This is a genomic window from Chitinophaga sp. Cy-1792 (assembly GCF_011752935.1).
Classification (GTDB): Bacteria; Bacteroidota; Bacteroidia; order Chitinophagales; family Chitinophagaceae; genus Chitinophaga.
The window spans coordinates 2,133,844-2,191,514 of sequence record NZ_VWWO01000001.1 but is presented as its reverse complement, the minus strand read 5'-3'; the positions used below and the strand labels follow the sequence as shown (position 1 = coordinate 2,191,514).

Here is a 57,671-nt window from a genome sequence, read left to right as displayed (position 1 = left end):
CAGTGGTACATCAATGCCGGCGCTAAATTGCTGTTTCCTTTCAGCGTGAAATATGACGCCAGTGCCAATCAACTGGTGCTGAGTGGCTACTACCCGGATTATAATGTGGAGCTGCATGATCTCCCCCAGCATGGATTTGGAACTGTCAGTAACTGGAAGAGTAACGGCGGACTTACGCTCAAACCAGCTGTTACCCTCAGTGCCGCCACCGGGTTCAGTTTCGCGCTAAGTAACTTACGTTTATACACAGGCCTCTACATGGACTACGGCCTCAACGACATTCATGAAAAGGCCACTGATGGCGCTTTGGTGGCATACTCCCCCACCAGCATCACCGATGTAAAAGGCAATAGTGTGTTAAAGCTGAACAGCGTAGATAACGCCAGACTGGTGAGTTTTGGGTTGCAGGTAAAATTAGGTATTCCTTCCAGACGGACTATTAAAATAGAATCATCTTCAGGGCCAGGCTGCACCGTAGTGCCGCCACCCGCACCAGTGAAAGATACTATTGTCATGGTAAAACAACCGGAGGCAGTACACGTGGTAAAAGAAGAGCAGAAAATGCTGCCGGCACCAGTTAAGAAAGAAATCACCCCGGCAGAAGTTGCGGTGATCAACCGGCCGATGGCATTCGGTAAATTGGGACAGATAGAAGTTCCGGATGGCGCAAAAGAACGACTGGATAGTGTTGCGAACATTTTAAGCAGTTACCCGGATGTGAATATCCTCATCATCGGACATACCTGTGATATTGGTAGTCAGGCGACCAACCTGAAAGTGGGTGAAGCCAGAGCAAAAGCAGCGGCGGCTTACCTCATCAGCAAAGGCGTGGCGGCCTCCAGGATTGAAACTAAATCTGAAGGAGAAGCCCATCCGTTGGTACCGAATACTTCGGAAGAAAACAGAAGAAAGAACAGAAGGGTAACGATTGTGTTGCAATAGATGGCTAATAACCGGGCCGCAATAAAGCAACAAATGTCTCTTTCCTCCAAATTTGACTATGCTGAAATAATCACTATTTCCATGAAAAAAAAGACAATTATATACTTTGGTCTGTTTGCAGCTACTATCAGTAGCTGCAAAACAGCTCAAACAGGTGTATCAAAGGAGACCCGGACCTATCTGAAACAATGTGCAGATTCAATCAACAATATTACCCGCACTCCCAATGCTCCTTTGCCATATTTTCTAACGGACCCCTGTCTGGATTATGAAAAAAAATACTGGTCAAACCTGCATAAACCGCTACTGATCAGAAAAGAGATTATTGATAGGGTAAAAAATCCGGAGGCGATAACGTATATCCTAAATAGTAATGACAGGCGCGTTTTTGAAAAGTGCTCAAGACAACCCGACTTCGGCAATGGATTAGTTTACTATCATATTGATTTATTGGATAAATCTTTTGCTGACTTATTGGAGACAAGATTGATTGAAATATCCCACAAAAAATAAAAAGGCCGCTGATGCACTACGTCAGCGGCCGTCAATCAAAGTAAATCAATCGTTATGAATACTAATAGATTTTATTCAGGGCATCTACATAAGCATGTACAGATGCATTTACGATATCGGTAGAGTAACCGAAACCGTAGTACGACTGACCATTGTGTTTTACACGCATATTCACTTTACTCACATCTTCACTACCACCATGCATAGCCTGAATACTGAATTCATCCAGATCTATCTCATCCTTGATAATCGCGTGAATAGCGTTGATGGTGGCATTAACCGGACCATTACCTGCGGCACTGGCTTCTCTTTCTTCGCCGTTAATTAACAGTTTTACTGTTGCCATAGGACGCAGCGGATCGCCGCAAACTACCTGCAGTAAGGTTACTTTAATGCCTTTATCATCATACACTTTGGCATCGCCATCTCCCATCAGCTGTAATAAATCAGCATCAGAGATTTCTTTCTTATTATCTGCAACCACCAGGAAGCGTTCGTAAACCTCATCCAGGTTGATTTTATCAATTTTATAACCGAGACGCTCCAGGTGATGCTTCAGCGCATGGCGGCCGCTACGGGCTGTCAGGATAATAGCATTGGAGTTGATACCTACATCTTCAGGGTTCAGGATCTCGTAGTTTTCACGATGTTTCAGCACACCATCCTGGTGGATACCGGAGCTGTGTGCAAAGGCATTACGGCCCACGATTGCCTTGTTAGGCTGCACAGGCATACGCATCATCGTAGAAACCATGTTGGAGATTTCGTAGATACCCTTTGAATTGATGTTGGTATGGTAACCTAAAGCGTGATGTGTTTTCAATATCATGGCTACTTCTTCGAGAGAAGTATTACCTGCACGTTCTCCGATACCGTTGATGGTACATTCTACCTGACGTGCACCATTCTGAATACCTGCAATGGTATTGGCAGTAGCGAGTCCGAGGTCGTTGTGGCAGTGAACAGAGATGATCGCCTTATCAATGTTGGATACGTGATCCATCAGGTATTTGATTTTAGCGCCATACTGGTCAGGCAGACAATAACCGTTGGTATCAGGAATGTTCACGGTGGTGGCACCTGCAGCAATTACCGCTTCGATCATACGGGCGAGATATTCGTTATCTGCACGGCCGGCATCTTCTGCGTAAAACTCTACGTCGTCAGTGAATTTACGGGCATATTTTACGGCATCAACCGCACGCTGGAGGATTTCATCACGGGTGCTGTTGAATTTATATTTGATATGCATATCGGAAGAACCAATACCGGTGTGAATACGACCACGTTTTGCAAAACGCAGCGCCTCAGCAGCAGCATCGATATCCTTTGTATTGGCACGTGTCAGCGCACATATAACAGGTTCAGAAATTGCTTTGGAAATTTCCACCACACTCTGGAAATCGCCAGGGCTGGAGATTGGAAACCCAGCCTCGATGATATCCACACCAAGCGCTTCCAGCTTCTTCGCGACTTCAATTTTTTCTACAGTTGTCAGCTGGCAGCCAGGCACCTGTTCACCATCGCGCAGCGTGGTATCAAAGACGTATACACGATTTTTATCCATGATAGTGTAACTATTTTCGGTTTAGTAAGATTAGTTCAGGTTCTCCAGGACTTTCGCACCCATCGCGTCTGTACCCATAATAAATTCGTTCTCCGTGTGCTTATTGGCGATATCCATTGTTCTGTAGCCCTGACGCAGTGTAGCTTCCACCGCTTTGATCACACGTTGTGATTCAGTCTTCAGACCAAAAGAGATATCCAGCATCAGCGCTGCTGAAAGGATAGATGCCAGCGGATTGGCAATTCCTTTACCGGCAATATCATGCGCAGAACCATGGATAGGCTCGTAGAAACCTACTTTATCACCTACAGATGCAGATGCCAGCATACCCATAGAACCAGCAATCTGGCTAGCCTCATCGGTCAGGATATCTCCGAAGAGATTACCGGTAAGTACTACGTCAAAACGTTTAGGATCTTTGATCAGCTGCATCGCTGCGTTATCGATGAACATATGTTCTGTTTCCACATCAGGATATTCCTTCGCAATTTCCTGCACTACTTCTCTCCACAGACGGCTGGCTTCCAGCACATTGGCTTTATCAACAGAACATAATTTCTTACGACGGGTACGTGCTGCCTCATAGGCTTTACGGGCAATACGCTCTACTTCATACCGATGATAGATCATCAGGTCGGAAGCAGTATTACGGTCTTCTGTTCTTTTCTTCTCACCAAAATATACATCACCAGTCAGCTCACGGAAGAAGAGAATATCAGCACCACGGAGGATTTCAGGCTTGATACTGGAAGCTTCCAGCAGCTCATCGAATAATTTGATCGGACGCAGGTTAGCGTATAATCCCAGTTCCTTGCGGATTTTCAGGAGGCCCTGTTCTGGTCTTACTTTCAGGGTAGGATCGTTGTCATACTTCGCATGTCCAATCGCACCAAACAGGATCGCATCACTGTTCCTGGCACGGTCCAGCGTACTGTCCGGCAGCGGTTCACCGGTAGCTTCGATGGCTACGTGTCCCATCATACCTTCTTCGAAATGGAAAGTATGGCCATAGTTTTTTGCGATGGTTTCCAGTACTTTTTGTCCCCAGGCTGTTACTTCCTGTCCGATTCCATCACCTGGAATTACTAATATTTTCTTTTCAACGCCCATGTAGAGTGTGCTTTATGATGTATAAGGTGTGCTTAAAAATTGAATGGTCTGGATTGTTCGTAGGTTTCGATTTCCTTACGTAAGCTCAGCAGGTAGTCGATATCATCGTATCCGTTGAGCAGACATGTTTTTTTATAAGGATTGATATCGAAGTTTTCCTGTTCACCGGTAGCTTTAATTTTGATGAACTGGTTTTCGAGATCTACTTCCAGCTCCGCTTTCGGATCCTGTTCGATGGCTTTGAAAACCTTATCCAGGAAATCTTCGCTCACCTGTACCGGCAGGATGAAGTTATTGAGCGCGTTATTTTTGAAGATATCTGCAAAGAAGCTGCTCACTACTACTTTAAAGCCGTAGTCAGCGATTGCCCAGGCAGCATGTTCGCGGGAGGAGCCGCAACCAAAGTTTTTACCGCCAACTAATATCTTACCGCTGTAGATAGGATTGTTGAGAACGAAATCGGCTTTAGGCGTATTATCTGCCTCAAAGCGCCAGTCGCGGAAGAGGTTTTCACCGAAACCATCTCTGGTAGTTGCTTTCAGGAAGCGTGCAGGAATGATCTGGTCTGTATCTATATTTTCGATCGGTACAGGTACCGCAGAAGAAACTAAGTGTTGAAATATTTTACTCATTGTCAGATTATTTTTTGACGGCGACCACCCGGAGGCGGACGTAGTCTGCATATAAATTACCTTCTCTTGTGAGGGCAGGTCCTACTTCTTCCTGTACCTGCTGCAGGATTTCCTGTTTATCTTTTTCAGGTACCTGGGCAAAGAAATGATCACCGAACATCTCTAGCCAGGTGCTGATACCTGTTTCAGGATCCGCCAGTTTGGTAGGTCTTTCGAAGTAGAGAATTTTTTCTACGGTAAATCCTGCTTTTTCGAGCAGGGTAGCGTATTCACCCGGAGAAGGGAAGTACCAGAACGGCTGATAGGTATAACCTTTCTGCTGCATTACATATTCCAGTTCGCGGAGGATGCTGTTTACATTGCCTTTGCCGCCCATTTCCAGTACCAGTCGTCCGTTTTGGCGGAGATGTGCGTACATCCGTTCGATGGCCTTTTCTTTTTCTCTCACCCAGTGCAGGGTGGCATTGGAGAAGATGCCATCAAACTGTTGGTGCAGTTCAAAGTTGGTGGCGTCAGCAACTGCAAAGTTGACATTTGGAAAATGTGCTTTGGCACTACTGATCATTTTTGGCGAACCATCGATACCGGTAACGTTGGCGCCGGTTTCGGCCAGTTGGGCGGTAAGCTCACCAGTTCCGCAACCCAGGTCCAGGATGGATTCACCAGGTTGTGGGTTCAGCCATTCAATGAGGCTGTTGCCATATTCAAACACGAAGTTGTGTTTGGTTTTGTATAAGTCAGCATTCCATTGGTCCATATAATGAGCGTTTAGCCGTGGAGGTAATTAAACCAGTTCTCTTACATCGGTTACGCGGCCGGTGATAGCGGCAGCAGCAGCTGTCAGCGGACTGGCGAGGAAGGTGCGGGCGTTAGGACCCTGGCGGCCTTCGAAGTTGCGGTTAGAGGTAGAGATACAATACATGCCGGCAGGAACTTTATCTTCGTTCATACCGAGGCAGGCACTGCAACCTGGTTCACGTAGCTGGAATCCGGCGGCAGTCAGTACTTTATCGATACCTTCTGCTTTTGCCTGTGCTTCTACCTGTTTAGAACCCGGTACGATCCATACCACCACATCTTCCGCTTTCTGTTTGCCTTTCACGAAGTCGGCTACCAGACGGAGATCTTCGATGCGGGAGTTGGTACAGCTACCAATAAACACGTAATCGATTTTTTTGCCGAGGAGTTCGGATCCTGGCTGCAGGTCCATATAGTCCAGCGATTTTTTGAAAGAAGGTCTTTCTTTCTCTTCAATCTGCTCCAGGGAAGGGATGTTGCGGGTGATGCCCATACCCATGCCCGGGTTGGTACCATAGGTGATCTGTGGTTCGATATCCGCCGCATCGAAGGTGAGTACGGTATCGAATTGTGCGTCCGCATCGGAGTAGAGGGTTTTCCAGTAAGCGAGTGACTGGTCCCATACTTCCCCTTTAGGAGCGAATTCACGACCTTTGATATATTCGAAGGTGATGTCATCCGGAGCGATCATACCACCACGGGCACCCATTTCGATGCTCATGTTGCAGATGGTCATACGTGCTTCCATGCTGAGACTGCGGATAGCGTCGCCGGCATATTCCACAAAGTAGCCGGTAGCACCGGATGCAGATATTTTAGAGATGATATACAGGATGATATCTTTGGAGAGAACGCCTTTTTTCAGCTGGCCGTTCACTTCAATTTTCATGCGTTTAGGCTTGTATTGCAGGATGCACTGGGTGGCCAGAACCTGTTCTACCTCTGAGGTACCGATACCGAAGGCTACAGCTCCGAAGGCACCGTGGGTAGAGGTATGGCTGTCGCCGCAAACGATGGTCATGCCAGGAAGGGTAATACCCAGTTCAGGGCCGATTACGTGAACGATACCCTGGTAAGGATGGCCCAGACCATACAGTTCCACGCCGAATTCGGCCGTGTTTTTGGTCAGCATTTCCACCTGGTGGCGGCTGAGTGCTTCCTTGATAGGCAGGTGCTGATCCATTGTCGGAACGTTGTGATCGGCGGTAGCCCTTGTTTTGGCAGGACGAAAAACCGGGATGCTTCTTTTACGTAAGCCATCGAATGCCTGAGGGCTGGTTACCTCGTGGATAAAGTGTGTGTTGATGTACACTGCATCCGGATGACCAGGTTTACTCATCACGATGTGGCTGTCCCAGATTTTGTCAAATAACGTTTTTCCCATCCTTATTGCTTCCTTTTTAAATTGTTTATACCTTCAAATCTAATGGACGATAGTTAATGTACATATCGCTAAATTTGTCTTAATTACAACTTTTAAAAGCCCTTGGTAAACTTTAAAAGATTGTTTATCAATAATTTATAAGATTTTATTAACGATGCCCAACAGTCAAAGTGATGCGTTATTCATATTAATAAAAACCTTAACAAAAGCTGAAAAACGCAGTTTTCAGCTAACCTTTAATAAGAATAATACGAAGGAGGACGTACTTTTTATACAATTGTTCAATACGTTGGACAAGCTAAAGGAGTATGATGAGGAGCAGATTCTGAAGAAGGTCCCTGACCTGAAGAAGCAGCAGTTATCAAATGTAAAAGCGCATCTGTACAAGCATTTACTGACCAGCTTACGCCAGCTGTACAAGCAAAAAGACCCGCTGATCGACCTTCGGGAGCAGCTGGACCATGCCCGTGTGCTTTATAACAAAGGATTATACAACCAGGCCCTGAAAATCCTGGGTAAGGCTAAAACGATGGCCTATGACCAGGAAGAGGTCATGCTGGGCTATGAGATAGTAGAATTTGAGAAGCTGATAGAATCCAGGCATATTACCAGGAGTCTGGAAAACCGGGCTGAAGCGCTGAGTGCGGAATCCAAACAGATCCAGTACCAGCTGACTAATATCAGCATGTTATCGACCCTTTCCCTCCGGATGTACGGCCTCTACCTCAAGTTAGGCCATGCCCGCAATGAACGGGATGCCGAAATGGTGAAATCCTTCTTTGAAAGTCAGCTGCCGCCTCACAAGCTGGCAGACATGAGCTTCTACGAAAAAGTATATATGTACCAGGCTAGCTGCTGGTATTTCTATATCCTGCAGGATTTCGTCATGTATTACAGGTATACGCAGAAATGGGTCGACCTGTTCAAGCAGTATCCGTCGTTACAGCAAACGGATATGGATTTGTACATCAAAGCCCAGCATAACCTGCTGACGGCACATTTCTATACCAGTAACTCCGAGAAATTTAAAACGGCGCTTTGTGAGCTGGAACAGTTCATTTCAGCCAACCAGGAGAGTTTCCATGAGAATACACGCACTTCAGCGTTTGTGTACCTCTATACCGCAAAGATCAATCGCTACTTCCTGGAAGGGACGTTTACACAGGGTTTGGCGATGGTACCTGAGCTGGAATCCGAGATCAGCAATCATACGTTGAAAATAGATCAGCACCGGGTACTGGTATTCTATTACAAGATTGCCTGCCTCTATTTCGGTAGTGGCGACAACAGTAAAGCGATCGTTTATCTCAACAAAATCATCAATCTCAAAATAGGCAACCTGCGGGCAGACATCCAGTGTTTTGCGCGCATACTGCACCTGATAGCCCATTACGAGCTGGAGAACTACAGTCTGGTTGAATACCTGATCAAATCCGTATATCATTTCATTTCCAAAAACAAAGACCTTGGATCTGTGATGGATGAGATTATGAAGTTCTTACGTAAATACATATACGCTAATCCGAAAGAGTTACGCAATGCCTTCGTGGATTTAAAACACCGGCTGGAAGTGATTTCTGAAGATCCGTACGAGCGCAGGTCATTCCTCTACCTGGATATTATTTCCTGGCTGGAAAGTAAGATTGACGGCCGTCCTGTACAAGAAGTTATACAACGTAAGTTTCATAATAAAGAAAGAAGAATTTAGTACAAGTATTTTTCTGTAGATAAATAATTAGAGAGATGGTATTTCAGATACCATCTCTTTTTATTTTCAGGTAGACGAAGATGTGATTTTCAACAGATTTGATTCCGATATTTCTGTAATGATAATGGCAGTATCATTCCGACAAAATCCTTATCCACAAAGGATTTAAAGAAAAAATACTTACTAATTTTCTTGGCAGATATGAATTTTGGTTCTATCTTCGAAGTGTCAAACATTTTAGCGCACGCAAGTGCAATGATTAAAAAGAAAATATAAGGCCTGGGTGACGTCTAACTCCCAGGCTTATTTTCTCCCCAACTTATTTTACCACTCCGGTAAAATCACCTGAAGTCGCCTGGGTGCTTTCGGGTGACATTTTTAATCATTTAAAATGTTGGACAAAGAAAACCAGTGCTTTTTCAATTGTAAACATGGTTGGGTTTTCACACCTTATCGTAAGGTAAGGGGTGTTAAAATATGGCATCCCACTGGTGGTGTCTATAGATTCCCATGTAAATGTCAGATTGAAAAAGGAAAACATTGATGGTGCATTTAGACGGTGTACTATTATGTTAGTTTGGGTTAACCCCTCGCGAAGTTTCCACTTCGGGCAGGGGTTAACCTGCACCAATGAAGTGAAAATTATTCCCGCAGTATCATTTTGAGAAAATAGTGCAGCTGGTGGTAAAATATTTTGTTATAAATAATAATTACAGTGATAGTATTTCAGATACTATCTCTTTTTATTTTCAGGTAGATGAGCGGGCGATTTTTAGCAGATTCAATCCTGCTAATCCAACAATGATAACGGCAGTATCATTTCGACAAAACCCTTATCCATAAAGGATTACAGAAAAAAAATAGTTGCTAATTTTCTTGGCAGATATGATTTTTGAATTTACCTTCGTATCGGTACATTTACTTATAGCACTCAGGTGCAACATTCGAAAGAAAATTCACAAGCCTGGGAGAGGTCTAACTCCCAGGCTTATTTTCTCCCCAACTTATTTTACCATCCTGGTAAAATCACCTGAAGTCGTCTGGGTGCTTTCAGATGACAATTGTAAATGTTGGTAAATGTACCCAAAAAATGACCAGTGCTTTTTCAATTGTAAACATGGTTGGGTTTTTACTCCTTATCGTAAGGTAAGAGGTATTAGAATATGGCATCCTACTGGTGGTGTCTATAGATTCCCATGCAGATGCCAGATTGAAAAAGGAAAACATTAATCGTGCATTTAGACCATGCACTATTATGTTAGTTTGGGTTAACCCCTCGCGAAGTTTCTACTTCGGGCAGGGGTTAACCTGCACCAATGAAGTAAAAATTATTCCCGCAGTATCATTTTGGGAAAATTGTGCAGCTGGTGGTAAAATATTTTGTTATAAATAATAATTACAGAGATAGTATTTCAGATACTATCTCTTTTTATTTTCAGGTAGATGAGCAGGCGATTTCTAGCAGATTTAATCCTGCTAATCCAGCAATGATAATGGCAGTATCATTTCGACAAAACCCTTATCCATAAAGGATTACATCAAAAAATAGTTGCTAATTTTCTTGGCAGATATGATTTTAGTTTCTATCTTCGAAGTGTCATGTAAGAAAAGGGTATTTGATACCGAATTTTTAGAGCCTGGAAGCTACCTACTTCCAGGCTCTTTCTTCCCCAAACTTATTTTACCATAGTGGTAAAATCACCTGACATCGCCAGGGTGGTTTATGGCGATTGCAATTTTTTTACATGACAAAAATTTGCCAGTTTAATTGTATCAACGGATGGGTATTCACCCCTTATCGAAAGATAAGAGGGGTGCGGATATGGCATCCCACTGGTGGTGTCTATCGGTTTCCCTGCCGGTGCACAGTTAAAAAGGATATTAATGATAAATAGGTAGTTTATCGTTAATCAGAATTTGGGTTAACCCCTCGCGAAGTTTCCACTTCGGGCAGGGGTTAACCTGCGCCATTGAAGTGAAAATTATTCCCTCAGTATCATTTTGAGATAATGGTGTAGTTGGCGGTAAAATATTTTGTTATAAATAATAATTACAGAGATAGTATTTCAGATACTATCTCTTTTTATTTTCAGGTAGATGAGTAGGCGATTTTAGCAGATTTAATCCTGCTAATCCAGCAATGATAATGGCAGTATCATTTTGACAAAACCCTTATCCATAAAGGATTACAGCAAAAAATAGTTGCTAATTTTCTTGGCAGATATGATTTTTGTTTCTACCTTCGAAGTGACATGAAATGATTGGTATCAGATACCAACTTTTTTGAGCCTGAGGGTCGGCCTAACTCTCAGGCTCTTTCTTCCCCGAAGTTATTTTACCATGGTGGTAAAATTGCCCAATCGCCAGGGCATTCTATGGCGAGTAAAAATCAATTTCATGTCAAATTTTTCTTTTTGCAATTGTGTCAACGGTTGGGTTTTTACTCCTTATCGAAAGGTAAGAGGTGTCCGCGTATGGCATCCATCAGGGGGCGTATACCGGTTCCGATGCCGGTGCACATTTGAAAAAAGAATTAATGATGTACAATAGGCCGTCATCATTAATCAGAATTTGGGTTAACCCCTCGCGAAGTTTCCACTTCGGGCAGGGGTTAACCTGCGCCAATGAAGTGAAAATTATTCCCTCAGTATCATTTTGAGATAATGGTGTAGTTGGCGGTAAAATATTTTGTTATAAATAATAATTAAAGAGATGGTATTTCAGATACTATCTCTTTTTATTTTCAGGTAGATGAGTAGGCGATTTTAGCAAATTTAATCCTGCTAATCCAACAATGATAACGGCAGTATCATTTCGACAAAATCCTTATCCACAAAGGATTACAGCAAAAAATATTTATAATTTTCTTGGCAGATATGATTTTTGTATCTATCTTCAAAGTGGCATATAAATAAAAGGTATCAGATACCAAAATTTAAGAGCGTGGGAGCAGCCTAATTTCCACGCTCTTTCTTCCCCAACCTTATTTTACCATAGTGGTAAAATCACCTGACATCGCCAGGGTGGTTTATGGCGATGCAATTTTAGTTATATGCCAAAATTCTGCCAGTTTAATTGTATCAACGGATGGGTATTCACTCCTTATCGTAAGGTGAGAGGTGTTCGTGTATGGCACCCTTCCGGGGGCGTCTATCGATTCCCTTGCCGATGTACATTTAAAAAGGACATTAATGATGCACTTTAGGCAGTCGTTATTAATGAGAATTTGGGTTAACCCCTCGCGAAGTTTCCACTTCGGGCAGGGGTTAACCTGCACCGGAAATATCTGAAAAGCAAAACGTGGATTTCAAAATATTATATTCATCCTGCTATCTATACTATTCCGGCATTTCCATCCACGGTTCATATCTCCTGTATTTTCTGAAAAATATGAATGCAGCTATTATGTGTAATAGCAAAATAGCATACCAGGTCATATATCCCAGTATCATGAATAACACCACAAAAGATATCACCAGTATCCAGCGAAAATGTATCTCCGGATTCATCCTGGGAAAATATAATAACACCCTGAACAGCAATAACAGGGAAATACCTGTAAGGCCGGCAGTAAGAAGCGCTGTTATGGCAAAATGATGATTATTGTGGAAGAATAATATTAAGACCTCCGGAACAAATAGAATCGTATAAATTCCTGCCACCCTTGAATAATGCCGCAGTGTACTAATCGGTAAATTCTGCAGAAAATTCAGGTAGACTTCATCAAATGCCCGGTGGTGTATCATCAGTTGTGTATGTAGCAGCACCGACATGATCACTCCCAGCTGCAATGCCCGCAGGTCAAAGAATTCGCTTTGCGCCATCAGAAAAAATGTTAGCCATAGCACTAAGGCAGACCACAATTTCGTCAGGAATATTTTGCGCGGAAAAACAGTGAATAATTCGTAGAAGAAATATAATACCGGCGGCTTCACAAATAGCCTATCCAGCCATCGGGAGAAACGTGTGGTGAAGAAAAAGACATCCGGGTGCCATAATTTCTTTTCAAATAACGTTAACGGCCATACGCACATGATTATATTAAATACAATGATTAAAACGGCAGCTATGTAATAATGTTTACAAAATCCTACTACCGCGGCTATCAATCCATATATAAATACAGGCAGGTAATTCAGGAATTGTATACGCAGCCACATTTTTCTCCGCTGAGGTGTTTCTATACAACCTATAGTACTGTACAGGAAAAAATATTGTGGCAACTGCATTACTTTGATCACATAGCCCGCACATTTTATGGAATAGAGCCCCCATAAGGCGAGCACCAATAACAAGAACCCCCAGCTGCCCAGAAAGCCTTCAATGAGTCCGAGGTGATAATATAACAGGTTGGCGCCGTTGACGATACCAAAAAGAAAGTAAAATATGATCAGAAAAAAACCTGTGTTCTCTATATAAAATCTGGCAGAGAAAATTTTGGTCAGGGTACTATTCGCATGGTCCATACTAATTCAGCGTAATATTTCTGTTGTGGATGGTCAGTGTTCCGTTGATGGTAACTTTTGCGGGGTCCAGCGGCTGATGGCTGGTAATACAAAAGGTTACTCCCCTGCTATGATACTGGTTAATCAGCTCATAAAGTGTGGCTACGGTGCGCGTATCGATGGTGATCAGGGGCTCATCCAGGAGGATAATAGCCGGGTTGCCACTAAAAGCCAGCATAAGACTCAATTTCTTCAGCATCCCGCTGCTATAGCTGCTTACAGGGTTATTCACAAAGTTATCCACACCTAGCACAGATTGGATTTCCTGCATGCTCCGGCCATCTCCCCCTTTGGTATTCAGGTAGAGATTTACCAGGTCTTTGCCGGTCAGAAAGGCCGGATACAATGGCTCGGCCTCCGCATAGTTGATGAGTCGGCGGTAGGCCACCGGCTGTCCGAGGCTATTCACTGTACCATTTATTATAATATCTCCCTTAAAAGGCAGCAGACCAGCCATCACCTTCATACAGGTGGTTTTACCGGCGCCGTTTTCGCCTTTCAGCCAATAGATGCCGTGGCCCAGGGACAGGTGGGGAATATCCAGTACAGGGATATCCTGGTAACTTTTTCTGATTGATGATAATGTAATAACCGGATCGGACATAGCGATTTTGCGTTAATACTGTAAATATGAAAAATTGTGCGATATATATCCTGAAATTGTCATAAATTTTATACATCAATTTTTATATTGATGTTCAGTCACTTGGAGGTTTACCCATCCAATTATTCTAAGGTAGTAGAAAAATGTTCCATATCAACACTTTGTTTTGATCACATGAAAAACAAATAAATGTGCGAAACAAAAATCTCCCCAAACCCTTACCCATTCTATTGTTTAACAATCCCCACACTCTTTTTCCACACCTGTTGAAAACTATTACTTCCATGCTAACTAACACCGCTTACATTTGTAATCCTGAGCGTATGGATTTCAGCACCTGAGGCATTAGAAAAATGTAGCGGATTGATTTAGGAGTTTTTTGCGGATGCGAACCCCCAAAAGGAAAATCAGAAACCTTCGACAGTACCCATAAAATATTGATTTATGAACAACGAGAATGAAATTCTTTTAAAAGAGAACAAGGACCGTTTTGTGTTATTGCCAATTAACTATCCTAAAATATGGGAACAGTATAAGAAGCACGAAGCGAGTTTCTGGACAGCCGAAGAAATTGATCTGGGAAGCGATTTGAAAGACTGGGCAAACTTAAATGATGGCGAGCGTCATTTTATTTCTCACGTACTTGCATTTTTTGCTGCCAGCGATGGTATCGTAAACGAAAACCTCGCCGTTAACTTCATGAGTGAAGTTCAGATCCCTGAAGCACGCTGCTTCTACGGTTTCCAGATCATGATGGAAAACATCCACTCTGAAACATATGCCCTGCTGATCGATACTTATGTTAAAGATCCGGTAGAAAAAGATCGTTTATTCCATGCTATCGATACCGTTCCTGCTGTAAGAAAAAAAGCAGATTGGGCATTACGCTGGATCGAAAATGGTTCTTTCGCTGAAAGACTGGTAGCTTTCGCCGCTGTAGAAGGTATCTTCTTCTCCGGTAGCTTCTGCTCTATCTTCTGGCTGAAAAAACGTGGCCTCATGCCAGGACTGACCTTCTCTAACGAGCTGATCAGTCGCGATGAAGGCTTACACTGCGAATTCGCCTGTCTCCTGTATTCCATGCTGGAAAACAAACTGAGCGAAGAACAGGTGCATGCCATCATCAGCAATGCAGTAGAAATCGAAAAGGAATTCATCACGGACGCACTCCCAGTAGACCTGATCGGAATGAACTCCCGCCTGATGCAACAATATATTGAATTCGTAGCCGACAGATGGCTCTCTGAACTGGGATATAACAAAATATTCAACGCCAGCAACCCATTTGATTTCATGGAAATGATTTCCCTCCAGGGTAAAACCAATTTCTTTGAAAAACGTGTAGGCGACTACCAGAAAGCGGGCGTACTCGGTGGTACTAAAGAATCACAGACCTTTAGCCTGGAAGAAGATTTCTAATTTTTGTTTTCCTAACCTCCTAAATTCATTTACCCATGTTCGTAATTAAAAGAGATGGCAGAAAAGAAGCAGTGAAATTTGATAAAATCACTGCACGTATCGAAAAGCTTTGCTACGGCTTCAATACGGAATATGTAGACGCGATAGATGTAGCTAAGAAAGTGATTCAGGGATTATATGATGGCGTAACAACAACCGAACTGGATAACCTCGCTGCCGAAACAGCAGCTTCACTGACAACAAAACACCCGGACTATGCACTGCTCGCTTCACGCATCGCAGTTAGCAACCTCCATAAGAATACTGAGAAATCGTTTTCCAAAACAATGAAGATCCTCTACAACTACGTGGATCCTAAAACCGGAAAACCAGCTCCGCTCTTATCCGATGAAGTATATGAAATCGTAGAGAAAAACGCAGAGCTGCTGGATTCAACTATCATCTACGACCGCGACTTCGCATTCGATTACTTCGGCTTTAAAACGCTGGAGCGCTCTTACCTGCTGAAAACCGACGGCCGTATCCAGGAACGCCCGCAACACATGTTCATGCGTGTATCTGTAGGTATCCACAAAGAAGATATCGAATCCGCTATCAAAACATATAACCTGATGAGCGAACGTTGGTTTACACACGCTACACCAACCCTCTTCAACTCAGGTACACCTAAAGCACAGATGTCTTCCTGCTTCCTCCTCGCTATGCAGGACGACAGCATCGAAGGTATCTATGATACACTGAAACAAACTGCGAAAATTTCCCAAAGCGCCGGCGGTATCGGATTAAGCATCCACAACATCCGTGCTACGGGCTCCTATATCAGCGGCACCAACGGTACCAGCAACGGTATCATCCCAATGCTGCGCGTATTCAACGATACCGCACGCTATGTAGATCAGGGTGGTGGTAAACGTAAAGGCGCTTTCGCCATCTACCTCGAACCATGGCATGCCGACGTTTTTGAATTCCTGGACCTGCGTAAAAACCACGGTAAGGAAGAACTCCGCGCACGTGACCTGTTCTATGCCCTCTGGGTACCAGACCTGTTCATGAAACGCGTAGAGCAAAACGGCGAATGGTCCCTGTTCTGCCCGCACGAAGCACCAGGCATGCACGAATGCTGGGGTGAAGAATTCGAAGCACTTTACGAAAAATACGAGAAAGAAGGCCGCGCACGTAAAACCGTTAAAGCGCAGGACCTCTGGTTTGCCATCCTCGATGCACAAATCGAAACCGGTAACCCTTACATCCTGTACAAAGACGCCGCCAACCGCAAATCCAACCAGCAAAACCTGGGTACCATCAAAAGCTCCAACCTGTGTACCGAAATCATCGAGTATACAGATGCTAATGAAGTAGCGGTTTGTAACCTGGCTTCCCTTGCACTGCCACGTTTCGTAAACGAAGGTCAGTTCGATCACCAGCGCTTATTCGATGTAACCTACCAGGCTACACTCAACCTAAACAAGATCATCGATGAAAACTACTACCCTGTAGAAGAAGCACGCAACAGCAACACCCGCCACCGTCCTATCGGACTCGGCGTACAAGGACTTGCTGACGCATTTATCCTCATGCGCTATCCTTTCGAAAGCGACGAGGCTAAAAAACTGAACAGCGAAATATTTGAAACCATCTACTTCGCTGCCATGACCGCTTCTAACGACCTGGCTAAAAAAGATGGCGCCTACAGTACCTTCGCCGGCTCACCTGCCAGCAAAGGCATCTTCCAGTTCGATATGTGGAACGTAACACCTTCTGCACGCTGGAACTGGGACGCACTGAAAGCTTCCGTTGTTGAAAACGGTATCCGCAACTCCCTCCTGCTGGCACCAATGCCAACAGCATCCACTTCTCAGATCCTCGGTAACAACGAGTGCTTTGAACCATATACCTCCAACATCTACACCCGTCGTGTACTGAGTGGTGAGTTCGTAGTGGTAAACAAACACCTGCTGAAAGATCTGGTGGAACTGGGCCTCTGGGATAACGATATGAAAAATAAAATCATTGCCTCCAATGGTTCTATTCAAAATATCAATGAAATCCCTGCGAATATCAAAGAACTCTACAAAACAGTTTGGGAAATCAAACAACGTAATATCATTGATATGGCGGCAGACCGCGGCGCGTTCATCTGCCAGTCCCAATCACTGAACCTGTTCGTAGATACACCAACCACCGGTAAACTCACCTCTATGCACTTCCACGCATGGAAAAAAGGCCTGAAAACCGGTATGTACTACCTGCGCACACAAGCCGCTGCACAAGCCGTACAGTTTACCGTTGAAAAACAAGGTGGACAACAAGTACAGCCTGTTGTTGCAAAAGGCGCAGATATCTCCATCGACGACATCCCGGTAGGTGCTGTTTGTACAATGGAAGAAGGTTGCGTTACCTGCTCCGCTTAATTACAAGAGGGTTTATAAAAGTAAGTACAGAAAGGGCGTCTCTACTGATGTAGAGACGCCTTTTCACTTTTTTACATGACTATTTATTATCTTCACTTTGTAACAGACCCTATACAAAATGAAGTGGAAATACCTCCTCCATTCTTTACTACTACTCACCATCTATCTATGCGAGCCAGCTTTATCGTTTAGCCAGGTAGCCACCCCTATCATACTGAAGCAATCAAAGCGAACCAGCGCCGAAAAACAAAGCCATATCATACGCAAATACGAAGCAACCGTTCATTATGATTATGAATCCCTTATTCTCAGACAAGACGGTACCTATAAAAGATGCATAACAGATTGCACAACCGACCTTTACAGCGAAGGTAACTGGACAATAAAACATCACATACTTACACTAAACAGCAAATTCCAAAACGATAACTTACCGGTCATACTGACAGACACCACTACAGGAGAATATATTCACGACATACCAGTAGCAATCATACAAACCCTGCAGGGGCAAGACAAAACACCCGAAGTACTACTTAACGACTCTGTACGGTGTATCCCCGGTGGCGGAGCCTATTATAGCGAGGCCCCACGCAAAATCGTCCTGGTAAAGGTCATCTATCAATATGGGGTATCTTCTCCAACAATTCCCATTCCTGAAAATACCACGAAAATCGCCCTGAAAGTTTTAACAGAAGCCCGATTAGATAACTATGTAATTATGCAGCATGTCCAATACCGTATGAAAGGACAGCGACTAATTCCAATAAAAACCAATCAGTAAAGGCTAAGGCATCACCAGAAAATCCGTCCAGGTATTGTTCTCAATAGTTATTATTTACTTCCTATTTCCTGTAAGCCCTTTATAAACGTCGGCAATTGTGTATCCATATGATCCAGGCCTGAATAGACCGCCGTTTTACAGGCAAGATGAGGCACTGACTGCAGATTCTTTTTCAAGGCTGCTAATACATCCGCTACCGGTAACAGCGTTGTATCATCCGCGTTCCCTGCATCTTCCAGTCCGCCATAGGTAACATACAAGCTACCAGCAAAACTGGTATCCAGTATTTTAGATTTAAGTTGCACCGGCAGATAATAATGGTTGTAATGAAGTGAGGGACTGGCCGCAATAAAATCATCAAACAACTGCTTTCCACCAGCCAATTGCTGCTGCAATGCAAACATTGCAAAATATCCTCCCAGCGAATGTCCAACCAGTACACGCCTGGAGTTACTATAGCGAAGCTGGCTGTTAACAGCAGGTATCAGTTCATTACCCAGAAACCGTAAAAACTGATCTGCGCCACCACTTACCGCCATCTCATATGCCGGTATCGCTACAGGATAAGTATAATCCCGGTTACGCAGTGAATCCATGGTCTGGAAATCCTTATACCCCACTCCTACCAGTATCACCGGCGGAATCAACCCCACCTCACTGTACTGCTTCATTATGGTGGCATATATCTTAAAATGAAGATTTGCATCCAATACATACACCACCGGATAGCGATGTATACTATCCGCATTATAATCATCCGGAAAAGCCATAGTAACCGTAAAACTATCTTTTACAAATCCGGAATACACACTGAAAGAAGTATCATTTATGTGCCTGTTGCTACTCTTTTTGCTAAAAGATCCGGTACAGCCGGCTATTAGCAATACAGCTACAGCAAAGAATAATCGTATATGCATGTCCGTACGATCTGGTTTCTTTTAAGATACACGAACAAATGCAAACAAAAGGTTAATTCGCCATCCAAACTATTACAAGGCGGAAAATCAATTATTTAACAGAAACAAGACAACAATACAAAGGGCACACCTGCAGTACAGATGCGCCCTTTGTGTTAATATAGGGTATCAGGATAGTATAAAATCAATAATAAATATACTCAGCATCTACAATCTTCCCACCACCTAGTAACGTATAGTAAGAGGTTGCCTGAGCAGTGCTATTCGTTACACGCAATACATCCATTACGCCGGAATTATCCGGGCTGGAAGGATTGTATACGCCCACAAAAATACCCAGCAGCGCAGGTTCCAGCAATGTTTTGTAATTGGTAATAGTCGTATTTTTCAATACCAAAGCCCATGGCGGCAAGGAGTAACATCTCCGGGATTTCAACATGGAAATTTTCATACCGGCTGCATACGCTTTAAACAGTATCAACTCATGTGTATCCATATTGTAACGGTACACCTTATTATCCACGGCATAGAAAAGATAGCCGTAATTCTCATCCACTGCAAACAGCTGTGCATCTTTTAAACCTGTCAGGTCAACTTCTTCCAGCGATAATGGTGTAATTTTATTGGAGCTATTCCAGGTGAATCTGGCCAGATAAAACTTCCCTCCCGCATCTTTCAGCATGGAAATCCCTTGTCCGTTGGCGGCTGGCGTATAGCCAATCCAGAGTGGCTGCATGGCCATATTGTTCGGATCGAAGCCGGTACCATTGTCAGGGGCCGCAATTACTGCACAGGTAGAAGCTCCCTCTCCATTATACCGGAGGAAACGCTTATTGGTGAGGTCCCACAATAAGCCCATGCCTGTAATAACATTGCTGTATTGCGTTGCAAAAAATGGAGCCGCGTCAAAACGTAATCCATTCACAATATTCACAGGCACACCAAAAGGCTGAACACCTAAAGAACTGTTGGCAAAGAAATTCTTATCCTGGTAAGCATATGCCTGTCCGCCATACTGGGGGATAATCCATTCCGGCTTATCCGGATACCTGCCTGTGGAGGTATTCACTTTAAAATTATACTTGGTTGCTTTCCATATGAAACCGTCGGAAATATTGATCATTTCGGTATGATCATCTGTACTTAACAGTATCCAGTTCTTGGAGGCAGATTCTGACGCGGTGAAACGTGTGCCGTAAATACCCAGACTACGTGGCTTTCCAGGTAATGTAAATGGTGTTAATGTCGTTGGATCCGCAAGCCGGCTGGTAAAGTTCTGATAAACAACCGGGTATACTCCTGGCTTATTCACATCTTCCTCCCAAAAGTCTAAGCGTGCATTGTTACTTACTTCAGAGAATATCAGCCAGCCTTTGCTTTTTATGGCACCCTGCACGTATATACGAAAAGCCTTCTGCCAGGTAATCCCGGTAGATTTTTCCTTTATCTGGAAGAACGCAGGATAATTACCCAAACTGAATGGTATGGTACCATGCAGATTTTTTTCCGTAGACATAATTTTCGTGGGACTGCCCTGGTTATCTCCCCCAACTATCGCCCATTTAAAGGTATAGTTGGAATCATCCGGCGACTGTAAAAACGATATACCAGGCTTGATGTGAACAGAGTCCCCGTTTTGCACATAGATCGTATCCGGAATATTACTGATCGCTGCCGCATTGATCGGGTGATAATCATAGTTGCCCTTATCTTTATAACAACCCGTTACCAAACAGGCAGCCAAAAGTATGGCAGATATTATAATGCAATTAATCTTCATCTTGTAATAATTGTAAAATCAACAAATATTATTTACCGTACTTACCCATTTCTATAAGTGCACCGAATTCGTCGTAATACACGTTACCATTGGATTTTTCCACTGCCAGCCAATAGCTGAAATACTTGCTCCAGTTACCGAAATTCGAAAAAGAAAATCCACCTGCAGGCATGATGGTAAAATCAGCAATATTCAGATTCATAGCTTGTACCATGAGCTGCACTTTCACGGCACTATAGGCCCCGAAATAATTAAGCGCATTGCTGGCGTAAGTCGGATTTGTCCAGAGATAAGGCTTTGATGGGATATCGTTTACCACCATCGAATATCTCAGCAAGCTGATAGAATCCCTGTAAGCGGTCGCTGATGTTCTTTTATAAGGCATTTCTACCTGCAGCTCCTGCGTTGCTGCCAGCGAAAATGTCAGTACCAGGTTACTATCTTTCATCGCAGGCGTACGATGCACTTTGATGCTCAGCGTATCGGTATAGCGATTAGCACGAATCAACGGTTCATTCAAAAATTCGTAATCTTTCCCTCCCTTCATCGTACTGGCAGGATCTATCGCAATTTTGTAATGACGATCAGTTGCCATCGCATTGCCGGTAACAGCTACGACTAAACGAATAACTGTATCCGTTTGCTTTGCCGGCACAAAACCCAGTCCATAGAACTCAAATCCCGTAGTATCCAGTATCATAGTACCAACAGCCATATCAAAAGGCTTTTTCAGGTATACATTACTACCTGCATTTTCCTGGTTAAACAATTCCAGGTTTTTCTGTTTGCAAGATGCCAGCATGAGTAATACGCCAACAATCAGCAGACTAAATTTCTTCATATTGAAATATTTTTTTGGCAGTTTATCGATTAGCAACCTCTGAATCCGGGTAAGGGAATACATATTTCCCGATGGCTATTTTAGTGATCATACCTGACCCATTCGGTGAAGGCAGGTCTGTCATCATTTTACGTTTATAGTAATACCACAACTGACCTTCTCCGTAGAATTCCTTCCTGTATTCCTTTGTAATTTCAGCTGCCAGCAATGCAGGATTGGTGATGGTTTTCGTTATACCCCTGGCGGCGATGACCGTGTTGAGATAACCCAGTCCTTCCACAGGATCTGTCGCGGTTTCTGCTGCGATATAATACATCTCACTCATACGCATCAATGGCACCATATAGTACCACTTCGCTGTCTTATCCACCAAATCGGCATACTTCACCAAAACTTTGTAGGTCACGGCACCATTGCTTTGCACCCACTGGTAGCTAAAGCGGTAATCTTCCAGGTTAGATTCATATACCTGGTTCAGAAAATTATCCGGGCCGGCAGCCAGGATTCCTGTATTTCCCAGATTTTCAGAGAACAAACCGGTAGCAGTACTATAAATTGATTTGGTATACAAACCAAACAATACTTCTGTACTAAATAAACGGTCTGGTTTATCTGGTGTGGCTGTGATAGCACTTCTTAATACCCATGGGAACTTATTGGAAAAACCAATCACTTCCTTCGCCTGTGTATAGGCCGCCGCCTTATCACCGCGGTACAGCAGCGCCCGCGCTCTCAGCGCTTTTGCAGCTACCAGGTTAAAACGAAAATTGTTATAGCTGGTATACCCGGTAATTGTTACCGGATCTGTTGCCAGGTAATATACAGCACTGTCCAGGTCTTGCATGATTTGATTCATTACCTGATTGGCAGGAACATACTCAGATATATCTACCCCTACTTTGGTATATACCGGGATAGCGGATTTCAGGGAATCTGCTGTACCATAAACAGGTCCCCACATCCGCAACAGATCGAGGTAGAGATAAGCCCTCAATCCAAAGGCCTCTCCTTTCATCAGGCTAACATGATCTGCATTAAAAGAAGCAGGTGCTTTCCGCGCGTTCGCCAGGAAATTATTCAGATTAGCAATAGCGACATAGGCATTTTCCCAAATACCCTGTAATGTAGATGCTACGCCTACATCTGTTACATTCAAGGCCGTATACTGGTACCATTTTGAAGTGGTATTTGTAGCCCAGTAGTTCTGTGCGAAACAATCCAGCACAGATAATGTAAGGTTCTGACCATATAATGTTTTAGCTGTCATTTGTGTGTATATGCCTGTCAGGGCGTCACTCATCCCGCTTTCAGAGGCAAATGCAGCAGTTTCCGTAATCCTGTCTTCCGGTTTTATATCCAGCCATTTCTTACAGGATACCAGCGAAAGGCAAGCTATAAGCATCCAGATATTTCTTTTATATAAATACTTTATCATCTTCATAAATATTAAAGGAAGTTAGCAGAAAGCGTAAAGGAGAAGGTCCGGGCAAATGGGTAATCTATACCTCTTTCACGCTTTACGGTGGAAATACGGAATAACTCATTGGTACGTGCTGTAAGTCCTATATTGGAAAGACTCAGTTTTTTCAGCCACTGCATATCTCTTAAAGTATATCCGATGCTCGCTGATTCCAGTGAAAAAGTGTTTTCTTCCTGTACAAATCTGGAAGTGATATAGCTCTTATCCAACAATGAAATACCTTTGAACTGGGTTTCATCACCCGGTTTCTTCCATCTTTCGTATAGGGCACGTTTGTCGAGGTTATTCTGAGACATGATAGAATACGTAATATTCTCTACCTTATTAAAGAGGGCGGTATTCATGATATCCTGGCCTGCAATGTAGCGGAAGCTCATCTGCAGCTGCAGGTTCCTGATATTCAACACCGATCCGAGAACGCCCTGAATATCGGGCCTGCTATTGCCTACTTTCACTACATCGGCATAATTATAATCGAATGTCTGCTTACCGTCTTTGGTGAGCATAATTTCACGACCGGTAGCAGGATCTATACCCAGCGAGCGTACCGCCCAGATATCATCCGGTGCATACCCGTCTTTATAGCGTACAAGACTGTTTGACTGGCGTAGTTTATCGTTGATGGTATAGAGATATTTATCCAACTCGCTATAGGTAGATGTATAGTGACTACCGGTGGCCGATAACAACCATACAATTCCATCTTTGCGATTGCTGATTACCTCATAGGATACCCTGAACTCCTGCCCTTTTACCGTGAGTTTACCCGCATTAAACGGATAGTTGGACAAACCTGTGGAAGAAGGCAGCGAAACAGCTATCACCAGTGGATTTGTCACTTTTGTGTAGATGTCCACCGTTGCTTTCAACCGGTTATTAAGAATAGCCAGATCCAGACCGGCGCCCCTTGTATAGCTGTTCTGCCATTTCAGATCGGCATTACCCAACGTAAGCATCGACAATCCAAAGGCATCCAGGTAGTTGGTTTTACCATACTGGTAGGTAGTGAGGGAACTAAAGGAGCTGAAATTCTGGTTACCGGTAACACCGAAATTTCCTCTCAGGCTCAATTGGTTGATGTAGGTAGTGTTCAGGAATTTTTCTTTAGCAAGGTTCCAGCGTGCTCCCAGCGCATAGAACGGGGAATACTGATTGGCAGACCCGAAAGCAGTGGAGCCATCGTAAGATACTGTCGCATCTACACTGTACCTGTTGTCGTACGAATAGGAACCCGTTGCCAGCAGCTTATTACGGCGGGCTACATTGCTGCTGAGTGCAGGCTGACTGCCTTCTGCATAGTTAAACGCAAATCGCGGGTTACCATCACTGGAGGCGGGGAAGCCGGTAAGGTTGTACCCACTGAGCCTGTTTCTGTTTTCAGAAATATCCGTACGTGCATTCAGGTTAATCATATGTTTTCCCAGCAGCCGGTAATAGGTAAGCATCAGGTAGGAGTTATAGCTAAAACCGGTAATAAGGCTGTTGGAGTATGTTCCTCGTTTATCAATATCTGTTTTAACAAAAGAGAGATCTCTGGGTGATACAAAAACCTCACCCAATGAGTTAGAACCAGCTAATTGCAAAGCTCCCTGAAGGCGGAAAGCGTTTGAAATATCGTAGTTGATCAGCAGGTTGGTAGCAAGATTATAACTCTTGCTTTTGTTATAGTTATTGAGTCCGACTACATACAATGGATTTTTTACTAACAGATTATTGGTGTTGGTAGAGTCTTTTCCCCTGGTAAGGTCAAGGTATGGCTCAGACATTGGCTTTTTCTCATAATAGGGGTTTGTATTTACCCAGTCGGCAAAGTCGCCATAGGGCGATTCCTGTGATCTGGCGCCATTCACCAGGGTCACATTGCTGATATTTACTTTACCGGCACGATAGCTGAGGTTTAGCCGGCCACTCCATTCCTGTCTGCCGGAGCCTTTCATTACCCCTTGCAGGTTTCTGTAGCTACCGCCGGCGTCGAATGTGAGGGCACCGGTGCCACCACCTGCATACAGGCTATGGCGCTGTGTTACGCCCGTGCGAACAGGATCGCTGAGCCAATAGGAATTCACGCCCCTGGTAACATCCTGCAGTCTGCGGGAATACATGGAATCATAATAGGAGAATTGTTCTTTTGCGTAATCCCATTTGCCAGTAGCCTGGTATCTGCCTGCCAGCACCTCATATTGCAGCTTTTCCGCAGCGGTCATCATATTGTAACTGGTCAGGTCGGGAGCATCTACGGAAAGATCTTCCACATAGTTTACTAAGATTTTCCCTGGTGCAGCTTTTATTGTTTCAATCACCACTACGCCGTTAGCCGCGCGGGAACCATACATGGCAGTAGAAGCTGCATCTTTCAGGATAGTGATGCTGGCTACACGGTTCATGTCCAGGTCCATCACCTGCCGGAGGCTGGATTCGAAGCCATCCACCATAAACAGTGGCTGATTGGGATCACCGGAAAACTGATCACGCAAGGCATTATTGGTGATGGCAGATTGGCCGCGTAACTCGATGGTAGGTAATACATTGGGGTTGCTTCCTGCCAGGTTATTCTCCATCACCAGGAAGGAAGGGTCCAGTGTGCGGAGCGCCTGCACTACGTTGCCATTGGTAATAGTTTTCAGCTGCTGACCGGAATAAACAGCAGTAGCGCCGGAAAAAGAATTTTTGTTGCGTGTAACCATTCCCGTTACCACTACCTGGCTAAGGCTCTGGTCTGTTGTTTTCATGATGATACGCAGAAACTTCTTGCTGCTGGCTTCCAGCGTTTGCGCCTGGTATCCCAGGGAACTGATTTTTATAATAGCCGGATCTTTCTGAGAACGCAGGTCGAATGTACCATCCTGCCGGGTGGCAGTGCCTTTCGAAGCCCCATCCAGCGACACACTTGCTCCCGGGATGGGTTCTCCTTTTTCATCGGTGACAAGCCCCCTGAAGTAAACATCCTGCTGCGGCAGTTCTGCAGGTGCGGACAAATCTGCCTGTTCATCCTTTTTTCGGATAACCACGGTTGTTTTAGTAATGCTGTAGGTAAATGGCTGGTTTTTAAAACAGTTGTCCAGCACCTCTTTTACAGGGGCATTGCGGAATTGTACATCTACCTTTCTGGCGGCGGCCATCCACTCATCCCTATAAACGAAAGTATAGCCTGTCTGGGCTTTGATTTCATTGAACACGGTTTCGAGTTTTGCTCCTTTAGCCTGGATAGTAACACGCTGGGCCAGGCTGGAAGCACTAATATGCATGGCTATGCATAATAAAAAGAAAGTTGTCAGCTTCATTATTCGCCAAATTTGTCTGGTACGATGGGCTCGCATCCCGCATTGGCTATGCATGGACACGGCTTTGCCTTTTACAATTAATTGCATAGATTTGAATGTGGTTGGTTAGAAATAACAATCTCGCCGATTGATTAAAAAACCAGGCCATCGGCCGAAAATGCTGCAAACATTTTCGGCTTTTTTATTGCCTGGAAATACGTTCAATGTGTGGGACTAAAGCTGGTGGATTCCCTTCTCTGTCAGCGTTTCCTGCTGGTTGATAACTTATTGATCATTTTTTCTTCTTTAGATTTCTGCAATGGTTGATAAAAAATTAATGGTTGGTTGATGATTGCTACTATTATTTAACTATTACTGTCTGCTCACTGTATTCTGTATCTATTCCGCTCATTTCCAATATCTCCAGCACTTCTTTAAGACTTAAGCTCATGGGGATATCTCCCGACAGATGTGCTTCTTTTCTATCATTTTTCATACGTACGTCTACGTTATACCACCTTGCAATCTGGCGCATAATTTCGGGTACGCTGGCGTTCTGCATAACGATAAATCCATCTTTCCAACCGGTGGCACTATGTATATCTACCTGCTTTACCTGGATATCTCCTCCGGACAGGACTGCCTGCATGGAAGGCTTCAATACTTCCTGCGCAGCAGGCGTGACAACCTTTACCGCACCCGTTACCAGGGTTACTTTTCGCACAGGTTCATCTGCATAAGCCATAATATTAAAAGCTGTTCCCAGTACTTCTATTCTTTCGTTGCCGCACTGCACAATAAATGGATGAGCAGCATCGGCGGTGGGTTCAAAGTATGCTTCCCCTTCCAGTTTTACCACCCGCTCTTTTTCATTAAATGCTACCGGGTACCGTAACGAAGAGGCAGCGTTCAGCCATACCTTGCTCCCATCGGGCAGCAGGAGTTTAAACCTGCCGCCTCTGGGTGTCTGCAGTAAATTTTGTCCTTTACCGTTATTACCAGAATTATATTGCAGCTCACCGGCTGTCTGGCGGATTAGCTGCGATCCCTGCCGGATGGTTTTAGCGCTGCTGTCCAGTGTTACCACGGCGCCATCCGCCATTATCAGTGTAGCCTTATCGCTACCGGGTTTCACATCTGCCAGTGATACAGTATGCTTACCATGATGCAGCAGCAACAGACTTCCTGCCACAAAGGATATTGCAACCGCAGCAGCGACCCAGCGGATAGAGTACCTGCGCGCAGGCATTGGCACAACAGGCGTTTCACGGAGAATATCCGGCAGTAATGCCGCCAGCTGCTCCCTCACCTGCGTATCTACAGCTTCAGGTACAGGCATGCTTTCCAGACAGGACTGTACCATCCTGGCCGCTTCGGGGTCCATCTCTCCCGACCCCAGCCATTCAATTAACAGAGGAAGCTCTTCTGGTTTACATGCGCCGTTTAGCAGCCTGTTAAACAGGTCATTTTTGTTTTCTGGTTGATTCATCCTCTTATAATGACATTTGAAAAAAGAAAAAGAGGGGGAGGAAACAGCAATTTTTTTTACAATCTGCCTAAGTGTATCAAAATCAATAGTATCAATACCTGTTCCGGATTATTATCGAAATAGCTACGTACCTTTTTGTTGGCTTCTTTCAGGTATTCTTTTACGGTATACACGGATATCCCCAATTGTTCCGCTGCTTCCCTGTTGGTAAAACCATCGATCCGGCACAGGCGGTATACTCTGGCCTGCTGCGGTGTTAACTTATCTAAAGCTGCTTCCAGCATGGCACTGCTTTCCTGGTAATGTAAGGCCTCTTCTATATGTGAATAATGCGCAGTAGCGTATAGGCGAAACTGTTGTAGCTTCTCTTTATCGAGTTGTAGTTTCTTGAAGAAATTAAATATCCTGTTCTGACCTGCCTTTACCAGGTAACCAGCGAAATTGGAAATATCAGCACTCTCTTTTCTATTTTTCCAGATCAGGGAGAAGATTTCCTGGACGATCTCCTGTGCTGCTTCCGGATCTTTTGCCATGCTAAGAATAGCAGTATACAGGCCAGGACTATAATACAGGTATAGTTGTGTAAACGCCGATTCATCTCCCGCCCGCAATGCGTGCAGCAATTCCGCTTCGTTTGCCAGAGGATGAACCATCATAAACCACCTGAAGATTTTGGATATAATAATTTGATGCGTAGCACAAAGCTACAAATTGTTGAATGGGATCAAAGGCTTTCTATAAGATTTTGGCGGGGCAGCCGTTCAGGCCTTCTCATATAGAGAGCAGCACAACCTGTCAGCTGCGCTGCTATATATCTGTTATTTAATCTTCTTCATATCCCCATTGCTCCAGTAACGCGTTATATTCGGCTTCCGGTAAACCTGGCTGATTATAGTGTCCTGCCAGCATTTTCTGACGCATGGCTTCATAAATTGTTACGGCACAGGCTACAGAGATATTCAGTGATTTTATCATGCCCATCTGCGGGATAATAAAATTACCATCTGAAACAGCAATTAATTCCTCACTGACGCCCTTCTGCTCATTCCCGAATACCAGGGCGATAGACGCTGTAAAATCAATATCATATAAACTCACCGCATCCTGCGCCAGGTGAGTCGTTAATATTTTATCATATTTGCTGCGCACGGCAGCCACACAATCCTGAATATTATCAAACTGATGGACCGTCACCCATTTGTTGGCGCCACTGCTACTCCTGAAACCCCAGCGCTTATGACGCGGTAATTTCGTTTTTATTACAAAAATCTCCTGTATTCCAACAGAATCACATGTCCGCATTACCGCAGAAATATTATGCGGATCCTCCACATCATCCAATATCACGGTCAGATTTCCCTGACGTTTGTTCAATGCCGATAATACCCTTTCCCTTCTTTCTGGTGTCATATAAAAAAAATATTTTATTCTATGGCCCTTAAAATTACGAAATAAGGTAATTTCACCGCACAATCTTAAAATACTTAAACCTATGCTCAAGAAGATACTGAAAATTGTGGGCATCACATTCATTGTCTTGATACTGGCTGCTATTGCAATTCCTTACTTTTTCAAGGACAAAATCATGGCTACGGTGAAAACGGAGCTCAATAAGCAATTGAACGCCCGTGTCGACTTCAAGGATGTTGATATCAGCCTTATCCGTCATTTCCCCCGCCTGGCTGTTGGCCTGGAAGACCTTAAAGTAATTGGTAAAGGCCAGTTCGAACAGGATACCCTCCTCGCAGTTCAGAAAATTGATGTAGCACTGAACCTCATGAGTGTCATCAAAGGCGATAAAATGGATATCTATAACATCGCGCTCGTACAGCCACGTATACACGCTATTGTTGATAAAGACGGCCACGCCAACTGGGACATCACCAAACCAGACACCGCTGCTGCTACGCCTGCTGACACCTCCAAAAGCAAGTTTGCGCTTAGCCTGAAGAAATACAGCATTGAAAATGCTTTTGTCAGCTACGACGACCGCCAGGGCGGCATGTATATGGAAGTTGATGGCCTCAACCACAACGGCACCGGGGATTTCACCCAGGACCAGTTCACCCTCAGCACCCATACCGATGCAGATGGCGTTACCTTTAAATATGGCCCCATTCCTTATTTAAGCCATGTTGTCACCAAACTGGATGCTGATATTCAAATCGATAATAACACCAGCACCTATACGCTGAAAAATGCCAAAGCCAGTCTGAATAACCTCGGCATCGACTTCGCCGGATTATTTAAACTGGTAAACGACAGCACCTATGGCATGGACTTTACCTTTAAAAGCCCTTCTACCGAGTTTAAAGACCTGCTGTCGCTGGTACCGGCCATCTATGCTACCGACTTCAATAAGATCAAAACAAGCGGTAAAGCTGCTTTTGATGGTTTTGTAAAAGGTAATTATTCTCCTGTGCAGATGCCTGCATTTGGGCTGAACCTGGGCGTAACAGACGGCTTCTTCCAATATCCCGATCTCCCTAAACCAGTGAAAAATATTCAACTGGCCGTGAAGATCACCAACCCTGACGGCGTTCCTGACCATACTGTGGTAGACATGTCCAGAGGCCACCTGGAAATGGATAATACACCGTTAGATTTACGCGTATTGGTGAAAACACCTATATCCGATATGTATGTAGATGCAGCTGCCAAAGGTAAACTGGACCTGGCCCAGATTCCTCAATATGTGAAACTGGAGTCCGGCACCGCCCTGCAAGGCTTACTGGATGCAGATATCAGCGCCAAAGGAAATATGAGCGCCATCGAAAAACAGCAGTACGATAAGTTCTATGCTGCCGGTAACCTGGCCCTCAGCAACATGCTGTATAAAAGTAAAGACTACCCTGATGGCGTAAAAGTGAATAATCTCGCTTTACAGTTCAATCCTAAAAATGTAACTGTTAAAGACCTGAACGCCGAATACCTGGGCTCTCACTTCCAGGCAAACGGAGAGGTCAATAACCTCCTCGCCTATACGCTGAAGAATGAAGCACTGGATGGTACCTTCAACCTGAAAGCCGACCAGATCAACCTGGACAAATGGATGGCCACCAGCAGCACCACTGCGGCTGCTCCGGCTGCCGAAGCGAAGAAAGATTCAGCAGCTGCCGGCGCGGCACCATTCCCGGTACCGGCCAACCTGAACGTAGCACTCCACGCAATTGTCGATAAAGTTCATTACGACAAAATCGATATGAACAACGTTACCGGCGCCCTCCTCGTGAAAGATGAAACCGTTACCATGCAACAGCTCAAAGCCGACGCATTGCAGGGTACCATGGCCATCAACGGTAGCTACAGCACCAAAGCGAGCAAAACCAACCCGGATATCAATCTCTCCTATGATGTAGAACGCGTAGATATTCAGCAGACCTTCAACGCATTCAATACCGTAAGAAGCCTGATGCCTATCGGTAAGTTCCTTAGCGGTAAAATCACTTCCCAGCTGACTATGCACGGTAAGCTTGGAAAAGATATGATGCCGGAACTCAACAGTCTTACCGGTGATGGTAACCTCCTGCTGATCGAAGGCGTACTGAAACAGTTTGCGCCGGTAGACCAGCTGGCCAGCAACCTGAATATCAGCCAGCTGAAAGATATTTCACTGCGCGACATCAAAAACTACTTCGCATTCGAAAACGGCCGCGTGAAAGTAAATCCTTTCAAAGTAGTTGTGAACGGCGTTCGTATGGACATTGCCGGTAGTCATGGTTTTGATCAGTCGCTGGACTACAGTCTGCAACTGGCTTTGCCACGCAGCCTCATGGGCAGCGCCGGTAATCAGCTGGTAAACAACCTCGCGGCACAGGCACAGAACAAAGGTATTCCTGTTAATGTGGGCGACAGCGTTCACCTGTCTATTGCCATGGGTGGTAATATCATGAAACCATCACTGAAAACAGACCTGCGTGAAAGCACCAACAACCTGAAATCTCAGGCTACCGAACTGGTGAAAAACAAAGTAGATACCATTAAGAGCACTGTTCGCGATACAGTGAATCAGCTGAAAAACCAGGCAGTGGCTGCAGCCAAAAACGAACTGAAAAATCAGCTGCTGGGTCATAAAGACTCTACCGGAGCTACGCCTAACAATGGTGTACAAAATCTGGGAAAAACGGCGGGAGAATCTGCCAAAAACGTGATCAATGGCTTGTTTGGAAAGAAGAAACAGGCTGCTGCGGTGGATAGTACCAAAAATTAAAAATATATAATATAAACATTCAAAGGTGGTCGCTAAATGCGGCCACCTTTTTTATTGTCGTTTCGGTTCTTCTTCCACAATTTTTTCGTAACTTATAGTTACCCAAAAACTGACAGCGATGATAGTAAGATTTCTTCACAGTACTTATTGCAATGCTGCATTATTCGGAGGTTTGTTATTCCTGCTGATGGGATACCTTATCTTACATTTTCCACCTAAGAGCGTAAAAACCTGGTACGGCTACCGTACGTTCCTGTCTACACGAAACCAGGAAATGTGGGACGCTGCCAATAAAGATGCCGCCATGATTTCCCGGCGGGTAGGGTTTATCATATTATTAATTGGTATTTGTTGCGCGCTTATTTTTCCATCTCAGACGGACTGGTTCATGTATATCACGGTGGGAGCCGTTGTGGTAGGGGTTTTGTATATCACCGGCTATACGGAATGGATGCTGACCAACGAATTCGATGACGATGGCCGCCGTCGTATCCCACCAAAATTATAGGATTATGACATTTCTTATTTTTTATTGACTCAATTTTGCTGTCGAAGAACCGCTAAACGGAAATTATGACAGACAGCACAACACAATTGCGATCAATTAAGGATAAGAACATAGGAATAGCCACACTATTAGCCTTTGCCATGATTCCTATGTCGGGGTTTGCCACCGACATTTACATTCCCTCTCTGCCCGGTATGACGGCAGCCCTTGGTATCAGTAGCAGCCAGGCACAGCTTACACTCAGTCTTTTTCTCATCAGTTACGGGGTTTCACAATTATTTGTAGGCGGACTGCTGGACAGCTACGGACGTTACCGTATATCACTTGTATCAATGCTGATATTCTGCTGCTCCTGTATTATCATCGGCAGCACGCACAATATATATGTAATTTATGCCATGCGGGTAATACATGGTATCACGATAGCGGCCATGGTAGTGGCCAAACGCGCCTTTTTCGTGGACCTGTTCAGTGGAGAAAAGCTAAAGCACTATCTCAGCCTGTTTACTATCATCTGGTCTACCGGCCCTATAGTAGCACCTTTCATAGGTGGGTACCTGGAAGTGAATTTTGGTTGGGAATCCAACTTTTATTTTTTGGGATTGATAGCGGCTGTATTATTTGTACTGGAGATAATATTCAGTGGAGAAACGCTACTACATGCAACTCCGTTCCACCTGAGCAAGATAGTAAACATCTATTCCGACATGCTTAAAACGGGTAGTTTTGTTTTGGGCATTATCATGCTGGGATTGGGTTACAGCATGGTAATGACGTATAATATGTCCGGGCCGTTTATCATTGAACACCATTATGGTTTATCGCCGGTAGTAACGGGATATTGCAGTTTGCTGCTGGGATTCGCCTGGATGGTGGGTGGCTTTATAGGGAAAGGCACTATCAACAAGCCTTTCGCCAAAAAGATGAACATCAATGTAGCGTTGCAACTCTTATATGGCATTGCGTTACTGACCCTGTTGCATTTCTGGAGCCCGCTGGCCCTGATCCTTGTTTTTGCCTTCCTGATACATGTAGGCGCAGGATTTACCTACAATAATTACTTCACCTATTGCCTGGCCAAATTTCCTAAAAATGCAGGTATTGCCGGCGGATTAACAGGAGGATTATGTTATGTGATTGTATCTGTTTTAAGCTACGTACTCACGTATGCATTACCAGCCAAAGACGGGATCAATCTGTCTTACAGCTACCTGATACTGATTGCGTTTTCTATCCTGGTGATGTACCTGGTAAATGTATTGAATAAAAAACAGGCATCTTTATAAAGATACCTACATGGTAATGAAGGAAAAGAAGTTTACCTGATCATCGATCTTTTTCTCCAATCCGATGGTCTTGTATACTTCTTTTTCTCATTTCTTACTTCAGCAGGCATAATAGCACTTTTGAATTTATCCTCGTGATTTTCGAGGTGTACCACTGGTTTGATCATAGATTTCAGCTTCATTGATGTTCTATTTGGCGGGAAATACAACCTGACTTTTACTTTCGGGAATTTTTCCTTCAGCACCTTAATGGTGGAAAGCTGATCACTATCCGCAGTAACAATTACAACAACATCCACTGATTCATCTATACAATCCTGTAGTATATGCAAGGCTAGATTTATATCACTACATTTTTCTTCAAGGACTTTAAACACCTTTCCGCATAGGGCTTTGCAGTTAACAAATTTTTCCGAGTGATGCCCATTGATTACCTCAAATTTATCACCATTCAGAATTATATTCGCTCCAAATAAAGCATTTTGCTTTCCTCTGTTAGCCTTATGAACAGAAGGCGCTGTGAAATATTTCACCTTATTAAGTTCCTGTCCTTCATGCAAAAAAACAAAATGGGAAAATAGTTTGACGAAATCTATCCAATAATAATCTTTCCAAACAGGATTGGCCGCTGCATGCGATCTGAAGCCATAATAGAAGTTAAAACCATCCACATAAAATGTAACCTTCTTCATATTTCGTGAAATTCAAACAATGGAATTAAGTTAACAAACCGTCTGTAAGTAAAAAACGCTCCCAGTAGGAGCAGACCTATATTATGGAGACTATAGGGTCAATGTAACACTTCCAGTAGAAGCAGAACTATAGTGCTGAGACTATAGCGGGGATAATAAAAAAGCTCCCAGTAGGAGCAGACCTATAATACGAATACCATAGGGCCAATTTAACACTTCCAGTAGAAGCAGAACTATAGTACTGAGACTATAGCGGGGATAATTATATCGCTAAACTATATCTATTTTATATTCTCAACAAATTTTTTATAAAATTTTTATGCAGAAAAAAATTTGCATCAGAATACAATTAGTCAAGACGCCTAACTAAAACGTTTTATCAACACCATCTATTTAAAATAAAATTTCATAAAAATTAATCCCCAAACAACACAACTCATCCATTTCAGTCAAATTATAACTTCGCCCGAAAGATTTCAATTTTTCCTATTTTTACGCCAATCAGCCACAGAACCCCTGATTGACCTTAAACCTATGTTATCATTTTGGAGTGATTATTATTATCTTGTTATTCTGCTGAACATAGCCTGTATCGTTCATGCTATAAAATCAGGCAACCGCGAAGCCATCTATTTACTCATCTTTCTGCCCGGTATAGGTGCAGCCATTTATTTTTTTATGGAGATCATGCCCGACATCTCCAACGGTAATATCGGCCAGCAACTGCTCCGGCTCCTATCTCCAAACGGCCGTATTAACGAATGGGAAAAACGGGTGCGTTTATCCGACACCGTTACCAACAGGATGCAACTCGCCGAAGCCTATGCCGGTCAAAAGCACTATGATAAAGCTGTTGACCTTGCACAGTCCTGCGCTACCTCCTACCCTTCCGATCAGGGTATCCTGCTTCAACTCAGCCGTTTCCAGTTTATGAACCAGCAATATGCAGCCAGCATTGCCAGTTTCGATAAGCTGAATAAAATGCCGGGGGTAAGAATGAATAATGTGGCTGATGAACTGATGTACGCCCAGGCGCTGGAAGCCACTGCACAGGCAGACAAAGCCGAACAGGCCTATCAGCGGATCATCCAGGTACACCATTCGCTGGAAGCCATGTACCACTATGGCATTATGCTAAGAAAACAAGGACGCAATACCGAAGCAAAAGCACAGTTCGAAAGAACAAAAGCCGAATTCAGTATGCACCCACGATATATCAGGCGCACCATACGCATATGGGTATGGCTCTCCAGGAAAGAACTGGCAACACTGAAAGCATAAATAGCCACATAAACGAAAACGCCGTCTCTACCTGGTAGAGACGGCGTTTTCGTTTATATATAACCGTTATTATCAACTATGCCCCTGAACATCATGGTCAGGAATTGTCTGATAGTTTTCTTTCATCTTAGCCAGCTTTTCTTTACCATAGGTCAGTTTCGTGATTACCACGAACAGCACCGGTACAATAAAGATCGCCAGGAAGGTAGCAGTAAACATACCACCCAATACGGTCCAACCCATTGTTTTACGGGCTTCCGCACCAGCGCCGGATGCCAGCACCAGCGGCAGAATACCTAACAGGAAGGCCATGGAGGTCATCACGATCGGACGCAGACGCAATTTCGCTGCTTCCACGGCTGATGTTACCACGTCCATACCTCTGTCTACACGCTCTTTCGCAAACTCTACGATCAGGATCGCATTCTTCGCGGAAAGTCCAATCAGTGTGATCAGACCGATCTGCGCATATACGTTGTTACTCAGCTTAGGCAGGAAGGTCAGCACCGTGATGGCACCAAAGGCACCAATAGGTACTGCCAGCAGTACGGAGAACGGTACAGACCAGCTCTCATAAAGCGCCGCCAGGAAGAGGAATACAAAGACAATAGACAATATGAAGATGTATACTGTTTTACTACCCGATAAAATCTCTTCTCTACTCAATCCGGAGAATTCATACCCATAACCGGCTGGTAATTCCTTCGCTGCTACTTCCTTCAATGCATTAATCGCATCGCCGGAACTGTAGCCAGGTGCAGGGTTACCGTTGATCTCCGCAGAGCGGAAAAGGTTATAGTGGGAGATTACCGGCGCGTTTTCAATCACTTTGTAAGAAGTGAGTGCGCTCAGCGGCACCATACTACCAGCCGCGTTACGAACAAATAACTGGCTCAGGTTTTTGATGTCGCCACGGTAAGAAGAATCCGCCTGTGTTACTACACGGAAGTTACGGCCATAGATCGTGAAATCGTTTACATAGGCAGAACCCATATAGGTCTGCAATGCAGAAGCAATATCAGAGATCTTCACACCCATCTTCTTCGCTTTTTCACGATCGATATCCAGCTGGTAACCAGGTGTACGTGCGGTAAAGAAGGAGAATGCCTTCGCAATTTCCGGACGCTGGTTAACAGCGGTGATGAATTTCTGTAACACGCCTTCAAAAGCCTTGATATCACCGGCGCCACGCTGTTGCAATACAAAGGAGAAACCTGCCGTCTGTCCCAGACCAGGGATCGCCGGCGGCGGAATAACTACCACACTGGCTTCTTTATACTTACTCAGTTTTTTCTGCAAGGTGGCTACCAGTCCGAATACATGCAGGGAATCAGGCTTACGCTCGTCCCATGGTTTCAGCTGACAGAAGATTGTACCACTGTTGGATTTGGTAGCGAAGCTCACCGCATTCAAACCTCCCAGTGCCGCGAAATGCGCGATACCAGGTGTTTCCTGGATGTCTTTCATCATCTTCTGCATAGTTGCTACCGTGCGCTCTGTGGAAGAAGATTCCGGTAAGTCGAAGGTGATAATGATACGTCCGTCATCTTCTGTAGGAATAAACCCGGAAGGTTTGGACTTGAATAACATTACCGTACCTACGAACAGGCATATCAAAATGACCATCACATAGCGGGACCATTTGATACTTTTCTTCACCCCTACAGAATACCTGCTGGTAGTATGTCCAAACCAGCGGTTAAACTTAAAGAAGAATTTGTTCAGCCCTTTGGAATCTTTGCTGAGGTGCATCGGACGCAGGATCAGCATACATAATGCCGGTGTCAGCGATAGCGCCACAAATGCAGAAATCAGTACAGAGATCGCAATAGTGATCGCAAACTGCTGATACAGGCGACCTACGATACCAGGGATAAATCCTACTGGTACGAATACTGCCGCCAGAATGAGTGCAATCGCAATTACCGGCCCGGAGATTTCTTTCATCGCCTGGATGGTAGCATCCTTCGGCGACATCTTCTCATGGTCCATATTATGCTGTACCGCTTCCACCACCACGATCGCATCATCCACCACGATACCGATCGCCAGTACGAAACCGAAGAGGGTCAGGGTGTTGATGGTAAAGCCGAGTGGTATGAAGAAGATAAACGTAGCAATAATAGATACCGGAATCGCCAGGATAGGGATGATAGTCGCCCTCCAGCTCTGCAGGAAGAGGAATACCACCAATACCACAAGGATCAGGGCTTCCACGAGGGTATGTACCACCTCTTCGATGGATACTTTCACCACGGAAACGGATTCGAAAGGTACTACGTATTCTACGTCGCTAGGGAAAGACTTCTTCAGCTCTTCCATGGCAGCGGTTACGTTGGCAGCGGTTTCAATCGCGTTACTACCCGGCGCCTGGTATACGAGCAGATAAGCTGCACGTTTACCATCTACGAAGTTATTACCGGAATAGTTGAATTTACCCAGCTGTATACGTGCTACATCTTTCAGGTATACCAGTGATCCATCGCTCGGGCGTGTTTTCACGATGATATTTCCGAATTCTTCCGGCGTCTGTAAACGGCCCTGGGTGAAGATATTGTATTCGAATGTTTGTCCGGTTGGCTGTGGAGGTGCACCTACGGAACCTGCGGTGATCTGCGCGTTCTGTTCCTGGAGTGCGGCTTTGATATCATCAGCGGTAACACCCATCTGCGCCAGTTTATCAGGCTGCAGCCAGATACGCATGGAGAAGTCATCCGCACGGGTGAAGATATCACCCACCCCTTTTGCACGGAGCAACGCATCTTTTACATATACGTTGGTATAGTTGTCGAGGAAGGTAATATCGTGTGTGCCTTTAGGTGAGTATAACGCTACCAGCATCAGGATGCTTGGGTTACGCTTTCTAACGGTCAGACCTAAACGTTGCACTTCCTGTGGCAGGGTTGGCTGTGCGATACCTACACGGTTCTGCACGTCCAGCGCTGCGATATTGATATCTGTACCTACTTCAAAGTTCACGGTCATACTCATCTGACCAGAGCTGGTGTTGTTGGTAGAGATATAAGTCATTCCTGGTGTACCGTTTACCTGCACTTCCACGGGAGTGGCTACTGTCTGTTCAACAGTCTGTGCATCGGCGCCGGTATAGGTACCGGTTACCTGTACGGTGGGGGGCGAGATTTCAGGATACTGCCCGATCGGCAGGTTCATCATCGCCAATAATCCCACCAGTACCAGTACGATAGAAATTACTATCGCTGTTACCGGTCTTTTAATAAAAGTATCTGCAATCATGTTCTAAAGTTGAGTCTCGTGAACTTATTTCTTCGCTGCTGCTTCTGGTGGAGCAGGGATGCCTATCTGAATCTTGCCGCCATCGCGTAAGCGCTGGAAGCCTTCTGTAATAACCTTTTCGCCTTGCTGTATACCATCCATGATTACAATCTGGTCGCGCATTTTAGGGCCCAGGTGTACTTTACGTTGTTCTGCGATGCTGTCTTTAGCTACAAACACGAAGAATTCGCCCATCTGTTCGGTGATGGCTTTGTAAGGGATAATGAGCCTGTCGCCGGAAGCCTGGTTGAGTACATTCAGTACACAGCTCATGCCTGCTTTCAGTCTGTTATCCGGGTTATTGAACTGGATACGTACTTTGATGGTTGCCGTCTGGTTATCCACACCGCGATCGATCGCAAAGAGGTGGCCTGTCTGATTATAGGCAGTACCATCGGAGAGCGATAATCTGAAGGTGGTATCACCAGCTTTCGACTTACCCTGCATTTCGGCGTAGCGGCCGATTTCATTTTCAGGGATTACGAAATCCACGGCGATAGGGTTTTCGCTGGAGATAGTATTTAATAAGGTAGATCCCGGGGTGATCTGTGCGCCGAGTTTTACCTGGGAAATACCGATACGGCCGGTGAAAGGCGCTTTGATCAGCGAGTAGTCGAGGTCCGTACGGGCAGCGAGCAGACTAGCCTGTGCAGCTGCGAGTGAGCTGCGGGAGGTTTCCAGGGCTGCCTCTGCGTTATCAACGATCTGACGTGCTACCGCATCCTGTTCTACGAGGCGTTTGTAACGGTCGTCATCTTTTTTAGCCTTGTTGTAGTTCGCCTGTGCGCTAGACACACTTGCCTGTGCCTGCTGGTACGCAGCTTCATATTTGCGGCGATCAATTTCATAGAGGGTCTTACCTTTCTGAACTACTTCTCCTTCCTGGAAGAAGATACCGGTAATAAATCCGGCAACCTGAGAACGAAGTTCTACCTGGTTCAGTGCTACAACGGTAGCTGGGTACTTATCATAATAAACGGCCGGTGCCACGGTTGCCTCCGTAATATTCACCGCAGTAGGGGGCATTACAGGAGCGCCTTTTTGCTCAGGGCCTTTGCAGGCAGTAAAGGCTAAAACGCCGGCAGCGCTTAAAAAGACAAGGTGATTCATTTTTTTCATATCCGTTCCGGTTACCATTTAATAATTTACTGTTAAGGTTCCTAATGCTTTCTGCAGATCGATTTTACTGCTCAGTACCTGGTACATCGCGTTGTAGTAGCTCAGCTGAGCAGTACGCAGTTCCGTTTCAGAGATCAGTACATCGAGGTAGGTTTTAATGCCTTCCTTATATTGAAGCTGCAGCAGATTATATACATCCTGTGCCATCGCCACGTTTTCCTTTAAAGTCATATAGTCGTTCAGGTTACTTCTATATGCTGCCATCGCCTGTGTATATTGCGTATTTACAGCGCTGGACAAAGATTCAAAATCCCATTTGTTACGTTCCAGCTGTAACTCTGCCATTTTGATGTTGTGTACACGCTTTCCTCCCTGGAAAATAGGCAGGCTCAGTTTTAAACCCAGCAGGGAGTTGGGATAATTGTTATTATAGAGTTTGCCGAAGTCCTGGTTCTGATAGGCAAAGGCATAGTTAACAAATGCAGATACTGTAGGCAGATATCCCCATTTGTTATAGCGTACGTTTGCTTCCAGCAGACTTTCCTGTGTTTTCAGCAATTTGTATTCTATCCTGTTATGATAATCAGGGGTGATACTGGTATCGCTGTTGTTTACTTCAGCCACCATGGTAGTGGTATCGCCTGAGATGAGGATATCTGCGGAAGATGTTGGATATCCGAGTAGTTGTTTCAGGTAAGCCTGTTTGGAACTGAGTAATTCCATGGCAGCTTTCTGTTGTGCTTTTGCGTTGTTGAGAGAGATCGTCGCTCTTTTGTAGTCGGTTTTATCCACTACACCGCTCTGATACTGGTTATAAGCATCTTTCAGCGATCTTTCGAGGCGGAGGATATCTTCGCTGAGCACATTGATCTGTTGCTGTGTAAGCAACACATCATAATAGGCTTTACTAACGTCCGACACCACATCTATCTGGCTGCGGGTAGTATTTTGCTGGCTTTGGGTACGCACTTCCTTTGCTGTTTTGCTGGCGAGCAGGAGATCGCGGGTAAACAGGTTCTGGTTTAGTGTGAAGGTAGCAGCAGAGTTGTTGGCCACGCCTACTTTAGTAGGATTCCCACCGAAGATGGAGGTAGGTAATTCCAGGTAGTGCTGCAGGTTTGCATCTACAGATACCTGTGGGTACCAGTCGGCCAGCTTACTTTTTACTGTTCTGTCGGTGATCGCCTCATCAATAACGGATTGATGCAGTACAGGCTGATGTTTCAGCGCATAGCGGATACAATCCTCCAGAGTGGCTGTCGAAGGCAGTAGGTCGTTAGATTGCTGTGCGTGAAGTTGGCCGGAAAATAATAATCCGCACGACACAGCTAACAGGTAAAATGCTCTTTTCATAAAAGGCTTTTGACATTCAGTTCTTCTTTGTTCCAATCTCAGACAATAAAAGTTGGATAACGTAGATGCATATACGCAGATACATAGTAGTTATAGCCAGTTCATCGTCCATATCATATCGCAGGCCATTGTGCTGGCGCTGAGACAGAATAATTTTAGTGCATAGTATTTACAAATGCAGTGCAGCTGCAGATAACAGGTAGGTTCTCAGGTAAAACAACTTAAATCTCAGGTAAACAACGGGCTTTTGTATACCAGGTTAATTTTTAACGAGGCGCTAAGATAGTATTCTAAAAAGAAAAATCCACCCGGTCGGGTGGATTTTAACAATTACATGAAGTTCGCGGCCGATCATCCTTTATTTCGACCGCTGTTAATATGTTTTTCCGCATGATAAGAAGATCGAACTAACGGTCCGGCCTCTACGTAGTCTAAACCGATGTTATATCCTATCTCGCGTAATTCTGCAAATTCATCCGGGTGAACGAAGCGAACAACCGGCAGGTGCTTAGGAGTTGGCTGAAGATACTGGCCTAATGTAACTACATCACAGCCGTTATCATACAGGTCCTGCATGGCTTGTACTACTTCTTCCTTGGTTTCACCGAGGCCGAGCATGATACCGCTTTTTGTGCGCATGCCACCTTCTTTGAGCCTGCGGATTACTTCGAGGCTGCGGTGATATTTAGCCTGGATACGTACCTGCTTGGTAAGGCGTTCTACGGTTTCCAGGTTATGGGATACGATTTCAGGTGCTACATCAATGATACGCTGAAGGTTTTCCCACTGACCGCGAAAATCAGGGATCAGGGTTTCCATGGTGGTATCCGGGTTGAGGGCACGTACTGCCTTGATGGTGTTTGCCCAAACGATGGAGCCACCATCTTTCAGTTCGTCGCGGTCTACAGAGGTGATAACGGCATGTTTCACCTTCATCAGGTAGATCGCTTCTGCAACACGTTGAGGTTCATCATGATCTACAGGGTCAGGGCGACCAGTGGCTACGGCGCAGAAGCCACAGCTACGGGTGCATATATTGCCCAGGATCATGAAGGTTGCCGTTCCGGCTCCCCAGCATTCGCCCATATTAGGGCAGTTGCCACTTTCACAGATGGTATGTAATTTATGGGTATCTACCAGGTTTCTAACCTGCTTGTAGCTTTCTCCTATCGGCAATTTAACACGCAGCCAGTCAGGCTTTTTCACTCTGGCAGTGGCTGGCTCGGCGGCTATTACGGGTAATTCTTGCATCGCTTACTCCTTTCTTTAGAAAAACAAAGGTAATACTTATCTCTTATTCCAGCGTTTTCCGAATTGAATGCTCAGATACGCATTAAATAAAAATTGCTTATTATAATCATTTACCATGATTGGAACCTTCTTGGTATAAAATTCTCCGTTGACACCAACCTCCAGCGCACTCACCACTTCATTGAAATGCGCCCAGTCGAAGCGCATACCCAGCTTGGCATGCAATCCGGGAATAACACTCAGCTCGCTCCATCCCTTACCAAAACCGCCACCGCCGTTAATAGCGTTAGGGTCCAGGAAGTTCTTGGCATTGGGATCGTTGGGATCATAGCGGATATCCGCCACCTGGTCATTGCCTACCATCACGTTGAGGTAATAAGGTTTCACCAGCCCGATAGAAACGCCTCCATAATAAATACCACTCACCTCTACTCCGTTCTTATTGGCTTTTCCCCCGATCAGGTAACGCTGCCCTACCCCCAGTTTTACCGGGTAGAAATTATTCTGCTTACCATAGATATAAGGCCTGGAAGTTACGCCCATATTGGTAAAGGCATATCCCTGACGTTTATCTTCCTTATCACTCTTCTTTTCAGAAAATTCGAACTGGAAGTAATTAACGACCTTACGGCTCTTACGGTAGCCCAGCTCAAAAAAACCTCCCCAGCCGTCGGTATTCAGACGACCACCGAGAGAGAAATCACGCTGGAATACATTCTCGCCTTCTTCTTGTTCTTTGAAAACCTTAATCCGCTTCAGCTTACGCTGTTCCTTGGATTTTTCATTGTTAGATGACGTTCCCGTAGACGTGGATTGGGCTTTCACAGTCCCGCAAATGGCTGAAATAAGGATGATCAAGTATAATTTTTTCACAGTAATTGGGCTGTTGATATATTATTAAACGCTTGGTTAAAGGTATTGTTATGTTACGAATATTAAAAATACAGTTATTTTATGGTTTGTTCACATTGCTTAACTTGCACTAAAATACCAAAAGCATCGTCATGAAAACATCAGAAATCGTATATACAGGATCGTTACGCACTACTGCAACTCATCTGCAGTCTGGCACCGTAATCGAAACAGATGCCCCAGTAGATAACAACGGCCTCGGCGAAAGGTTCTCTCCTACCGATTTAGTTGCCACCGCGCTGGGAAGCTGCATGCTCACCATCATGGGTATCAAGGCCCGCGATGCTCAGTGGAATATCGAAGGCACTAAAGTAAGCATCCAGAAAATCATGGGCACCGATCCACGCCGCATCACAGGCATCGATGTTACCTTTGATTTCCCTGCCGGCCACGGACTGGACGAAAAAGCCAGAACCATCCTGGAAAGAGCCGCGCATACCTGCCCGGTTGCCTACAGCATCCATCCGGATATCAAACAAAATATTGTGTTTAACTGGTAATTCCTGCTTTTTAAACTAAAAAATCCCGTCTCTACTGCGTAGAGACGGGATTTTTTTATGGTGGGATGTCTTTCTAAAAATAAGTATGATAAACGTTTATCAAAATACCTGTCAGCGTCAACGCTAACCCTACAAACCCTATATAGGCGCCATATAACGCGATGCCTTTCACACAGCTTTTCCATATTGGCTGGCCATAATTCCTACGCAATGCGATGATTAAATAAAGTGTAAAACAGCCCGCTAAAATCCAATGGAACAAACTGTTATCCAGGTACCGGCCTAAAGTCCAGAATAAAGGCAGGGTAATAGCCAGCACTATAAATACAAATGCATGTATGTGCAAGGTAAATATCGCATGATCTGCGTATAGCCATTGCTTATTCCTGTAAAATGCAACTTTCAGGAATAAGGCAAAAAACGGCAGACAAAAGAACATGATCTTGGGGAAGTTATGATAATATCCTTCCTCATAAACCCGCTCCCTTTCTTCCTGAGAATGATAATGCTTTAAAGCAGCAGCATCTGTCTGGATAAGCAATTTTGTCAGGCCGGTAAAATGTAGCGAATCAGGCAGCTGATGATTAATAGCATCAAACTCCTCCTGCGTAGTTACGGTTTCTATCTGTTCCAATAACGCATAATTCCTGATGGAAGCGGAATCGTTTTGCGCGACACCTGGCATGACTTTTCGCTTCATCAGCGTCAGTTCTTTAAAAGGCCCTAGTGTTATGACTTCCGTCTTACCATTTTCCTGCGTATGGTGTTCTTGTAATCCGGTAATCTGCTTTAGCCATGTCATATATATGAAGAATAATATGAATGAGGTAAACAGGTATAAGTTGATTGGATTCACATAGCTTACCCGTTTTCCAAGGCGATGTTCACGGGAAAGAAAGCCAGGTCTGGTAAAGAGGTATTTTAATGTCAGTAAAAACCTTGAATCATAATGGAAAATATCTGATACAAAGTGTTTAATAAGATGTCCAAAGGTTTCGTGTGGCGCTACATTTTCTTGTCCGCAATGGCTACAGTACCTGTCGGCTACATGTTTTCCACAATTCAGACAATTCCGATGCTGGCGTAAGGGTTGTGTTTTCAACGTGATCGTAGGGTTAAGAAGCTTTAAAAATATTAGTTTTTTCTGAAATGGAAAAATCAGCTGATAAATTATGTCATTATCTGTAAGCAGGCTGACCAGTTCCTGGTTATCTGCTGATCAGCCCCACCAGCTCATCTTCCCAACAACTTCACGCCTACCATACAATGCAGGCATCTCAACTCATCACAATAATATTTTTTCAAATGTAACAAACCCTGTGAAGCCACTGCGTTGTTAGCGACCACTCCTGCTTCTTTCCACCTTGCAAGTACCCTGTTTTCCTCTGCGGGCATAGCTCCCAGCCATTCCAGCGACTGTTGCTGCAGGTAAACGGAAGCTTTCATTTTACCATAGAAGTAACGCAGCGGCAGCACCACATTGATGATGATACTATTCAGCGCCTGTGTCCCCATTCCATGTGCGTTATCTACTTCCAGTCCGAAGCGGTAATGCGTTTTCCAATACGGCGACGGTTGTACGAAAAGCAGCTGCTTAATTTCCTCCAGGCTACCGGCTTCTGTCAGGGCTGCAAACAGCCGGGGCCGCTGTATCCACAAGGCTGCAAAGGTGGCCAGCCTGACAGTAGGAAAAGCCGAAGGCCTTATCCGTAGCCATTTCCAACTATGCGCCGGCACAGGAATAAGGTTATGCTTATGTTTCAGCCATTGGTAATCGCGCTGCAGGGCATTGGGCCAGTCATCTGAAAAGGTTGCCTGGAGCAGCCCCGCCTGCCCGAACAGCAATGCTTCCACCATGGCCGGATGATGGCGGTAACGCAGGAGCAGTGTTAGTGGCAGGTGCTTTACCACATCCAGCATGGGGCCACTGTTATGCGGCTGTCCGAAACCCTCTGCCAGCAAGTGATAACAAAGTTCCTCCCAGTCGTTGCAATTCTTCTGAAGCAGTGTTGTCCAACGGCGCATCCTGTGCTCCCAGCGCTCTGCCAGCAGCCTTTCCTGCCAGGAGAGCCAGTGCAGCGGAGATACCCGGGCCACCTGGCTGTGACAGGGCACAAAACCGGCACTGAGCTTGAGTGCAGCATACCTTTGCAACAGCAGTTTGGGGATATGCTGTTGCAATTCCAGGCAGGGCGCAGGAAACAGCAGTCCGGGCTTATCGTGGCAAAAGACCACATGCAGAATAATGTTCGCATACCGCGGGTCGTGGTGATGCGCATGGCGGTACCAGTCGGAGCTACAGAGATGTAATTCTACATTTCCGCTCCAGCGGGTAGCGCCCACGCTAATAGTAGCTGCGGTAAAATCGGGGCCGTCCTGATGGTTGGGAATCCCCGGATGTAGTACGGTAATGGCTTCGCCATCAGTTGTTTTAAGCGCCTGATGATTGTACAGGCGATGCTGCCAGATAAACTGGAACAGCTCTTCGGAGAGCAACGGGTTAACAGACATATAGATATGGTTGGTTTATATAAAAATATAGTAGAATAACGGGTAAATAATCAGGTGAGAAAAAAAAATTTTGTTCTGATTTGGAAATTTGATCCGGATGATGTTACCTTTGCACCCAGTTCTTACACATCACTTATCCAGAAAGGCGGAGGGTCTGGCCCGATGATGCCTTAGCAACCTTTCCTGAATTGCAAGTCAGGAAGATGGTGCTAATTCCTGCTCTTGAGTAAAATCGAGAGAAAGATAAGTTGGCAGAGATTAATCTTCACCTTAATATATTTGAAAGGCTCTTCCAACAAAAGGAAGAGCCTTTTTTTGTGCCCTTCTCTCTCACACCCTTCATGGATTTGTGGTTGTTTAAGTTAGATTTTAGTGATAAAGTTGCAGAATATTATTTCCATATTCTGACAATCATTAAAAACAGTTCTGACAATGAAAACAGCAACACAACTGATTCACAGCATTCCGGTAGATGAATTGACAGGTGCCATTTCAGTACCTATCTATCAGACATCGACGTTTGTGCAGGAATCGCCGGGCATCAACAAGGGATTCGAATTTTCCAGGGCCAACAACCCTACCAGGAAAGTATTGGAAGACCTGATCTGTAACCTCGAAGAAGGCTATGCCGGATTCGCGTTTGCCAGTGGCATGTCGGCTATTGATGCTGTTCTCAAACTCCTGAAAACCGGCGATGAAATCATGGCGGTAGAAGATACCTATGGAGGCATCTTCCAGATCTTCAACCACATGTTCGAAAGATTCGGTATTAAGGTAAACTTTGTTGATACCAGCAATACGGATAAAGTACTCGCTGCGATCACACCAAAAACACGTGTTATCTGGCTGGAATCTCCCACCAATCCTACACTGCGCATCACTGACATTAAATCTGTCAGCAAGATCGCCAAACAACATGATATTCTCCTTGTGGTAGATAATACCCTCAGCACACCGTTGCTGCAGCAGCCTATCACCCTCGGCGCCGATATCGTGATTCACAGCGCCTCCAAATACCTGGCAGGACATTGTGATGTAATTGCAGGACTGGTAGTGGTAAATTCCAAAGCACTGGCAGATCAGCTGAGGTACAACCAGAATATTTCCGGCAGTATCCTCAGCCCATTCGAAGCATGGCTCACTATCCGCGGAATAGAAACGCTGTGGCTGCGACTGGAAAAACAATGTGCCAATGCCACTGCCGTAGCCAACTGGCTGAGCACACATCCGGCAATTGATAAGGTGTACTATCCAGGGCTCGCCACCCATAAAAACCACCATATTGCCAGGAAACAACAAAAAAATTATGGCGGACTCGTTAGCTTCTCACTAAAGGCTGATAACATCAAAAATGCGATCCGTATCGTCAACGCAACAAAACTGTTTAAACTCGCAGAAAGCTTTGGCGGCGTGAAAAGTATGCTGGCACACCCTGCCACCATGACGCATCGCAACATACCGGAAGATTTCCGGAAAAAAACAGGTCTGCAGGACTCCTGTATCCGACTGTCTGTAGGCATCGAAGACGCAGAAGACCTGATCAACGATCTGAAACAGGCACTGGACAGACTCAACTCTCCTGCCGGCAAACAAATAACTGTTTTACAATAAAAGCGCGGAACATCGGCTGCTACAGCTCATTGATGACCGCACAATGATTGAAAAAGTATGGAAAATAAGATCATCAATTTAGGAATCTTCGGATTCGGTTGTGTAGGACAAGGCCTGTACGAAGTATTGAACAGAACAAAAGGTATTAATGCAAGAATCAAAAAAATCTGTATTAAAGACCCTAACAAATCAAGACCAATCGACAGCAGTTATTTCACTACTGATAAAAATGAAATTCTGGAAGATCCTACCATTGACGTAGTGGTAGAACTTATCAATGATACTGAAGCAGCATTTGAAATCGTAAGCACCGCCCTGCGTAACGGTAAAGCTGTAGTAAGCGCCAGCAAAAGAATGATTGCTGAAAACCTCGCTTCTCTTTACCAGTTACAGGCAGAAAATAAAGTTCCATTCCTGTACGAAGCCTCCAGCTGTGCAAGTATTCCTATCATCCGTAACCTGGAAGAATACTACGACAACGATCTGCTCAATGCAGTAGAAGGTATCTGTAACGGATCTACGAACTATATCCTTACCAAAATATTCGAAGAAAACCTGAGCTTCGAAACCGCCCTGCAACAAGCGCAGGACCTGGGCTTCGCAGAAACAGATCCAACCCTCGACATCGAAGGCTACGATCCTAAATTCAAAATTGTCATCCTGTTATTACACGCGTTCGGTACTTTCGTTAAACCGGAAGAAGTATTCAACTTCGGTATACACCACCTGAACGATTTCGATATCCAGTTCGCCAGACAACGTAATTCTACGATCAAACTCATTGGCCATTGCCGCCGGAACAACGGTAATGTCTTTGCCTTCGTGCTGCCACACCTCGTGAAAGAGCACAACCTGTTATACGATGTATACAACGAATACAATGGTATCTTACTGGAATCTGCATTTACCGATAAACAGTTCTTTGTAGGTAAAGGCGCCGGTGGTACCGCTACCGGTAGCGCTGTACTGTCAGACATTTCCGCGCTGCTGTACAACTATCGCTACGAATACAAAAAAATCAAACAAAACAATCAGCCGGCATTTACCAACGATGTTAAACTGAAAATCTATCTGCGTTATAAAACACCTGACCAGGTAGATCTCCACGAATTCTTCAGCATTGAAGAAAAGTATGAGTCAGCAGAATATCGTTATGTGGTGGGTACTATCAACCTGCAGAAACTGAAAGATGCACAGTGGCTTAAAAATAAAGACGTGAACCTGCTGGTTCTCGAATAGTAGTCCGGAACTTTTATTGTTAAAAGTTTTCTCATAAGCAAAATTGATCAAACACCAACCGCAATGCATTTCCGCAAAGCGGAACCAACCATCTCGACGGCGCAGTTTTCTGCGCCGTATTTATTTATAAAAATTGCCATTATAGCCGGATAACTCCAGAAAATGGTCTAAAGCAGTGGTATCAGCCTACACAGGACTGGAAGATGAACACAAGGCAACGATCGCGGCAATCAGTCCCAGCAGCACGATAGATCCTACTATAATAATCGGCCCCAGAAACAGGAACCAGTGATATTTAGGGTCCTTATAGATATCTTCTATTTCAGGGTTATAATAAGTTTCAATACAGCTATTACAGCGTAGCCATACATCCGTAGGACCAATAGGAAAAAAAGGAATGAAGAAAACATGAAAATACTGTTGCTGGATAATCACTTCCAGTAAATGCTCGTCATTGTCCGGGCAGTAAAGAACAGGATCAGCATACTTTTCAATCTCCGCGGTGCGCACGCCAAGGATAAAATGCATAGGATAGTATATTTAAAACAAATGAGAATATAGCTTTAACTTGTCCGGACTCAGAAAAACAGCTTTGCTATTCCTACCGCCAGGAAGAATAGTACAACCAGGAAAAGCCCCGTAAAAAGATACCAGAAATGCTTCACCTTACTATATGCAGCGGTAACCTTTTTGTTGCGGTAAGTCTTTTCACATATGCTGCATTTCACGAATACTTCTGTTGGGCCAGCTGGAAAGAATGGAATAAAAAAAACATGAAAATAAAGCTGATGAATGACGACATTCAGCATATGCCGGTTGTCGTTCGGACAGGCGATAATCGGATCGGGATGCTTCGTGATTTTGGCAGTCATACGGCCGTAGAGTAGGAACATAGGATAATAGGTTTCTACCGACAATGTATAGGAAATGCCCGAAAACAAAAAATCTCCTGCCTGTTACGACAGAAGATTTTTTGCATTGATCAGCAGTTATATATGGCTACTCTTTACCGAATCGTCGCTCCTGGATAATATCGTAATGCTTTACATAGTCGGGGTGCTCCGTTCCCATCACGCGGTCCCATACACGAAAATAAAGGCTGTAATTACCCTTAAACTTTGCATGATGGAGGTTATGGTAGGTAGAGGAATTCAGGATTTCAAAGAGAAATGACTTCCTGAAACCTTTAGGCATGATCTCATATCCCAGGTGTCCGTATACGTTAATCATCAGCGCCACGATGGTAAACAGTGCCAGGGATAAGGGATGCATCGGCATAATAAATACCAGCACCAGTACTACCCCACCTTCAGCAAAGGCTTCCAGCACATGGAAAGAATAAGCCGTCCATGGGCTGGGATTGGTAGATTTGTGATGTAATAAATGGGTGATGTTAAATAATTTAGGATGATGCAGCGTGCGATGCATCCAGTAGAAGTAGGTATCATGTACTACCAGGGCAAGGCCTACGCTCAGCGGTATCCACCAGATCGGATAATCGTTGAGGTCCATGTAGATAAAAGTATGTGGCTTGATCCATGGTGTAAACGCGAAAATTGCTACCAGTGCCAGGATGACGCTGGACATGGAAGAATGTACTATCTCTCTTAAAAAATCTTTTTTATCAGCAAATCTTTTAGGCTGGATTTTATTCTTTGTAAATCTTCCTGCAAAAACTTTATAGAACAGGTAAAACATAATACCTGCAATTACAAAGTAACGTAAAAGGTTAAACGCTGTTTCTGCGGCGACGTATCTGAAAAATGTTTCCATCTGACTATTTTTAAAAAAGGTCCCGGGAGATTGCTCTCCCGGGAACACTAACAACAACAGGGCTTTGCGTGGAATTTATATAAGGATTAATAGCCTTCGTTTTGCTTAATAGCAGGATTATTTACTAATTCTGTTTCCGGTATTGGCAATATCAGCTGATGTTCCGACCAGGGTTGTTTATCCGCCAGGCTGCCATAGATATCAACTGCTTTACCCGTACGTTTCATTTCGAACCAACGGAGGCCGCCTTCAGCAAAGAGCTCCACACGACGTTCCTGTGCAGCTGCTGCCAGTACCTGCTCCTGTGATTCAGCTGCCAGTGCAGGGAGACCTGCTCTGCTGCGGATGATATTCACATCTGCAATGGCTTCGGCCAGCTTATTATTGTGTGCATTTGCCTCTGCACGATTCAGGTAGGTTTCTGCCAGACGCAGCATCATTACGTCTCTATCCAGTGCTTTTCCTGCCGCATCGAGTGCCATTACCTTTATAGAGAAATAAATAGGAACACCATCGTAAGGAGCAACATCCGGAACAGGCACATAAGACATCCAGACCTTTTTCCGCTGATCCTTCGCCTCAAAAGCATCCGACAGGGATTTTGATAATCCAACTGCCGGATATGCATATCCCATCTGGTCTATTATCGCAAACGTAGCGGGATCTGTCAATGCTGCTGCCATATCAGCATTCATGATATTCATGAATGGTATAAAGTCAATTTCTGTTTCCAGGTAGTCTTTCCTTGTGGTTTCCTGGCGTAGCGTCCAGATAGCTTCTTTACTGCCACCTCTGAATACCTTATCCAGTGGCTGCAATGTGAATTCTCCGGAATTAATTACAGAATCAGCCATTGCAGCAGCATTAGCCCAATCTTTCTGATAAACATAGGTACGTGCCAGCAACGCTGCGGCAGCATATTTATCCGGATGAGTTTTAGCGGCGGCTGGCTCTGCGGGCATTAACTCCCAGGCATTTTTCAGGTCTTCAACGATCTGCTTATAAACATCTGCCGCAGGTGACTTACCTTTAGTGATATTCTGGGTGACATCTGTAGTGGTTACCAGGGGTACACCTCCGAAAGTATTCACCAGATAGAAATAGGAATAAGCTCTGCAGAACAGCGCCTGGCCGCTCAGCCGGCGACGGGCAGCCTCCGTTAACTTCATGGAAGTAGAAGCCTGGATACCTTCCAGCACAGCATTTGCGCCATAAATTACCTTATAGGCGCTGGACCATAAACTAGATGATAATACATCGGTCGGCTGAAACTGATTGTTATAAAAAGGAAGCAGCGGGTTTACCTCTGCTTTAACATGCAGGTATCCATCATCACCTATTAACAGTCCATATACATCAAATGAGCTGTTATAAAATGAAGGCGACTCCGGATAGTCAATCATATAGGAATATACCCCAGCCATGGCAGTAGCAGCTTTATCGTCTGTTTCAAAAACTGCTTCTGTACTTATATTTCCGATGGGACGGTCTATTTCGATTAATTTTTTACAGGAGCTCGTCATTAACATCAGTCCCGCTGTTCCTGTAATATATATTGATCTGATAATTTTTTTTCTGATCATCATCCTTTTTAACTTTAAAAATTAGAGTGTACAGTTAATACCAATATTTACCACGCGTTGGGGTACTGTACTAAGTGAAGTGGAAGGATCTACTCCATTATAGTTAGATAACAACAGTGCATTGTTAACAGCCAGTGAAATACTGGCCGACCTCATCCTCACTGTATTTAGAATGGATGATGGCAAGCCATAGCTCAAGACAACAGATTGCAATCTGAATAAGGTAAGCATTTTGTAGCTGGCATCAGATCCACCAAAAAAGTTAGTGTTGACCTCCGAATCCATAATTGCTCTCGGATACCTGGCGTTAGTATCTCCAGGTCCTTTCCAACGGCCATTGAACTGATCGTAGGTAACATTCTGATTAAGAAGTCCCATGCTGCCGTTATAAAGCAATTGGGCATAATATCTCCGGATATCTATATTGGCACTCAAAGAGAATGATTTTATCTGAAGCATGGTGGAGATACCACCATAAAAGGTTGGCTTTGTAGTATGTACAATTCGTTTATCTCCTGTTCCTAAAGGTACATTATCAAATACCTGAATCTTACCATCTTTATCATAGTCTTCTACTTTTGCCAACCCCGTTTGAGGGTCAATACCGAGAAAGTGATATAGATATATATCATCGAGTGAGCCACCAACTTTATACCTGTAAACATAATTCGAATTCTCAATACCATCGTATCGTTTCAATACGTTATTGACAAAGCTGGTGTTGTAATACAGCGACCAGTTAATATCTTTTTTCTTAATAATTTGTCCGCCCAATCTGAATTCCCAACCACTGTTCACCACTACTGCCGGCATATTGGCGAGTACTGTAGAAAATCCGGTAGTAGCAGAAGTACTGTAATCCAATAATTGATCAACACTTCTTTTATTGTACCAGGCAACATCTAATGACAGGCGTTCCTTTAAAAATGTTGCTTCCATAGCACCTTCGAACTGATAAGTTGATGGCCAGTGAAAATCTTTATTTGCCTGAATTTGTGGCAACATTGCTGAAATACCTTCATAGGGAGTCATAGCTATATTGGTAGAACCTGGAGCAAGTCCACTCCACTGTGTCATAAATTTATAATCTCCCACCATATCTGAGCCAGTAACACCGTAACTACTTCTGAACTTGAGACTGCTTACCTGTTCAGGTAATACATTTCTGGCCCAGGGTTCTTCAGATACTATCCAGGCAGCGGCAACAGAACCAAAGTTTCCAAACTGGTGTCCTGATCCAAACCGACTGCTTCCGTCTCTTCTGGCCGCAACATCCACCAGGTATTTATTACCATAGTTATAGCCTAATGTGGCATAAGCACCGGCATATTTGTATTGTGCTGCATAGTCAGTACTTGTCACTGATTTCGCATTAGTGATGGAATTCTGGAGATCTTTGTCCGTATAACCGCCTCCCATTAAATTGGTAAAGCTGGTTTGTGTTGCCTGATAAGTGGCCCCTACAGCTACCGTCAGTGATCCGTCACCTATAGACCTTGTGTAGCTGAGCCGTGGATCAAGGTTAACCGTCGCATTATTGGTAAAACCCCAGGACGAAGATCCTGTTGTCGTTCTCAATGCACCATCCTGGTAGCTTACATATGGCTGGGTAATCAATGATGATTTTCCGACAGACATATTATACCCGGTATTCATGGTGAATTGTAAACCATCAATAATAGTGTAGGAAAGGTTAATGCCACCTAAAATATTGTTCCCTTTTGTGATGGCCTTTCTTAACAAAACACCATACGGATATATTACAGTTTTAAAGGCGTCTATATTTAATGCACCAGTCGCAGTTGTTGGCAATGGTTGATCAGGTGCACTTGTAAGTATTGCCCCCATTGTTATCTGATCGTTTTTCGAAACAGTCATTGAACCCGTAAAATCCACATGGAGTTTATTATTTTTACTACCAGTTCCCAATGCAAAGTTTACACCACCAGATTCAAGTCCGCCATACAAACTGTTAATGCTTTTAGATCTGTTATAGTTGGCACTAAGGCGATAGTTAAGATTGGCAGAAGCACCGCTTAATGAGACATTTGCTGTTGTTTTTTTGCCGGTACCATTAAAGAAATACCTACTCCAGTCAGTACTTTTTGTGGTATCCCATTGCATAATATCAGGGGCAAAACCGCTGTTACTTGTAACAGCACTTGGCGTAAGGTTATGGGCAGCCAGCGCCTCTCTCCTTACCTGCATGTAGTCGGTGGTATTCAGAAAGTCGTTAAACCCGGCGGCGGTGGTGATACCTTCACTTAAGCTAATATCAAACTTATTCTGTCCTGGTTTTCCTTTTTTTGTTGTAATGAGTATAACACCATTAGCCCCCCTGCTGCCATAGATAGCGGTACTACCAGCATCTTTCAGTACTTCTATGGAGGCTATATCACGTGGATTGATCCCATAAAACAAGCTTACTGATGGCCCAATGCCTGATTGGTCTATTCCTAAAGAAAGCGGTGTTCCCGTTAGGGCCTCTTTCGTATAATCTGCCATCACCATCGGTATACCATCAATAATGATCAGTGGTTGAGTAGACATTGAATTACTAATGGTAGATCGTCCTCTGATTTCCATACGAACGGTTGCAGCAGGATTCGCATAATTGGTGGTGACCACCAATCCCGGCACTTTCCCTTCTAAAGCCTGCAATGGATTCTGTAGTGGCTGATCTTCTATTTCCTTACCAGAAACAGATACGATGTTACCAGTATTCAAACGTTTACTGGTTTTACCATATGCTTTTACCACTACTCCATCCAGCTCACTACTGGCCAGCTCCATCTGAAATGAATAAAAACGCTGATTGGCAAATGCCATTTTCAGCTTCCTCGTCTGGTAGCCTATATAAGAAACAGTCAGTTCCTCTCCATGTCTTAAACCTTTGAGTGTATATGCACCGTTAGCGTCCGTGAGTGCCCTCTTTTTTGTAAGAGAAGAACTCACAGATGCATTCTCCAGTGGCTTTCCCGTTTCATCTCTAACATAACCACTGATGGCTATGGTATCTACCACTTCCTTTTCCGCAGTTGCTTTCTCTATCTTACGTGCTGTATTTACAGACACTACTTTATTGGTAACGGTATATCCATAAGGTGTTCCCTGGAATACTTTACCAATCGCTGATTTTACATCTTCATCCTTTAATTCCAGGTTTACCGGATATGCGTTCGCGTTAATATCTTTCGGATATACAAAATAATACCCGGTCTGTTTTTCTATCTCTTTACAGGCCTTATCTATAGGCACATTTTTCAAACTAAGATTGACTGTTTGTGCAACTACTGCCGAAGGGAGCGCACATAAAAGCAGCGCGGCTCCTAAAGCCCGCTGCCACAGCGCTTTCCTTCCTTTGGTTGATTCAAGATACATGTTTCGTTTAGCGTTTAGATGAATGCCCGTTACGGCCTTACAATTAATTTGTTTCCTTCCAGCTTAAAGTGTACCCAGCCGGTAGATTCCAGAATAGTTAACACATCGGATAAATTAGTATTACGCGGGATCTTACCGATAAATTGCTGTGTGGTAATATCTCCTTCGTACACTACTTCTACATCATACCAGCGGCTCACCTGACGCATAATTTCCTGTATGGTTGCGTCTTGCAGACTAAACAGTCCGTTCTTCCAGGCGAGTACATCTTCTTCGTTGGCAGATGTGGTAGTAATAGTTGGTTTTCTTGTTGATAATTGCGCTTGTTGTCCGGGATGGAGTAGTACGCTTTCTGCTTCACGACCTACACGGATTTTACCACTCAGCAAGGTAGCTTCGTGAATTGGTTCATCTGCATAAGCCTGTATGTCGAAGCTGGTACCGAGTACTTCAATCTTCATTGGTGCATGATCGGCTACTGCTACAGTAACATTGAATCGTTTGCTGGCATCGGGGGCCACTTCAAAGTAGGCTTCACCCGAAAGTTCCACGGTGCGGTCGTTGCCGGCAAATACCGCTGGATAACGCAGTGAAGAGGCTGCGTTCAACCATACCTTAGTGCCGTCTGGCAGTACCAGTTTAAACTGTCCGCCGCGGGGAGTATTGATTTTATTGTAAGCAATTTCCGATGCTACATTCCCTGTTGCCTGGTAGGAAATAGTTCCTGAGTCATTTTTGATGATGTTGGTATTGCCCTGTAATGCCAGTGCGCCATTGTGTGCGCTGTCCAGTACAATTACAGAACCATCCGCCAGCTGCAGGGTAGCTTTATCTCCTCCGGGCAATGCGTCACCGCCGTAACGCGCTGCCATTGGAGTTTCAGGGTTCTTGTTTTGCTTATGAGAAAAAATTAATACAGATGTCGTTACTATCGCGGAAATAACAGCAGCAGCGGCTACCCATCTTTTCCACAGGAAACGCACAGGCGTTACCGTTGACTCCACGGTTACGCCCATACGATTC

Annotated in this window: 42 protein-coding genes, 1 pseudogene and 1 riboswitch (2 of these 44 only partly in view); of the genes and pseudogenes, 13 read left to right on the top strand and 30 right to left on the bottom strand. The window is 44.5% G+C overall.

Annotation, left to right across the window (positions count from 1 at the left end; translation table 11 throughout):
* Both F3J22_RS08980 and F3J22_RS08975 read left to right on the top strand, forming a co-directional pair.
* Nucleotides 1–942, top strand: partial view of an OmpA family protein gene (locus F3J22_RS08980; protein WP_167016309.1) — the 3' portion only. 393 nt of this gene lie to the left of the window's left edge; the window shows 942 of its 1,335 coding nt (coding positions 394–1,335); the start codon falls outside the window, past its left edge; its stop codon occupies nt 940–942.
* A gap of 81 nt (nt 943–1,023) precedes the next feature.
* Nucleotides 1,024–1,455 (top strand): hypothetical protein, encoded by a 432-nt coding sequence (locus F3J22_RS08975; protein WP_167016307.1) that lies wholly within the window; start codon nt 1,024–1,026, stop codon nt 1,453–1,455.
* A gap of 61 nt (nt 1,456–1,516) precedes the next feature.
* On the opposite strand, the gene F3J22_RS08970 is transcribed toward F3J22_RS08975, so the two are convergent.
* The 5 genes from F3J22_RS08970 to leuC are packed head-to-tail and all read right to left on the bottom strand — an operon-like array spanning nt 1,517 to nt 6,946.
* A complete protein-coding gene (locus tag F3J22_RS08970) occupies nt 1,517–3,022 on the bottom strand; it encodes a 2-isopropylmalate synthase (protein ID WP_167016305.1) in 1,506 nt (501 codons plus the stop codon).
* A gap of 30 nt (nt 3,023–3,052) precedes the next feature.
* On the bottom strand, nt 3,053–4,132 hold the full coding sequence (gene leuB / locus F3J22_RS08965) for a 3-isopropylmalate dehydrogenase (protein WP_167016303.1): 1,080 nt from the start codon (nt 4,130–4,132) through the stop codon (nt 3,053–3,055).
* A 32-nt stretch (nt 4,133–4,164) separates the two neighbouring features.
* The gene (gene leuD, locus F3J22_RS08960) at nt 4,165–4,764 is read right to left on the bottom strand and encodes a 3-isopropylmalate dehydratase small subunit (RefSeq protein WP_167016301.1); all 600 of its coding nucleotides are present in this window, start codon (nt 4,762–4,764) and stop codon (nt 4,165–4,167) included.
* Between the two features lie 7 nt (nt 4,765–4,771).
* Nucleotides 4,772–5,521 (bottom strand): class I SAM-dependent methyltransferase, encoded by a 750-nt coding sequence (locus F3J22_RS08955; protein ID WP_167016299.1) that lies wholly within the window; start codon nt 5,519–5,521, stop codon nt 4,772–4,774.
* Between the two features lie 27 nt (nt 5,522–5,548).
* Nucleotides 5,549–6,946, bottom strand: coding sequence for a 3-isopropylmalate dehydratase large subunit (leuC, locus tag F3J22_RS08950; protein ID WP_167016297.1), 1,398 nt, complete (start codon nt 6,944–6,946; stop codon nt 5,549–5,551).
* Between the two features lie 289 nt (nt 6,947–7,235).
* On the opposite strand from leuC, the gene F3J22_RS08945 reads away from it, so the two are divergent.
* Nucleotides 7,236–8,654 carry a hypothetical protein gene (locus F3J22_RS08945; RefSeq protein WP_240155026.1) on the top strand — a complete coding sequence of 473 codons (1,419 nt, stop codon included), beginning with the start codon at nt 7,236–7,238 and terminating at the stop codon, nt 8,652–8,654.
* Between the two features lie 3,338 nt (nt 8,655–11,992).
* On the opposite strand, the gene F3J22_RS08940 is transcribed toward F3J22_RS08945, so the two are convergent.
* Both F3J22_RS08940 and F3J22_RS08935 read right to left on the bottom strand, forming a co-directional pair.
* Nucleotides 11,993–13,120, bottom strand: coding sequence for a hypothetical protein (locus F3J22_RS08940; RefSeq protein ID WP_167016293.1), 1,128 nt, complete (start codon nt 13,118–13,120; stop codon nt 11,993–11,995).
* Between the two features lies 1 nt (nt 13,121).
* Nucleotides 13,122–13,763, bottom strand: a complete 642-nt coding sequence (locus F3J22_RS08935) for an ATP-binding cassette domain-containing protein (protein WP_167016291.1) — start codon at nt 13,761–13,763, stop codon at nt 13,122–13,124.
* Between the two features lie 444 nt (nt 13,764–14,207).
* Between F3J22_RS08935 and F3J22_RS08930 the strand changes: the two genes are divergently transcribed.
* The 3 genes from F3J22_RS08930 (at nt 14,208) to F3J22_RS08920 (ending at nt 18,377) form a co-directional block, all read left to right on the top strand.
* Nucleotides 14,208–15,182, top strand: a complete 975-nt coding sequence (locus F3J22_RS08930; RefSeq protein ID WP_167016289.1) for a ribonucleoside-diphosphate reductase small subunit — start codon at nt 14,208–14,210, stop codon at nt 15,180–15,182.
* A 35-nt stretch (nt 15,183–15,217) separates the two neighbouring features.
* Nucleotides 15,218–17,593, top strand: coding sequence for a ribonucleoside-diphosphate reductase subunit alpha (locus tag F3J22_RS08925; protein WP_167016287.1), 2,376 nt, complete (start codon nt 15,218–15,220; stop codon nt 17,591–17,593).
* A gap of 118 nt (nt 17,594–17,711) precedes the next feature.
* The gene (locus F3J22_RS08920; protein ID WP_167016285.1) at nt 17,712–18,377 is read left to right on the top strand and encodes a hypothetical protein; all 666 of its coding nucleotides are present in this window, start codon (nt 17,712–17,714) and stop codon (nt 18,375–18,377) included.
* A 50-nt stretch (nt 18,378–18,427) separates the two neighbouring features.
* Here F3J22_RS08920 and F3J22_RS08915 read toward each other — a convergent pair whose 3' ends face one another.
* From F3J22_RS08915 to F3J22_RS08880, 8 genes are all read right to left on the bottom strand, one after another.
* A complete protein-coding gene (locus F3J22_RS08915; protein WP_167016283.1) occupies nt 18,428–19,294 on the bottom strand; it encodes an alpha/beta hydrolase in 867 nt (288 codons plus the stop codon).
* A gap of 184 nt (nt 19,295–19,478) precedes the next feature.
* The gene (locus F3J22_RS08910; protein ID WP_167016281.1) at nt 19,479–21,074 is read right to left on the bottom strand and encodes a PKD-like family lipoprotein; all 1,596 of its coding nucleotides are present in this window, start codon (nt 21,072–21,074) and stop codon (nt 19,479–19,481) included.
* 28 nt (nt 21,075–21,102) lie between these two features.
* Nucleotides 21,103–21,915, bottom strand: a complete 813-nt coding sequence (locus F3J22_RS08905; RefSeq protein WP_167016279.1) for a DUF4843 domain-containing protein — start codon at nt 21,913–21,915, stop codon at nt 21,103–21,105.
* 22 nt (nt 21,916–21,937) lie between these two features.
* On the bottom strand, nt 21,938–23,350 hold the full coding sequence (locus tag F3J22_RS08900) for a RagB/SusD family nutrient uptake outer membrane protein (protein WP_167016277.1): 1,413 nt from the start codon (nt 23,348–23,350) through the stop codon (nt 21,938–21,940).
* Nucleotides 23,351–23,361: 11 nt separating this feature from the next.
* A complete protein-coding gene (locus tag F3J22_RS08895) occupies nt 23,362–26,676 on the bottom strand; it encodes a SusC/RagA family TonB-linked outer membrane protein (RefSeq protein WP_167016276.1) in 3,315 nt (1,104 codons plus the stop codon).
* Nucleotides 26,677–27,016: 340 nt separating this feature from the next.
* On the bottom strand, nt 27,017–28,144 hold the full coding sequence (locus F3J22_RS08890) for a FecR family protein (RefSeq protein WP_167016274.1): 1,128 nt from the start codon (nt 28,142–28,144) through the stop codon (nt 27,017–27,019).
* A 56-nt stretch (nt 28,145–28,200) separates the two neighbouring features.
* The gene (locus F3J22_RS08885) at nt 28,201–28,800 is read right to left on the bottom strand and encodes an RNA polymerase sigma factor (protein ID WP_167016272.1); all 600 of its coding nucleotides are present in this window, start codon (nt 28,798–28,800) and stop codon (nt 28,201–28,203) included.
* Nucleotides 28,801–28,966: 166 nt separating this feature from the next.
* The gene (locus F3J22_RS08880; RefSeq protein WP_167016270.1) at nt 28,967–29,554 is read right to left on the bottom strand and encodes an RNA methyltransferase; all 588 of its coding nucleotides are present in this window, start codon (nt 29,552–29,554) and stop codon (nt 28,967–28,969) included.
* Nucleotides 29,555–29,636: 82 nt separating this feature from the next.
* Here F3J22_RS08880 and F3J22_RS08875 point away from each other — a divergent pair, with 82 nt between their 5' ends.
* The 3 genes from F3J22_RS08875 to F3J22_RS08865 all read left to right on the top strand — a co-directional run bounded on the left by F3J22_RS08875 (nt 29,637) and on the right by F3J22_RS08865 (nt 34,148).
* A complete protein-coding gene (locus F3J22_RS08875) occupies nt 29,637–32,354 on the top strand; it encodes an AsmA-like C-terminal region-containing protein (protein WP_167016268.1) in 2,718 nt (905 codons plus the stop codon).
* Nucleotides 32,355–32,472: 118 nt separating this feature from the next.
* On the top strand, nt 32,473–32,862 hold the full coding sequence (locus F3J22_RS08870; protein WP_167016266.1) for an SdpI family protein: 390 nt from the start codon (nt 32,473–32,475) through the stop codon (nt 32,860–32,862).
* 65 nt (nt 32,863–32,927) lie between these two features.
* Nucleotides 32,928–34,148: an MFS transporter gene (locus F3J22_RS08865; RefSeq protein WP_167016264.1), complete on the top strand. Its 1,221-nt coding sequence runs from the start codon at nt 32,928–32,930 to the stop codon at nt 34,146–34,148.
* A gap of 32 nt (nt 34,149–34,180) precedes the next feature.
* Here F3J22_RS08865 and F3J22_RS08860 read toward each other — a convergent pair whose 3' ends face one another.
* On the bottom strand, nt 34,181–34,840 hold the full coding sequence (locus tag F3J22_RS08860; protein ID WP_167016262.1) for an NYN domain-containing protein: 660 nt from the start codon (nt 34,838–34,840) through the stop codon (nt 34,181–34,183).
* 534 nt (nt 34,841–35,374) lie between these two features.
* Here F3J22_RS08860 and F3J22_RS08855 point away from each other — a divergent pair.
* Nucleotides 35,375–36,121: a tetratricopeptide repeat protein gene (locus F3J22_RS08855; protein ID WP_167016260.1), complete on the top strand. Its 747-nt coding sequence runs from the start codon at nt 35,375–35,377 to the stop codon at nt 36,119–36,121.
* Nucleotides 36,122–36,193: 72 nt separating this feature from the next.
* Here the strand turns inward: F3J22_RS08855 and F3J22_RS08850 are convergent, their stop codons facing one another.
* The 5 genes from F3J22_RS08850 to F3J22_RS08830 form a co-directional block, all read right to left on the bottom strand.
* Nucleotides 36,194–39,376, bottom strand: coding sequence for an efflux RND transporter permease subunit (locus tag F3J22_RS08850; protein WP_167016258.1), 3,183 nt, complete (start codon nt 39,374–39,376; stop codon nt 36,194–36,196).
* Nucleotides 39,377–39,400: 24 nt separating this feature from the next.
* Nucleotides 39,401–40,534 carry an efflux RND transporter periplasmic adaptor subunit gene (locus F3J22_RS08845; protein ID WP_167016256.1) on the bottom strand — a complete coding sequence of 378 codons (1,134 nt, stop codon included), beginning with the start codon at nt 40,532–40,534 and terminating at the stop codon, nt 39,401–39,403.
* Between the two features lie 18 nt (nt 40,535–40,552).
* On the bottom strand, nt 40,553–41,887 hold the full coding sequence (locus F3J22_RS08840; protein ID WP_167016254.1) for a TolC family protein: 1,335 nt from the start codon (nt 41,885–41,887) through the stop codon (nt 40,553–40,555).
* Nucleotides 41,888–42,238: 351 nt separating this feature from the next.
* On the bottom strand, nt 42,239–43,138 hold the full coding sequence (gene lipA, locus F3J22_RS08835) for a lipoyl synthase (protein WP_167016252.1): 900 nt from the start codon (nt 43,136–43,138) through the stop codon (nt 42,239–42,241).
* A gap of 36 nt (nt 43,139–43,174) precedes the next feature.
* Nucleotides 43,175–43,963 (bottom strand): hypothetical protein, encoded by a 789-nt coding sequence (locus tag F3J22_RS08830; RefSeq protein WP_167016250.1) that lies wholly within the window; start codon nt 43,961–43,963, stop codon nt 43,175–43,177.
* Between the two features lie 179 nt (nt 43,964–44,142).
* Here F3J22_RS08830 and F3J22_RS08825 point away from each other — a divergent pair, with 179 nt between their 5' ends.
* Complete coding sequence (locus F3J22_RS08825; RefSeq protein ID WP_167016248.1) at nt 44,143–44,550, top strand: OsmC family protein; 408 nt, start codon at nt 44,143–44,145, stop codon at nt 44,548–44,550.
* 73 nt (nt 44,551–44,623) lie between these two features.
* Here the strand turns inward: F3J22_RS08825 and F3J22_RS08820 are convergent, their stop codons facing one another.
* The 3 genes and pseudogenes from F3J22_RS08820 to F3J22_RS08815 all read right to left on the bottom strand — a co-directional run bounded on the left by F3J22_RS08820 (nt 44,624) and on the right by F3J22_RS08815 (nt 47,061).
* Nucleotides 44,624–45,352: a hypothetical protein gene (locus F3J22_RS08820; protein WP_240155025.1), complete on the bottom strand. Its 729-nt coding sequence runs from the start codon at nt 45,350–45,352 to the stop codon at nt 44,624–44,626.
* A gap of 21 nt (nt 45,353–45,373) precedes the next feature.
* A pseudogene (locus tag F3J22_RS30825) lies at nt 45,374–45,652 on the bottom strand (DUF3667 domain-containing protein); the annotation flags it as partial.
* 131 nt (nt 45,653–45,783) lie between these two features.
* Entirely contained in the window at nt 45,784–47,061 is a 1,278-nt protein-coding gene (locus F3J22_RS08815; RefSeq protein WP_167016244.1) for a DUF2851 family protein, read from the bottom strand.
* Nucleotides 47,062–47,191: 130 nt separating this feature from the next.
* A riboswitch (SAM riboswitch) is annotated at nt 47,192–47,311 on the top strand.
* Nucleotides 47,312–47,493: 182 nt separating this feature from the next.
* On the opposite strand from F3J22_RS08815, the gene F3J22_RS08810 reads away from it, so the two are divergent.
* Nucleotides 47,494–48,672, top strand: a complete 1,179-nt coding sequence (locus tag F3J22_RS08810; RefSeq protein ID WP_167016242.1) for a PLP-dependent aspartate aminotransferase family protein — start codon at nt 47,494–47,496, stop codon at nt 48,670–48,672.
* 57 nt (nt 48,673–48,729) lie between these two features.
* Entirely contained in the window at nt 48,730–49,911 is a 1,182-nt protein-coding gene (locus F3J22_RS08805) for a homoserine dehydrogenase (protein ID WP_167016240.1), read from the top strand.
* Nucleotides 49,912–50,097: 186 nt separating this feature from the next.
* On the opposite strand, the gene F3J22_RS08800 is transcribed toward F3J22_RS08805, so the two are convergent.
* The 6 genes from F3J22_RS08800 to F3J22_RS08775 form a co-directional block, all read right to left on the bottom strand.
* Entirely contained in the window at nt 50,098–50,439 is a 342-nt protein-coding gene (locus F3J22_RS08800; RefSeq protein WP_167016238.1) for a hypothetical protein, read from the bottom strand.
* Between the two features lie 50 nt (nt 50,440–50,489).
* Entirely contained in the window at nt 50,490–50,804 is a 315-nt protein-coding gene (locus F3J22_RS08795; RefSeq protein WP_167016236.1) for a hypothetical protein, read from the bottom strand.
* 106 nt (nt 50,805–50,910) lie between these two features.
* Nucleotides 50,911–51,684 (bottom strand): sterol desaturase family protein, encoded by a 774-nt coding sequence (locus F3J22_RS08790; RefSeq protein WP_167016233.1) that lies wholly within the window; start codon nt 51,682–51,684, stop codon nt 50,911–50,913.
* Between the two features lie 86 nt (nt 51,685–51,770).
* Nucleotides 51,771–53,270, bottom strand: a complete 1,500-nt coding sequence (locus F3J22_RS08785; protein ID WP_167016231.1) for a RagB/SusD family nutrient uptake outer membrane protein — start codon at nt 53,268–53,270, stop codon at nt 51,771–51,773.
* 18 nt (nt 53,271–53,288) lie between these two features.
* Nucleotides 53,289–56,648, bottom strand: coding sequence for a SusC/RagA family TonB-linked outer membrane protein (locus tag F3J22_RS08780; protein WP_167016229.1), 3,360 nt, complete (start codon nt 56,646–56,648; stop codon nt 53,289–53,291).
* Between the two features lie 29 nt (nt 56,649–56,677).
* Nucleotides 56,678–57,671: the 3' portion of a FecR family protein gene (locus F3J22_RS08775; protein WP_167016227.1), read on the bottom strand. It continues 242 nt past the right edge of the window; the window shows 994 of its 1,236 coding nt (coding positions 243–1,236); its start codon lies beyond the right edge, outside the window; its stop codon occupies nt 56,678–56,680.

Coding starts and splice junctions, on each gene's coding strand:
- F3J22_RS08975 (WP_167016307.1), top strand. CDS start 1,024: ATGAAAAAAAAGACAATTATATACTTTGGTCTGTTTGCAGCTACTATC.
- F3J22_RS08970 (WP_167016305.1), bottom strand. CDS start 3,022: ATGGATAAAAATCGTGTATACGTCTTTGATACCACGCTGCGCGATGGT.
- leuB (WP_167016303.1), bottom strand. CDS start 4,132: ATGGGCGTTGAAAAGAAAATATTAGTAATTCCAGGTGATGGAATCGGA.
- leuD (WP_167016301.1), bottom strand. CDS start 4,764: ATGAGTAAAATATTTCAACACTTAGTTTCTTCTGCGGTACCTGTACCG.
- F3J22_RS08955 (WP_167016299.1), bottom strand. CDS start 5,521: ATGGACCAATGGAATGCTGACTTATACAAAACCAAACACAACTTCGTG.
- leuC (WP_167016297.1), bottom strand. CDS start 6,946: ATGGGAAAAACGTTATTTGACAAAATCTGGGACAGCCACATCGTGATG.
- F3J22_RS08940 (WP_167016293.1), bottom strand. CDS start 13,120: ATGGACCATGCGAATAGTACCCTGACCAAAATTTTCTCTGCCAGATTT.
- F3J22_RS08935 (WP_167016291.1), bottom strand. CDS start 13,763: ATGTCCGATCCGGTTATTACATTATCATCAATCAGAAAAAGTTACCAG.
- F3J22_RS08930 (WP_167016289.1), top strand. CDS start 14,208: ATGAACAACGAGAATGAAATTCTTTTAAAAGAGAACAAGGACCGTTTT.
- F3J22_RS08925 (WP_167016287.1), top strand. CDS start 15,218: ATGTTCGTAATTAAAAGAGATGGCAGAAAAGAAGCAGTGAAATTTGAT.
- F3J22_RS08920 (WP_167016285.1), top strand. CDS start 17,712: ATGAAGTGGAAATACCTCCTCCATTCTTTACTACTACTCACCATCTAT.
- F3J22_RS08915 (WP_167016283.1), bottom strand. CDS start 19,294: ATGCATATACGATTATTCTTTGCTGTAGCTGTATTGCTAATAGCCGGC.
- F3J22_RS08910 (WP_167016281.1), bottom strand. CDS start 21,074: ATGAAGATTAATTGCATTATAATATCTGCCATACTTTTGGCTGCCTGT.
- F3J22_RS08905 (WP_167016279.1), bottom strand. CDS start 21,915: ATGAAGAAATTTAGTCTGCTGATTGTTGGCGTATTACTCATGCTGGCA.
- F3J22_RS08900 (WP_167016277.1), bottom strand. CDS start 23,350: ATGATAAAGTATTTATATAAAAGAAATATCTGGATGCTTATAGCTTGC.
- F3J22_RS08895 (WP_167016276.1), bottom strand. CDS start 26,676: ATGAAGCTGACAACTTTCTTTTTATTATGCATAGCCATGCATATTAGT.
- F3J22_RS08890 (WP_167016274.1), bottom strand. CDS start 28,144: ATGAATCAACCAGAAAACAAAAATGACCTGTTTAACAGGCTGCTAAAC.
- F3J22_RS08885 (WP_167016272.1), bottom strand. CDS start 28,800: ATGATGGTTCATCCTCTGGCAAACGAAGCGGAATTGCTGCACGCATTG.
- F3J22_RS08880 (WP_167016270.1), bottom strand. CDS start 29,554: ATGACACCAGAAAGAAGGGAAAGGGTATTATCGGCATTGAACAAACGT.
- F3J22_RS08875 (WP_167016268.1), top strand. CDS start 29,637: ATGCTCAAGAAGATACTGAAAATTGTGGGCATCACATTCATTGTCTTG.
- F3J22_RS08870 (WP_167016266.1), top strand. CDS start 32,473: ATGATAGTAAGATTTCTTCACAGTACTTATTGCAATGCTGCATTATTC.
- F3J22_RS08865 (WP_167016264.1), top strand. CDS start 32,928: ATGACAGACAGCACAACACAATTGCGATCAATTAAGGATAAGAACATA.
- F3J22_RS08860 (WP_167016262.1), bottom strand. CDS start 34,840: ATGAAGAAGGTTACATTTTATGTGGATGGTTTTAACTTCTATTATGGC.
- F3J22_RS08855 (WP_167016260.1), top strand. CDS start 35,375: ATGTTATCATTTTGGAGTGATTATTATTATCTTGTTATTCTGCTGAAC.
- F3J22_RS08850 (WP_167016258.1), bottom strand. CDS start 39,376: ATGATTGCAGATACTTTTATTAAAAGACCGGTAACAGCGATAGTAATT.
- F3J22_RS08845 (WP_167016256.1), bottom strand. CDS start 40,534: ATGAAAAAAATGAATCACCTTGTCTTTTTAAGCGCTGCCGGCGTTTTA.
- F3J22_RS08840 (WP_167016254.1), bottom strand. CDS start 41,887: ATGAAAAGAGCATTTTACCTGTTAGCTGTGTCGTGCGGATTATTATTT.
- lipA (WP_167016252.1), bottom strand. CDS start 43,138: ATGCAAGAATTACCCGTAATAGCCGCCGAGCCAGCCACTGCCAGAGTG.
- F3J22_RS08825 (WP_167016248.1), top strand. CDS start 44,143: ATGAAAACATCAGAAATCGTATATACAGGATCGTTACGCACTACTGCA.
- F3J22_RS08820 (WP_240155025.1), bottom strand. CDS start 45,352: ATGACATGGCTAAAGCAGATTACCGGATTACAAGAACACCATACGCAG.
- F3J22_RS08815 (WP_167016244.1), bottom strand. CDS start 47,061: ATGTCTGTTAACCCGTTGCTCTCCGAAGAGCTGTTCCAGTTTATCTGG.
- F3J22_RS08810 (WP_167016242.1), top strand. CDS start 47,494: ATGAAAACAGCAACACAACTGATTCACAGCATTCCGGTAGATGAATTG.
- F3J22_RS08805 (WP_167016240.1), top strand. CDS start 48,730: ATGGAAAATAAGATCATCAATTTAGGAATCTTCGGATTCGGTTGTGTA.
- F3J22_RS08800 (WP_167016238.1), bottom strand. CDS start 50,439: ATGCATTTTATCCTTGGCGTGCGCACCGCGGAGATTGAAAAGTATGCT.
- F3J22_RS08795 (WP_167016236.1), bottom strand. CDS start 50,804: ATGTTCCTACTCTACGGCCGTATGACTGCCAAAATCACGAAGCATCCC.
- F3J22_RS08790 (WP_167016233.1), bottom strand. CDS start 51,684: ATGGAAACATTTTTCAGATACGTCGCCGCAGAAACAGCGTTTAACCTT.
- F3J22_RS08785 (WP_167016231.1), bottom strand. CDS start 53,270: ATGATGATCAGAAAAAAAATTATCAGATCAATATATATTACAGGAACA.
- F3J22_RS08780 (WP_167016229.1), bottom strand. CDS start 56,648: ATGTATCTTGAATCAACCAAAGGAAGGAAAGCGCTGTGGCAGCGGGCT.